General features: G+C 40.3%; 52 protein-coding genes, 2 tRNA genes, 2 rRNA genes, 2 pseudogenes and 2 riboswitches (2 of these 60 only partly in view). Of the genes and pseudogenes, 44 read left to right on the top strand and 14 right to left on the bottom strand.

The window, feature by feature from the left end; genetic code table 11:
• The 3 genes from G7057_RS06025 to G7057_RS06035 form a co-directional block, all read left to right on the top strand.
• Window positions 1-2,621 (top strand): 23S ribosomal RNA (locus G7057_RS06025); it begins 295 nt to the left of the window's first position.
• 85 nt (window positions 2,622-2,706) lie between these two features.
• Window positions 2,707-2,822 (top strand): 5S ribosomal RNA (rrf, locus tag G7057_RS06030).
• Between the two features lie 333 nt (window positions 2,823-3,155).
• Complete coding sequence (locus G7057_RS06035; protein WP_076767661.1) at window positions 3,156-3,446, top strand: GNAT family N-acetyltransferase; 291 nt, start codon at window positions 3,156-3,158, stop codon at window positions 3,444-3,446.
• Window positions 3,447-3,737: 291 nt separating this feature from the next.
• Here G7057_RS06035 and G7057_RS06040 read toward each other — a convergent pair whose 3' ends face one another.
• The gene (locus tag G7057_RS06040) at window positions 3,738-4,235 is read right to left on the bottom strand and encodes a glycosyl-4,4'-diaponeurosporenoate acyltransferase CrtO family protein (RefSeq protein WP_227004673.1); all 498 of its coding nucleotides are present in this window, start codon (window positions 4,233-4,235) and stop codon (window positions 3,738-3,740) included.
• Between the two features lie 12 nt (window positions 4,236-4,247).
• Entirely contained in the window at window positions 4,248-4,676 is a 429-nt protein-coding gene (locus G7057_RS06045) for a hypothetical protein (protein ID WP_166162040.1), read from the bottom strand.
• Between the two features lie 36 nt (window positions 4,677-4,712).
• On the opposite strand from G7057_RS06045, the gene G7057_RS06050 reads away from it, so the two are divergent.
• The 3 genes from G7057_RS06050 to G7057_RS06060 are packed head-to-tail and all read left to right on the top strand — an operon-like array spanning window position 4,713 to window position 6,002.
• Entirely contained in the window at window positions 4,713-5,315 is a 603-nt protein-coding gene (locus G7057_RS06050) for a squalene/phytoene synthase family protein (protein ID WP_166162042.1), read from the top strand.
• Window positions 5,316-5,332: 17 nt separating this feature from the next.
• Window positions 5,333-5,803 (top strand): glutathione peroxidase, encoded by a 471-nt coding sequence (locus G7057_RS06055; RefSeq protein ID WP_166162044.1) that lies wholly within the window; start codon window positions 5,333-5,335, stop codon window positions 5,801-5,803.
• 55 nt (window positions 5,804-5,858) lie between these two features.
• Window positions 5,859-6,002: a hypothetical protein gene (locus G7057_RS06060; RefSeq protein ID WP_166160486.1), complete on the top strand. Its 144-nt coding sequence runs from the start codon at window positions 5,859-5,861 to the stop codon at window positions 6,000-6,002.
• A gap of 57 nt (window positions 6,003-6,059) precedes the next feature.
• On the opposite strand, the gene G7057_RS06065 is transcribed toward G7057_RS06060, so the two are convergent.
• The 5 genes from G7057_RS06065 to pyrR form a co-directional block, all read right to left on the bottom strand.
• Window positions 6,060-6,983: a dihydroorotate dehydrogenase gene (locus G7057_RS06065; RefSeq protein ID WP_166162046.1), complete on the bottom strand. Its 924-nt coding sequence runs from the start codon at window positions 6,981-6,983 to the stop codon at window positions 6,060-6,062.
• Window positions 6,980-7,723 carry a dihydroorotate dehydrogenase electron transfer subunit gene (locus G7057_RS06070; RefSeq protein ID WP_166162048.1) on the bottom strand — a complete coding sequence of 248 codons (744 nt, stop codon included), beginning with the start codon at window positions 7,721-7,723 and terminating at the stop codon, window positions 6,980-6,982. The genes G7057_RS06065 and G7057_RS06070 overlap by 4 nt, the downstream gene beginning before the upstream one ends.
• An 11-nt stretch (window positions 7,724-7,734) precedes the next feature.
• Entirely contained in the window at window positions 7,735-8,997 is a 1,263-nt protein-coding gene (locus G7057_RS06075) for a dihydroorotase (protein WP_166162050.1), read from the bottom strand.
• Window positions 8,994-9,887, bottom strand: a complete 894-nt coding sequence (locus tag G7057_RS06080; RefSeq protein ID WP_166162052.1) for an aspartate carbamoyltransferase catalytic subunit — start codon at window positions 9,885-9,887, stop codon at window positions 8,994-8,996. Before G7057_RS06080 ends, G7057_RS06075 begins: the two co-directional genes overlap by 4 nt.
• 111 nt (window positions 9,888-9,998) lie before the next feature.
• Window positions 9,999-10,505 (bottom strand): bifunctional pyr operon transcriptional regulator/uracil phosphoribosyltransferase PyrR, encoded by a 507-nt coding sequence (gene pyrR, locus G7057_RS06085; RefSeq protein WP_076767643.1) that lies wholly within the window; start codon window positions 10,503-10,505, stop codon window positions 9,999-10,001.
• Window positions 10,506-10,780: 275 nt separating this feature from the next.
• Window positions 10,781-10,947, top strand: a riboswitch (M-box (ykoK) riboswitch).
• 198 nt (window positions 10,948-11,145) lie between these two features.
• Here pyrR and mgtA point away from each other — a divergent pair.
• Together mgtA and G7057_RS06095 are read left to right on the top strand one after the other, a co-directional pair.
• Window positions 11,146-13,764 carry a magnesium-translocating P-type ATPase gene (mgtA, locus tag G7057_RS06090; protein WP_264372175.1) on the top strand — a complete coding sequence of 873 codons (2,619 nt, stop codon included), beginning with the start codon at window positions 11,146-11,148 and terminating at the stop codon, window positions 13,762-13,764.
• 290 nt (window positions 13,765-14,054) lie between these two features.
• Window positions 14,055-16,211, top strand: a complete 2,157-nt coding sequence (locus G7057_RS06095) for a heavy metal translocating P-type ATPase (protein ID WP_166162054.1) — start codon at window positions 14,055-14,057, stop codon at window positions 16,209-16,211.
• Window positions 16,212-16,271: 60 nt separating this feature from the next.
• Here the strand turns inward: G7057_RS06095 and G7057_RS06100 are convergent, their stop codons facing one another.
• Window positions 16,272-16,859 carry an ECF transporter S component gene (locus G7057_RS06100; RefSeq protein ID WP_166162056.1) on the bottom strand — a complete coding sequence of 196 codons (588 nt, stop codon included), beginning with the start codon at window positions 16,857-16,859 and terminating at the stop codon, window positions 16,272-16,274.
• A 161-nt stretch (window positions 16,860-17,020) separates the two neighbouring features.
• Between G7057_RS06100 and G7057_RS06105 the strand changes: the two genes are divergently transcribed.
• The 5 genes from G7057_RS06105 to G7057_RS06125 all read left to right on the top strand — a co-directional run bounded on the left by G7057_RS06105 (window position 17,021) and on the right by G7057_RS06125 (window position 19,946).
• Window positions 17,021-17,302: a phasin family protein gene (locus G7057_RS06105; protein ID WP_076767634.1), complete on the top strand. Its 282-nt coding sequence runs from the start codon at window positions 17,021-17,023 to the stop codon at window positions 17,300-17,302.
• 21 nt (window positions 17,303-17,323) lie between these two features.
• Window positions 17,324-18,913, top strand: coding sequence for an ABC1 kinase family protein (locus tag G7057_RS06110; RefSeq protein WP_166162058.1), 1,590 nt, complete (start codon window positions 17,324-17,326; stop codon window positions 18,911-18,913).
• A 98-nt stretch (window positions 18,914-19,011) separates the two neighbouring features.
• Window positions 19,012-19,092, top strand: a tRNA-Tyr gene (locus G7057_RS06115).
• 10 nt (window positions 19,093-19,102) lie between these two features.
• Window positions 19,103-19,174 (top strand) — tRNA-Gln (locus G7057_RS06120).
• 142 nt (window positions 19,175-19,316) lie between these two features.
• A complete protein-coding gene (locus tag G7057_RS06125) occupies window positions 19,317-19,946 on the top strand; it encodes an FMN-dependent NADH-azoreductase (RefSeq protein WP_166162060.1) in 630 nt (209 codons plus the stop codon).
• 59 nt (window positions 19,947-20,005) lie between these two features.
• Here the strand turns inward: G7057_RS06125 and G7057_RS06130 are convergent, their stop codons facing one another.
• On the bottom strand, window positions 20,006-20,605 hold the full coding sequence (locus tag G7057_RS06130) for a DUF975 family protein (RefSeq protein ID WP_166162062.1): 600 nt from the start codon (window positions 20,603-20,605) through the stop codon (window positions 20,006-20,008).
• Window positions 20,606-20,701: 96 nt separating this feature from the next.
• Here G7057_RS06130 and G7057_RS06135 point away from each other — a divergent pair, with 96 nt between their 5' ends.
• The 10 genes from G7057_RS06135 to G7057_RS06180 all read left to right on the top strand — a co-directional run bounded on the left by G7057_RS06135 (window position 20,702) and on the right by G7057_RS06180 (window position 32,206).
• Window positions 20,702-21,082 (top strand): PH domain-containing protein, encoded by a 381-nt coding sequence (locus G7057_RS06135; protein ID WP_166162063.1) that lies wholly within the window; start codon window positions 20,702-20,704, stop codon window positions 21,080-21,082.
• 78 nt (window positions 21,083-21,160) lie between these two features.
• Entirely contained in the window at window positions 21,161-22,012 is an 852-nt protein-coding gene (gene cdaA, locus G7057_RS06140) for a diadenylate cyclase CdaA (protein ID WP_166164104.1), read from the top strand.
• On the top strand, window positions 22,009-23,046 hold the full coding sequence (locus G7057_RS06145) for a CdaR family protein (protein WP_166162065.1): 1,038 nt from the start codon (window positions 22,009-22,011) through the stop codon (window positions 23,044-23,046). Before cdaA ends, G7057_RS06145 begins: the two co-directional genes overlap by 4 nt.
• Before the next feature lie 50 nt (window positions 23,047-23,096).
• Window positions 23,097-24,452 carry a phosphoglucosamine mutase gene (gene glmM, locus G7057_RS06150; RefSeq protein WP_166162068.1) on the top strand — a complete coding sequence of 452 codons (1,356 nt, stop codon included), beginning with the start codon at window positions 23,097-23,099 and terminating at the stop codon, window positions 24,450-24,452.
• A 333-nt stretch (window positions 24,453-24,785) separates the two neighbouring features.
• Window positions 24,786-25,778: a LacI family DNA-binding transcriptional regulator gene (locus G7057_RS06155; RefSeq protein ID WP_166162070.1), complete on the top strand. Its 993-nt coding sequence runs from the start codon at window positions 24,786-24,788 to the stop codon at window positions 25,776-25,778.
• Window positions 25,779-26,348: 570 nt separating this feature from the next.
• Window positions 26,349-26,762, top strand: a complete 414-nt coding sequence (locus G7057_RS06160; RefSeq protein WP_405002612.1) for an ABC transporter permease subunit — start codon at window positions 26,349-26,351, stop codon at window positions 26,760-26,762.
• Between the two features lie 28 nt (window positions 26,763-26,790).
• Entirely contained in the window at window positions 26,791-28,845 is a 2,055-nt protein-coding gene (locus G7057_RS06165; RefSeq protein WP_166162072.1) for a beta-galactosidase, read from the top strand.
• A 346-nt stretch (window positions 28,846-29,191) separates the two neighbouring features.
• Complete coding sequence (gene glmS / locus G7057_RS06170) at window positions 29,192-31,000, top strand: glutamine--fructose-6-phosphate transaminase (isomerizing) (RefSeq protein ID WP_166162074.1); 1,809 nt, start codon at window positions 29,192-29,194, stop codon at window positions 30,998-31,000.
• A 315-nt stretch (window positions 31,001-31,315) separates the two neighbouring features.
• Complete coding sequence (locus G7057_RS06175; RefSeq protein ID WP_166162076.1) at window positions 31,316-31,648, top strand: SRPBCC family protein; 333 nt, start codon at window positions 31,316-31,318, stop codon at window positions 31,646-31,648.
• A gap of 15 nt (window positions 31,649-31,663) precedes the next feature.
• A complete protein-coding gene (locus G7057_RS06180; protein WP_166162078.1) occupies window positions 31,664-32,206 on the top strand; it encodes an isochorismatase family cysteine hydrolase in 543 nt (180 codons plus the stop codon).
• A gap of 42 nt (window positions 32,207-32,248) precedes the next feature.
• Here G7057_RS06180 and G7057_RS06185 read toward each other — a convergent pair whose 3' ends face one another.
• Complete coding sequence (locus G7057_RS06185) at window positions 32,249-32,995, bottom strand: alpha/beta fold hydrolase (protein ID WP_166162080.1); 747 nt, start codon at window positions 32,993-32,995, stop codon at window positions 32,249-32,251.
• 162 nt (window positions 32,996-33,157) lie between these two features.
• Here G7057_RS06185 and G7057_RS06190 point away from each other — a divergent pair.
• The 15 genes and pseudogenes from G7057_RS06190 (at window position 33,158) to G7057_RS06260 (ending at window position 47,332) form a co-directional block, all read left to right on the top strand.
• A pseudogene (locus G7057_RS06190) lies at window positions 33,158-34,665 on the top strand (phytoene desaturase family protein).
• Between the two features lie 16 nt (window positions 34,666-34,681).
• Window positions 34,682-35,320, top strand: a complete 639-nt coding sequence (locus tag G7057_RS06195; protein WP_166162082.1) for a phytoene/squalene synthase family protein — start codon at window positions 34,682-34,684, stop codon at window positions 35,318-35,320.
• Window positions 35,321-35,330: 10 nt separating this feature from the next.
• Window positions 35,331-36,839: an IS3 family transposase gene (locus tag G7057_RS06200; protein WP_166162085.1), complete on the top strand. Its 1,509-nt coding sequence runs from the start codon at window positions 35,331-35,333 to the stop codon at window positions 36,837-36,839.
• A gap of 92 nt (window positions 36,840-36,931) precedes the next feature.
• Window positions 36,932-37,222 (top strand): squalene/phytoene synthase family protein, encoded by a 291-nt coding sequence (locus tag G7057_RS06205; protein ID WP_405002648.1) that lies wholly within the window; start codon window positions 36,932-36,934, stop codon window positions 37,220-37,222.
• A 4-nt stretch (window positions 37,223-37,226) separates the two neighbouring features.
• A complete protein-coding gene (locus tag G7057_RS06210; RefSeq protein ID WP_166162089.1) occupies window positions 37,227-37,673 on the top strand; it encodes a MarR family winged helix-turn-helix transcriptional regulator in 447 nt (148 codons plus the stop codon).
• 32 nt (window positions 37,674-37,705) lie between these two features.
• Entirely contained in the window at window positions 37,706-38,482 is a 777-nt protein-coding gene (locus tag G7057_RS06215) for a tryptophan-rich sensory protein (protein ID WP_166162091.1), read from the top strand.
• A gap of 186 nt (window positions 38,483-38,668) precedes the next feature.
• Window positions 38,669-40,384, top strand: a complete 1,716-nt coding sequence (locus G7057_RS06220) for an ABC transporter ATP-binding protein (protein ID WP_166162093.1) — start codon at window positions 38,669-38,671, stop codon at window positions 40,382-40,384.
• A gap of 1 nt (window position 40,385) precedes the next feature.
• Window positions 40,386-42,140 (top strand): ABC transporter ATP-binding protein, encoded by a 1,755-nt coding sequence (locus tag G7057_RS06225; RefSeq protein ID WP_166162095.1) that lies wholly within the window; start codon window positions 40,386-40,388, stop codon window positions 42,138-42,140.
• Window positions 42,141-42,205: 65 nt separating this feature from the next.
• Window positions 42,206-42,460, top strand: coding sequence for a hypothetical protein (locus G7057_RS06230; RefSeq protein WP_166162097.1), 255 nt, complete (start codon window positions 42,206-42,208; stop codon window positions 42,458-42,460).
• Between the two features lie 55 nt (window positions 42,461-42,515).
• On the top strand, window positions 42,516-43,505 hold the full coding sequence (locus tag G7057_RS06235; RefSeq protein WP_166162099.1) for a diaminopimelate dehydrogenase: 990 nt from the start codon (window positions 42,516-42,518) through the stop codon (window positions 43,503-43,505).
• A gap of 220 nt (window positions 43,506-43,725) precedes the next feature.
• A complete protein-coding gene (locus tag G7057_RS06240; RefSeq protein WP_166162102.1) occupies window positions 43,726-44,151 on the top strand; it encodes a cupin domain-containing protein in 426 nt (141 codons plus the stop codon).
• Between the two features lie 45 nt (window positions 44,152-44,196).
• Complete coding sequence (locus G7057_RS06245; RefSeq protein WP_227004550.1) at window positions 44,197-44,598, top strand: iron chaperone; 402 nt, start codon at window positions 44,197-44,199, stop codon at window positions 44,596-44,598.
• A 14-nt stretch (window positions 44,599-44,612) separates the two neighbouring features.
• Window positions 44,613-45,353, top strand: a complete 741-nt coding sequence (locus tag G7057_RS06250) for an NAD-dependent protein deacylase (RefSeq protein WP_166162104.1) — start codon at window positions 44,613-44,615, stop codon at window positions 45,351-45,353.
• A 90-nt stretch (window positions 45,354-45,443) separates the two neighbouring features.
• Entirely contained in the window at window positions 45,444-45,905 is a 462-nt protein-coding gene (locus G7057_RS06255; RefSeq protein ID WP_166162106.1) for an ASCH domain-containing protein, read from the top strand.
• Complete coding sequence (locus G7057_RS06260; RefSeq protein WP_166162108.1) at window positions 45,902-47,332, top strand: FAD/NAD(P)-binding protein; 1,431 nt, start codon at window positions 45,902-45,904, stop codon at window positions 47,330-47,332. Before G7057_RS06255 ends, G7057_RS06260 begins: the two co-directional genes overlap by 4 nt.
• A gap of 52 nt (window positions 47,333-47,384) precedes the next feature.
• On the opposite strand, the gene G7057_RS06265 is transcribed toward G7057_RS06260, so the two are convergent.
• Window positions 47,385-47,948: a GNAT family N-acetyltransferase gene (locus tag G7057_RS06265; protein WP_166162110.1), complete on the bottom strand. Its 564-nt coding sequence runs from the start codon at window positions 47,946-47,948 to the stop codon at window positions 47,385-47,387.
• A gap of 72 nt (window positions 47,949-48,020) precedes the next feature.
• Here G7057_RS06265 and G7057_RS06270 point away from each other — a divergent pair, with 72 nt between their 5' ends.
• Window positions 48,021-48,371, top strand: coding sequence for a DUF488 domain-containing protein (locus G7057_RS06270; protein ID WP_166162112.1), 351 nt, complete (start codon window positions 48,021-48,023; stop codon window positions 48,369-48,371).
• Window positions 48,372-48,407: 36 nt separating this feature from the next.
• Here the strand turns inward: G7057_RS06270 and G7057_RS06275 are convergent, their stop codons facing one another.
• Window positions 48,408-49,241: a helix-turn-helix transcriptional regulator gene (locus G7057_RS06275; protein ID WP_076767582.1), complete on the bottom strand. Its 834-nt coding sequence runs from the start codon at window positions 49,239-49,241 to the stop codon at window positions 48,408-48,410.
• A 605-nt stretch (window positions 49,242-49,846) separates the two neighbouring features.
• Between G7057_RS06275 and G7057_RS06280 the strand changes: the two genes are divergently transcribed.
• From G7057_RS06280 to G7057_RS06285, 3 genes and pseudogenes are all read left to right on the top strand, one after another.
• Window positions 49,847-51,577, top strand: coding sequence for a DUF4153 domain-containing protein (locus G7057_RS06280; RefSeq protein ID WP_166162114.1), 1,731 nt, complete (start codon window positions 49,847-49,849; stop codon window positions 51,575-51,577).
• A 367-nt stretch (window positions 51,578-51,944) separates the two neighbouring features.
• Window positions 51,945-52,057, top strand: a pseudogene (locus G7057_RS12005) (IS30 family transposase); the annotation flags it as partial.
• Window positions 52,058-52,369: 312 nt separating this feature from the next.
• Window positions 52,370-52,478: riboswitch (NiCo riboswitch) on the top strand.
• Window positions 52,479-52,608: 130 nt separating this feature from the next.
• Window positions 52,609-54,468: a heavy metal translocating P-type ATPase gene (locus tag G7057_RS06285; protein ID WP_166162116.1), complete on the top strand. Its 1,860-nt coding sequence runs from the start codon at window positions 52,609-52,611 to the stop codon at window positions 54,466-54,468.
• 422 nt (window positions 54,469-54,890) lie between these two features.
• Here G7057_RS06285 and G7057_RS06290 read toward each other — a convergent pair whose 3' ends face one another.
• Window positions 54,891-55,130: a hypothetical protein gene (locus G7057_RS06290; RefSeq protein WP_002316697.1), complete on the bottom strand. Its 240-nt coding sequence runs from the start codon at window positions 55,128-55,130 to the stop codon at window positions 54,891-54,893.
• A gap of 584 nt (window positions 55,131-55,714) precedes the next feature.
• On the opposite strand from G7057_RS06290, the gene G7057_RS06295 reads away from it, so the two are divergent.
• A complete protein-coding gene (locus G7057_RS06295) occupies window positions 55,715-55,921 on the top strand; it encodes a hypothetical protein (protein WP_166162119.1) in 207 nt (68 codons plus the stop codon).
• Between the two features lie 102 nt (window positions 55,922-56,023).
• Window positions 56,024-56,500 (top strand): JAB domain-containing protein, encoded by a 477-nt coding sequence (locus G7057_RS06300; RefSeq protein WP_166162121.1) that lies wholly within the window; start codon window positions 56,024-56,026, stop codon window positions 56,498-56,500.
• Between the two features lie 148 nt (window positions 56,501-56,648).
• Here the strand turns inward: G7057_RS06300 and G7057_RS06305 are convergent, their stop codons facing one another.
• Window positions 56,649-57,671, bottom strand: partial view of a hypothetical protein gene (locus G7057_RS06305; protein WP_166162123.1) — the 3' portion only. Its footprint extends 48 nt past the window's final position; only the last 1,023 of its 1,071 coding nucleotides appear in the window; the start codon falls outside the window, past its right edge — the gene reads right to left on this strand; its stop codon occupies window positions 56,649-56,651.

Genomic DNA, 57,671 nt, shown 5'->3' on the forward strand with positions numbered 1-57,671 from the left:
GTTGTAGGACTGGGACGTGAGACTGTAATGGATAGCAGAAGCTGGCTGGAAAGCCACGCGAAACAGGGTAAAAGCCCCGTATGCGAAATCTAAAGCAGCTCTACCAGTATCCTGAGTACGGCGGAACACGAGAAATTCCGTCGGAATCCGGGAGGACCATCTCCCAAGGCTAAATACTCCCTAGTGACCGATAGTGAACCAGTACCGTGAGGGAAAGGTGAAAAGCACCCCGGAAGGGGAGTGAAATAGTACCTGAAACCGTGTGCTTACAAGTAGTCAGAGCCCGTTAATGGGTGATGGCGTACCTTTTGTAGAATGGACCGGCGAGTTACGATCCCATGCGAGGTTAAGTTGAAAAGACGGAGCCGCAGCGAAAGCGAGTCTGAATAGGGCGAATGAGTATGTGGTCGTAGACCCGAAACCAGGTGACCTACCCATGTCCAGGTTGAAGGTGCGGTAATACGCACTGGAGGACCGAACCCACGCACGTTGAAAAGTGCGGGGATGAGGTGTGGGTAGCGGAGAAATTCCAATCGAACCTGGAGATAGCTGGTTCTCTCCGAAATAGCTTTAGGGCTAGCCTCGGATAAACGAATCGTGGAGGTAGAGCACTGTTTGGACTAGGGGCCCTTCTCGGGTTACCGAATTCAGATAAACTCCGAATGCCATGGATTCAAGTCCGGGAGTCAGACTGCGAGTGATAAGATCCGTAGTCGAAAGGGAAACAACCCAGCCCACCAGCTAAGGTCCCAAAGTATCTGTTAAGTGGAAAAGGATGTGGGGTTGCACAGACAACTAGGATGTTGGCTCAGAAGCAGCCATCATTCAAAGAGTGCGTAATAGCTCACTAGTCGAGTGACCCTGCGCCGAAAATTTACCGGGGCTAAACAGATCACCGAAGCTGTGGATTCAACCAATAGGTTGAGTGGTAGGAGAGCGTTCTAAGGGCATTGAAGCTAGACCGTGAGGACTGGTGGAGCGCTTAGAAGTGAGAATGCCGGTATGAGTAGCGAAAGACGGGTGAGAATCCCGTCCACCGTATGACTAAGGTTTCCTGGGGAAGGCTCGTCCTCCCAGGGTTAGTCGGGACCTAAGCCGAGGCCGATAGGCGTAGGCGATGGACAACAGGTTGATATTCCTGTACCAGTTGTTTTTGTTTGAACGATGGAGGGACGCAGGAGGCTAAGGAAATGCGTGCGATTGGAAGAGCACGTCCAAGCAACAAGTCTTGTAGAGAGTCAAATGCTTTCTACTATACGGACAAGTTGTGATGGGGAGGGAAATTTAAGTACCGAAGTTCCTGATGTCACACTGCCAAGAAAAGCTTCTAGTTAGAAACCAACTGCCCGTACCGCAAACCGACACAGGTAGTCGAGGAGAGCATCCTAAGGTGAGCGAGCGAACTCTCGTTAAGGAACTCGGCAAAATGACCCCGTAACTTCGGGAGAAGGGGTGCTGACCGCAAGGTCAGCCGCAGTGAATAGGCCCAAGCGACTGTTTATCAAAAACACAGGTCTCTGCAAAATCGAAAGATGACGTATAGGGGCTGACGCCTGCCCGGTGCTGGAAGGTTAAGAGGAGAGGTTAGCTTCGGCGAAGCTTTGAATTGAAGCCCCAGTAAACGGCGGCCGTAACTATAACGGTCCTAAGGTAGCGAAATTCCTTGTCAGGTAAGTTCTGACCCGCACGAAAGGCGTAACGATTTGGGCACTGTCTCAACGAGAGACTCGGTGAAATTATAGTACCAGTGAAGATGCTGGTTACCCGCGACAGGACGGAAAGACCCCATGGAGCTTTACTGCAGGTTGATATTGATTGTTTCTGCTACATGTACAGGATAGGTAGGAGCCATTGAAGTCGGGACGCTAGTCTCGATGGAGGCGCCATTGGGATACTACCCTTGTAGCAGGACCACTCTAACCCGCCACCCTTATCGGGTGGGGAGACAGTGTCAGTCGGGCAGTTTGACTGGGGCGGTCGCCTCCTAAAATGTAACGGAGGCGCCCAAAGGTTCCCTCAGAATGGTTGGAAATCATTCGTAGAGTGCAAAGGCAGAAGGGAGCTTGACTGCGAGACCTACAAGTCGAGCAGGGACGAAAGTCGGGCTTAGTGATCCGGTGGTTCCGCATGGAAGGGCCATCGCTCAACGGATAAAAGCTACCCTGGGGATAACAGGCTTATCTCCCCCAAGAGTTCACATCGACGGGGAGGTTTGGCACCTCGATGTCGGCTCGTCGCATCCTGGGGCTGTAGTCGGTCCCAAGGGTTGGGCTGTTCGCCCATTAAAGCGGCACGCGAGCTGGGTTCAGAACGTCGTGAGACAGTTCGGTCCCTATCCGTCGCGGGCGTTGGAAATTTGAGAGGAGCTGTCCTTAGTACGAGAGGACCGGGATGGACACACCGCTGGTGTACCAGTTGTTCTGCCAAGGGCATTGCTGGGTAGCTATGTGTGGACGGGATAAACGCTGAAAGCATCTAAGCGTGAAGCCCCCCTCAAGATGAGATTTCCCATCATTTTAAATGAGTAAGACCCCTGAGAGACGATCAGGTAGATAGGCTAGAAGTGGAAGTGCAGCGATGTATGGAGCGGACTAGTACTAATCGGTCGAGGACTTAACCAATAATAAAACGGTAATGACGTAAAATGGGTTTCAAACCAAAGGTTTCATGTTAACTATTCAGTTTTGAGGGAACAACCTCAGCATGTGCGGTGGCGATGGCAAGAAGGTCACACCTGTTCCCATCCCGAACACAGAAGTTAAGCTTCTTAGCGCCGATTGTAGTGAAGGGTTTCCCTTTGTGAGAGTAGGACGCTGCCGCGCAACTATAAAAGTACCCCAGAGAAATCTGGGGTACTTTTTTTTGTAGACTAGGGGATTATAAGTTCAGCCATCAATGTCTAGCTCCCAAGTCCTGACCTAGTGAAAAAAAGATAAATTTGCCCCATTGCGCGCTTCGCTGCTCGCTAACGCATATCATTCGACTAACCCGCTGAAGCGTGAAGTCTCCTGACAATTCAGGGTCAAATTTCCTATTCTTTTCATAGATCAAGGCGGACTTGTCCGCTTTTCTTATTATAGAAGCATTCAAGCTGTCATAAAAAATAAAACGTGTTACACTAAATAGAGAATGATACTGAAGAAGAGGTGCTCAATATGGAAAACGAATTTATCAAAGTTGGAAATGGTTACCAAAAACAAGATGAGAATGGAAAGATGATTGCGGAAATTACCTTTGTACCAACAGGAGAAGATAAAGTGATTGCAGACCATACGTTTGTAGATCCATCTTTGCGTGGACAAGGAATGGCAGAAAAACTACTGGATTATTTAGCGGATGAAATGAGAAAAGAAGGTAAGAAAATTATTCCCTTATGTCCTTATGTCGTAAAACAATTTGAACGTCAACCGGATAAGTATGGCGATGTGGCTGTTCAAAAGGACTAATCCTCGTTCTTGTTTTGGAAAACGAAGCAATTAGAAAATACGCTTAAAAAAAGAGGCTGGGAAAAACTAGCTTCAAATAAAAAAATGCAATGAAATAATCAGAATTTTGATTGTTTCATTGCGATTATTATTTTATTCACGGGCTGGACTTCTTCCAGTTCCTTTTTATATCTACTCAAATGTAAGGTACAGCTCCAAAAAATGAGCTGTATCGCACATTTTTAGCTTGAAATGTAAGGTACAGGCCGCTTCAAACAGTCTGTATCTTACATCTCGAAAAAAGGGCTGGTGTTATTTCCCAGCCTCTCTTTGTTGTTTAAGCTGGAGTAGGCGTTGTAATCGGGGTCGATTATAACGCTGAGTTAAAATAAATGGCAGGTTAGCAAGAATAGCATAAGCAATCATGATAAACCCCGCCCACAAAGGATTCCAAATGAAAAATAAAAGTGCAGGAAGCATGGCTAACCAATGGGTAAGTTCAGCACGGTTTATTTCAATCAGAAATTTTTCAAGATTTTCAACGTTCGTTTGGCCTAGTTCTTTCTTATCATAGTTAGCTTTTAAAATAAATGAAGCATCTGGTAAAAATTTTTTCCAAGACTTAATATGAAAAAGACTTTGCCACAAGTCGCCGTTCCTTTCGAAGGAGCGGGATTTGAAAAAAGTCTGATTATTGTGTAACCAATGATCTGGAATTTTTAGACACAGCCAAGAAATAAGCATGTGAAAGAAAAACCACGCTATAAAATCAAGAATAATGATCCAAAGAATGGGTAATTCAATCAACACGGTTGTCGCCTCCTAAAGGTTTATTTTTCGTCCTTTCCACGAGACCTTCTTAAAAATAAAGGTTTGAATGGCAGACCAGGAAAACAAGAAAATAAAAGCGATAAATAAAATCGGGTAAAAGAATAAAGCAATAGCAGTGAAGTGACCAGCTTTTCTAGCCATTCGATAAAACTGTAAAAAGTAGAGACCGTATCCAATAAGAGCTGCACTTATAAAAACGGCTTTCGCGGTAAATAGAGCATATAGAAGAAAGAAAACATTAGCAAATGCGCCAGTAATCCACAATCCAGTCCACACGAAACCAATGGGATGTGTTGCCTTTGAACCTGATGCAAAACTTTTTGACCAACCTTCAAACAAGCTAGTAAGACCATCTGGGTACATGCGAAAGTGTAAGCTAGATTGACCCGAAAGAAGATCTAACTGATAACCTTTTTCCATAAATAGAGCACCTAATGCGACATTCTCCATAATGCTATGCTTGACCGCTTTGATATGGATGTCTCACCTTTTTTTGATCAAATAGAAGGCCAACGTCACGATTTAGATTTTAAAGAAATTATGGATATGGATGATTTGAAAGCCTATAGTTACTATGTTGCAGGTTCTGTAGGCTTAATGTTACTTCCTATTCTAGCAAACCAAGACGCTATAACGCCAAATTTAAGGGATAGTGCCGTTTCTCTAGGCATTGCCATGCAGCTAACTAATATTTTGCGTGATGTAGGAGAAGACTACCGTGATAATCATCGGGTTTACTTGCCATCCGACAGTCTAGCGGCTCACGACGTTTATCTAGATATAATCATGAAAAAAGGACCTGATCAGGCGTTCATAACAATGTGGGAAGAAATAGCGCAAGAATCAGAAGCTGCCTACGATAGTTTCATAGCAGCTATCGACCAATTCGATTCAGATTGTCAATTAGCTGTGTTAACATCTGCCAATGTTTACCGCGGTATTTTGGATAGTGTTAGAGCACAAAACTACGATTGCATCAACCGCCGCAATTACGTGTCTGAACTTAAAGTGGTTCAACTTGTCTTAGAAAGTAAAAAACAACTTAAGAAAAAGAAGTAAATCAGGAGGAAAAAATCATGGGAATTTATGATATTTCAGTTACTGCAGAAAATGGCGAAAGCTATCAATTAGACCGCTACAAAGGAAAAACAATGCTAATCGTAAATACCGCAACGAAATGCGGCTTGGCAACGCAATTCGATGAATTACAAGCCTTATATGAAAAATATAGTGAACAAGATTTTGTCGTATTGGGCTTTCCATCAAATCAATTCAAGCAAGAAGTTAGCTCTGCCAACGAAGCTGCCGAGGCTTGCCGCTTAACGTATGGGGTATCATTCCCTATGCACGATATTGTGACGATTAACGGTAAAGGTGCCCATCCGTTATTTAAATTACTAACAGAAGAAACAAAAGGAATCCTAGGCAGTGCGATTAAATGGAATTTTACCAAATTTCTAGTCGATAAAAACGGCACTATCGTTAAACGCTTCGGACCAAAAGACAGACCAGCATCATTTGAAAAAGAAATTGAAGCCTATTTATAGAAAAAAGTTGAGCGCCCACGCGCTCAACTTTTTTAGTTTGTGTTTCTCCATAAATGTGGATGAGTACGGCATTTGTGTATCGCGCAATGATGTGCCGGGCTATGACAAGGATAAGTATTTACGAGAAGGCATGACCTATGCGTATAAGGATGAATTAGGTTATGAATACCGATTAGATTTCGGATTAACCTATGAGTAGCACGACTATCAACTAAAAATAAAAACGAGTTTGGGAATGTTCCCAAACTCGTTTTTTCTATTCAAAGCGATTTGCTTTTACTTCTTCAATCAGCGATTGGATGGAATCGATACCGAGTTCGTCCATACGACTCTCTAAGCCATCAATAATTTTTGGACAAATATAAGGATCAACAAAGTTTGCTGTTCCAACAGCGACTGCTGTAGCACCAGCCATCAACATTTCTAAGGCATCATCGACAGATGCAACGCCGCCCATACCAATAATGGGAATATCAACCGCGCGTGAAACTTGGTAAATCATCCGTAGGGCAATAGGTTTAATACCAGGGCCTGACAGACCGCCTGTAATATTACCTAAAACTGGTTTTCTTGTTTTCACATCAATGGCCATACCTGTAAAGGTATTGATCATGGTAATGGCATCAGCGCCAGCTGCTTCAACAGCTTTGGCGATAGCGACAATATCCGTTACATTTGGGCTTAGTTTAACATATAAAGGCAAATCAGTAGCTGCCTTACAAATGCGAGTGAGACGTGCAGCAACTTCAGGATCTGTCCCAAAAGCAACGCCACCTTCTTTTACGTTAGGGCAAGAAGTATTTAATTCAATGGCCTTTACATTGGGAGCTTCTGAAATACGGCTGCAGACTGCCACGTACTCTTCTTCAGTTGACCCTGCTACGTTAGCGATAATCGGCACATCGTATTTAGCTAAAAAGGGGTATTTTTCTGCAAGAATGACATCCAGACCGGGGTTTTTAAGACCAATGGCATTCAGCATGCCATTTGGTGTTTCAGCGACACGCGGTAGCGCATTTCCAACGCGTTCGTTAAGTGTCGCACTTTTAGCCATAATGGCACCTAGCTTTGAAAAATCATAAAACTTCGCATATTCTTCTCCAAAGCCAAAGCAACCTGATGCTGGCATAATTGGATTTCTTAATTCAATTCCTGGCAAACTCACACTTAATCGGTTCATAAACTTACCTCTTCTCTCTGAAATACGGGTCCATCTGTGCAGACGCGCTTATCTTTTCGTTTGGTATCGCAGCCGTAGCAAGCACCGATGCCACAAGCCATTCGTTCTTCTAATGATAAATAAACATGTTCTAGCTGATCAAAGGTTGATTGGACTAGGCGAAGGAGTGGGGTTGGACCACATGCAAAGACAGCTTGTGGTTGAACCTGATCAAGGGCAACACCGACGTGACCTTTTAAGCCAGCAGACCCATCATCCGTACACAAAATCACTTCTCCTAGCTGACGAAAGGCTTCTTCATAATAAATATCATCCTTATTAGCAAAGCCTAGAATAAAGGTTGTCTTCACACCTTTAGCGAGCAATTCTTTTCCGAGTTCGTAAAGGGGAGCTACGCCAATACCGCCACCAATGACGCTTACTTGGTCACCAGCTTGTAAAAAATCAATATGAAAGCCATTGCCGAGTGGGCCAAGTATATCAACTTGGTCGCCAACTTGATAAGAGCTCATATCTTCCGTTCCTTTTCCAACAACACGGTAAAGGAGAGTACAGCTGTCTTCATTAATAGACGCAATTGAAATTGGTCGTCTCAATAATAAGTTAGGGTCTTTCATGCGTAAATGGAGAAATTGACCGCTTCTCGTCATTTCGTTTACCATTTGTCCGCTGAGAATCATTTCATAGATGTTATGGGCAATCTCTTTATTGGAAAGAACGGTCATTAATTCAACTTGCATGGTTATCCTCCTTATTTATGGGCGTTCCAAACGATTGTTCCTTGGTGAAGGGTTAATTGACACATGCCATAAACCGTTTCGCCATTGAATGGTGTGTTGGATGATTTTGATAAATAGTCAGCTTTATCAATCGTATAAGCAGTTTCTAAATCAAAGACAGCTAAGTCAGCCACACTGCCAACTGTTAAATCACTTGTCGTTAGTTGGAAGACATCTGCTGGTAGAGTTGACATCCGTTCTACTAAAAACTCTAACGTAAATTGACCGGTTTTTACAAAATGCGTATACAGTAAAGCAAAGGCTGTTTCAATCCCTACAATACCGAAGGGCGAGCCGACAAAGCCATTTGCCTTTTCTGCTTCTGTATGAGGCGCATGATCTGTTGCGATAAAATCAATAGTGCCATCTAGTAAAGCTGCGATTAAAGCCTCTTGATCAGCTTCTCCTCTAAGCGGTGGGTTCATTTTATAAGTAGCATCATCTTCAGGAATGGCCATTTCATTTAAAATCAAATGGTGTGGCGACACTTCGGCAGTGACCTTTACTCCTTGTTGTTTACCGTGGCGAATGGCTTCAACCGATTCTTTGGAAGAAACATGACAAACATGGTAGTGGACGCCAGTTTCCTTAGCGATTAAAATATCGCGAGCAATTTGCGAACTTTCAACGATGCCCATAATTCCCGGCAGACCGAGTTCTTTATTTTTAATGCCTTCATGCATCACGCCACCGTAAAGTAAACTATCATCTTCTGTATGAGCGACAATCGGTTTATTTAGACGAGCAGCTTCTTTCATCGCTTGGTACATCACACCAGCTGTTTGAACGCCAACACCGTCATTGGTATAGGCAAAGGCATTGATAGCAGCCATATCAACTAATTCATCTGACTTCAATCCCTTAGTAATCGGTGCATAGTGATGGACATTAATAACTGCATCTTTAGCAATTAAAGCTTCTATTTCGTTATAGCGTTCTTTTGTATCAGGAACGGGATTAGTGTTAGGCATGGCACAAACGGTTGTATAACCACCTCTTGCAGCAGCACGTGAGCCAGTTGCGATAGTCTCTTTATCGGTGAAGCCAGGCTCTCTAAAGTGAACATGGACATCTACCAAGCCAGGCGTAATTAAGCCGCCTGCTAAGTCAATTTCATTTTCACCACTTAAGTCTGTTCCAATCGCCGTAATGACACCATTTTCGATCGCGATATCGATTGTTTCAAGAGTATTTCCAGCTGTGATGCGTTTTCCATTTTTTAAGATTGTTGTCATTCGTATCGTCCCTCCAAGACCCATTCTAAGATGGCTATTCTGGCGTAAACGCCGTTACTCATTTGTGTGACTATGCGACTTTTTTCGCATTCAACCAATTCACTGTCTAACTCCACATCCCGGTTAACGGGTGCAGGGTGCATAATAATGGCGTGGTCTTTCATAGTACGGTAACGCTGGCGGGTTAAGCCGTATGCGTCATGGTAAGCTTCTTTCGAAAACTGTTCTTGTTCGTCTGTTTGATGGCGTTCTAGTTGCACACGTAACATCATTACCACATCGGCTTCCTTAACAGCATCATCTACCGACATTAAGGTACCGTATTTTTCAAAGTGGGTGTCGAAATAATCCATCGGTCCTGCGAAAATAACGTGGGCACCCAGTTGATTGAGCAAGGTCATATTACTCATGGCGACACGGGAATGGACGATGTCACCAATAATGGCAACCTTTAATCCGTTAAAGTGACCAAACTCTTCATAGATGGTCATAATATCTAATAAGGATTGGGAAGGATGCTGGCCATTACCGCTGCCGGCATTAACAATTTGAATCTTTAAATTGACGAGTTGATCCATATAATGGCGGTCTTGATGGCGAATAACAGCGATATCAACGCCCAGTGCTTGCATAGTTAAAACGGAGTCGTATAAACTTTCTCCCTTTGCAACAGAAGAACTGCCCACATCAAAGTTAAATTGCTTCATCCCAATTTTATGTTCCGCCATTTCAAAGCTGTGTTTGGTGCGGGTGCTATTTTCAAAGAACATATTAACGATTGTCGCGTCACTTTTGAACGCGTCTTTGCCTGTTTTAAAAGCAAGCGATCGGTCCAACAAGTGCATGATTTCGTCATTAGTGAATTGCTCTACTGAGAAAAAGTTTCTCATTCTATCCCTCCGTTATATAAAAAAGTGCGCTTCTAAGAGTAGAAGCGCACCTAAAGAGATGGTCTCGCTTCTGAATCTCTCGGATTCAATTAAAGTGACAACATAATCAAATTATTCAATTATAACGGCATCTTGGCCATCAGCTTCGGTTACTTGAACGCGAACGCGCTCTTGTTTAGAAGTTGGAATGTTTTTTCCAATATAGTCTGGACGAATCGGTAGTTCGCGGTGGCCGCGGTCAACAAGGACAGCGAGTGAGATTTCTAGAGGGCGACCTCTATCAACACAGGCATCCATAGCCGCACGAATAGAACGCCCTGTAAAGAGAACGTCATCCACTAAGACTACTTTTTTACCTGCCAAAGAATCTTCATGAACAGCAGGCTGTGTTTTTTCTGTAATGTCATCGCGGTAAGCTTTAATATTTAAGCTGGTTACTTCGATGGGTCCTTCAATGGTAGCAATTTTTTCAGCGATGCGATTAGCTAAATAAACGCCGCGTGTTTCAATGCCGACTAAAATAAGATTCTCAATTCCTTTGTTACGTTCAATTATTTCGTAGGATAAACGGGTTAGTGCACGCAACATTTCCATTTCATTCATGATTACTTTTGGCATGGTAATTCCTCCTATAAAAAAGACCCCTTCTTTTTGGGCATGCAAAAAGAAGGGGTCGTCATCAACATCTAATTGAGTGTGATAGAACATGGCCTTCTTCGTCTCACAGGACGCTAGTTAAAGGTTTCTATTTAAGTCGATTATACGGCAGTTAATTTTAATTGCAAGATAAAATTGAGAAAAAAGACAGACTGTTCTCATTTTGTTCACATTTACTAGGCTATGGGTTGCTATCTGAATAGGGGGTCTGTATACTAAATAGAGTAGAAAAAATTGAATAGCCTTGTTAGGTGAGGCGTCTGTACGAGAGATACGCTACTGCCCAGAAATGTCGAAAGACACCAATGGGTTACCAGGAATTTTCGAATTAAGGGGATTCTTAATGTAGCTGGGGTTTTACCCCTATGCCGTACAGTGCTAAAACTCAATGAAGAGGTCATTAACGAATCGTCAATTAGTATCGTTTTGTTTATGTAATGGTAGAGTCCTGCTTCTTTGAGTAGGGCTCTTTTTCTATGTTAAAAATAACAATCAATCGCTTAGGGGGTGGTCAGGATGAATCCGAATCAGAGGTATAGCACACTAATAAATACAGAAGCAGAGGATGATGACCTGCCGCTTCATAAGGGAGAGTTTAAAGATGACAAAAAAAGTAAAACACATTTATGTAGAAAAAAAGACAAAAAATAGCGAGCTAGTGAGACTAGGTCGCCTTAGTACAGACGAGATTTTGAATGAATTAAAAACGGACTTAACGGGTATTAGCCAAGCAGAAGCTCAAACACGCCTAGAAACATATGGCTTGAATGAGGTAGCTGCTCAAAAACCAATGCCATGGTATCGCTTGTTGCTAGAAGGATTCAAAGACCCATTCATTTATGTTTTAGCACTTTTAATGGTCGTATCGGCTGCAACAAAGGATTATGATGCCAGTATTATTATGGGATTGATGATTGTCTTTAGTGCCGGCTTGCACTTTTTCCAAGAATACCGTTCGCAACAAGCCAGCTTAGCTTTAAAAGAATTAATTGAAACAACCACTTCAGTAACACGAGAAGGGGTAACCCAAGAAATTCCGATTGATGAGATTGTACCGGGTGATATTGTTAACCTATCAACGGGCGATATGATTCCAGCAGATGCACGCTTGATTTGGGCGAAGGATTTATTCGTAAACCAATCTTCGTTAACAGGTGAATCACTACCGGTTGAAAAATATGTGGCGACAGATGTCCAAGACCGCGATCCAAGTACGGTAACCGCACTTGATTTTGAAAACTTAGCCTTTATGGGAACCGACGTTTTGAGTGGCCAAGGAAAAGTACTGGTTTTAAAAACAGGCGAAGCGACTTTCTTTGGTGACATTGCTTCACAGTCTACTAAATCACGCGGCGAAACAAGCTTTGACCGTGGTGTGAAAAATGTCAGCAAAGTCTTACTACGTTTCATGGCCGTGATGGTGCCGATTGTCTTCTTGATGAATGGTTTTTCAAAAGGTGATTGGACAGGAGCATTCTTCTTCGCCATTGCCATTGCAGTCGGATTAACGCCAGAAATGTTACCGATGATTGTAACGAGTAATTTGGCAAAAGGCGCGCTTACGATGTCACGCAAAAAAGTAATTGTTAAAGAGTTAAATGCCATCCAAAATTTAGGTGCTATGGATGTGCTTTGTACCGATAAAACAGGAACTATTACAGAAGATAAAGTTGTTTTAGTTGAACACTTGGATCCACTAGGCAATGACAGTGACCAAGTTTTGGCGCTAACCTATATGAATGCCAACTACCAAACCGGTTGGAAAAACGTAATGGACCATGCAGTTCTTGAATATGTCGAAGAAAATCGTGATGCGGTTAACTTTGCTAAGGCAGAAAAAATTGATGAAATACCCTTTGATTTTTCACGCCGCCGCCTAACTGTAGCAGTTAAAACAGAGGAAAAGCAGTTGATGATTACAAAAGGCGCAGCTGAAGAAATGCTGTCTATTTGTAACCGGGTTGAAATTAATGGTGAAATTTTACCTTTAACAGATGAACTGCGTGCTAACATGACGGCTATTAGCACTAAGCTGAATATGCAAGGCATGCGTGTCTTGATTGTCGCTTATAAAGAAAACGTTCATGATGAGGCAGTTTATTCAGTGAAAGACGAGCAAGATATGATTATTTCTGGCTTCATGGGCTTCTTGGATCCACCGAAACAATCATCGATTACAGCGATTAAGTCACTTCATGAGCACGGTGTTAATGTTAAGGTCCTAACGGGAGACAACGAAATTGTTGCCCAAAAGATTTGTAAAGACGTAGGCATTGAAGTGAATCGTGCCATTTTAGGAACTGAATTAGACCAAATGAGTGACCAAGACTTGTCAGATGTTGTAGAAGAGGTTAATTTATTTGCGAAATTAAACCCTGCACAAAAATCACGTATTCTGTCTTCTCTTCAAGAAAAAGGACATACCGTTGGCTTTATGGGTGATGGTATTAATGATGCACCTGCACTTCGGACAGCAGACGTTGGTATTTCCGTTGATAATGCGGCAGATATTACCAAAGAAGCAAGTTCAATTATTTTATTAGAGAAAAGTTTGACTGTCTTAGAGGATGGCGTATTAGAAGGTCGTAATGTTTTTGGCAATATGATGAAGTACATTAAGATGACTGTTAGTTCGAACTTCGGGAATGTTTTTAGTGTCTTGATCGCCAGTGCTTTCTTACCATTTTTACCGATGTTATCCATCCAACTATTGGTTCAAAACTTGATCTATGATATTGCACAACTAACGATTCCATGGGACCGTATGGATGAGGAAGATTTGATGAAACCAACTAAATGGGATACATCTGACTTGATGACCTTTACCTTTGCGATTGGGCCAATCAGCTCGATTTTTGATGTACTGACATTCTTAGTAATGTGGTTTGTTTTCAAAGCAAACACGCCGCAAGATGCAGCTCTATTCCACAGTGGCTGGTTTGTTATCGGACTGATTACTCAAACGGTTGTTGTTCATGTTATCCGTACGAAAAAAATACCATTTATTCAAAGTCGCGCTGGATTCGGCGTATCACTATCAACTATTTTAGTGGTGATTGCAGCCGTATTGATTCCGGGAAGCTTCTTCGGTAGCTATATCGACTTAGTGGCACTACCAACGAACTACTGGTTATGGGCATTCGTCATTATTATTGCCTATGTGTTAACCACACAAGTCGTGAAGACCATCTATATTAAAGTGAATAAGAAATGGCTGTAAAATGAGCCTAGAATGTCGAGTAGTAGCTGAAAAAAAGCTGCACTCGACATTTTTTGTGGGAAAAGTGTCGAGTGAGAGGGCCATTTTATCGCTACTCGACATATTTGGAGCGTTTTATGTCGAGTAGGGACTTTAAATAGGCTCTAGTTGACATTTTTGCCTAAAAATCGCTTAATGATTGACTAATTAGCAAATGGTGGTAGAATAAAGATAACATATGAATACTTATTCATGTGTAAGTCGCAACGGTTTCGATTTACATCCGTTGTTAGGAGAGTGGAGGGAATTTTATGACAACTAAAAAGCAATACGAATGGCTATTAGAAGGCATTGATTGCGCTAATTGCGCAGCCAAAGTCGAACATGCCGTTGGAAAAATAGAAGGTGTGTCCGCTAGTAACGTTAATTTTATGACTAAGACTCTTCAATTTGAACTGGATCAACCAACTGAACAACAATTAAATAGAGTTAAAGAAACCATTCATCAAGTAGAACCCGATGTGACCACCCTTGATAAAAAAACGGGACAGCCTATTGGACAAAACATTGATGACCACCATGACCACGACCATCATCACGACCACCATGGGCATAGCCACGGTGATAGTAATGTCAGCCGTTCAATCATTCGATTAGTGGTGACTCTAATTATTTTAGTAGTAGCTGTGTTGGCGCCTTTAGCATCAACGGCTAGTTTAATATTATTTATTCTCGCTTATTTGGTGGCAGGCTACGATGTCATCTGGACAGCTATCCGCAATCTTTTTAACGGCCGGATTTTTGATGAAAATTTCTTGATGACAGTCGCCACCTTAAGTGCCTTTTATATTCGTGAATTTCCTGAGGCAGTATCGGTGATGTTGTTTTATCAAATCGGCGAACTCTTTCAAGATATTGCGGTTGATCGGTCGAGACGGTCTATTGCTGATTTGATGGCGATACGCCCTGACTACGCTAATCTCAAACAAGCGGATGGTAGCAGCCAGCGCGTTAATCCTGAAGATGTGCAAGTAGGCGACATTATTGTGATTCACCCCGGCGAAAAAGTGGCGTTAGATGGCCTCGTCCAAAGTGGTCAAACGTCCGTTGATACAGCAGCCTTAACCGGTGAATCAATGCCACGTACTGTTGCTGCCGGCGAAGAAGTCTTGAGCGGCTTCGTCAACTTAACGGGTGTGGTGGAAGTTGAGGTTACTAAGCAGTTTTCAGATTCAACGGTTGTTAAAATTCTTGATTTGGTTGAAAATGCCAGCAGTCGAAAAGCACCAACTGAAACCTTTATTAGTAAATTTGCTCGTGTATATACGCCAGTTGTCGTTGCGATTGCCGTTCTATTGGCAGTTCTACCACCCTTACTAATGGGTGCTAGCTTTAATGAATGGCTTTACCGAGCAAGTATCTTCCTAGTGATTTCATGTCCGTGTGCCCTAGTCGTGTCCATTCCAGTTGGTTTCTTTGGCGGGATTGGTTCAGCTTCTCGTAAGGGAATTCTGGTTAAAGGAAGTAATTTTTTGGAAGCTTTAAATGATGTGGCCTATGTGGTCATGGACAAAACAGGGACGCTGACAAAAGGTAAATTTGAGGTGACAGCTATTCATCCAGCTGAAGGATGGACGAAAGAGCAACTCTTGGAGCAAGCAGCTCAAGCAGAATATTACTCCAACCACCCGATCGCTAAGTCTGTTCAAGTTGCTTATGGTCAGGCCATTGATCCTAATACGATCGAAGATTATCACGAAGAAGCAGGTCATGGCATCACCGTTAAAATTGCGGGTCAATCTGTTTTAGTAGGAAACCGCCAATTGATGGCTGATCATCACATTGCAGTTTCAGACCATTCAGCAAGTGGCACTATGATTTATGTAGCCGTTGATGGTCAGTATGCTGGCGTGATTGTGATTGGTGACCAAATTAAAGACGATGCAAAAGCGACCGTTCAACAATTAAAAGCAGCCGGCGTTCGCCAAATCACCATGTTAACGGGTGACAGCAAAACCGTTGCGGATCAAGTGGGACAAGAGCTTGGGATAGATGAGGTTTATGCGGAACTACTCCCTCAAGATAAGGTGGCTCAAATTGAGGCTATTATGGAGAGGAAAACAGCTAAAGAAAAAGTAGTTTTCGTTGGCGATGGAATTAATGATACACCGGTCTTGGCTCGCGCTGATATTGGGATTGCTATGGGTGGACTCGGCTCAGATGCTGCAATTGAAGCGGCAGATATTGTTATTATGGATGACCAGCCGTCTAAAGTTGCCACAGCCATTCAAGTCGCAAAAGACACCCGCAAAATTGTTTGGCAAAATATTATTTTTGCGATGGCAGTTAAAGGTTTGTTCCTCCTGTTAGGTGCCTTTGGACTAGCTAGCATGTGGGAAGCCGTCTTTGCTGATGTTGGTGTGACTGTTTTGGCCGTTTTAAATGCCATGCGAATGATGAAAAAATAAGCAGATCTATGATACAGCTATCAAAAAAGAGCTGAGACCACTTTGGTCCCAGCTCTTTTTCTATTTTCTTCTAGCTTTTAATAAGGCTTTGCTAACAATTGGGGCTAGAATAGCGGAGGCAACGGCTTCAGCTATCCCATTTGTTGCAACAATAACGGATAGGGCAGACATCAAGTTAGCTGGAGCTACATCTAGAGCAGCTGCATACTCATTTCCGAATAAGAGGGCGATAAAGCCGAGTACTAAAACAGTATTAGTCAATGACCCAACGACGGCACCGACTGCCATGCCGAGGCTATCTTTTCCTTTTTTCTGGAAAAAACGGAAGGTCATGCCGGCAGTTAAACCGATGAGTATCCGCGGAACAAGTGAAATGAGCGGATTGGTAAAGAGTAATAAATCCAGTGGCGACGCAGGTAGTGTATAGGCTTTGATCATTCGAACGACGCCCCAAACACCACCGACGAACATGCCTTCTTTCGTACCAAGAACAAAGCTAGCGATAATAACAGTAATTTGAATAATGGTCGGGTTAAGTGGCGGAATCGGAATGTTTCCTAGGAAGGGAACAAAATTTTGAATAATAATAATAGCGGTTAGAATGCCTAAGATGGCAATTCGGTATGTTTTATTTTTCGAATCTTTCATAGTGACTCTCCTTTTTAAGGGTTAGAAATTTAGTAATTATCATTTTAGCAGATATGAGCCAAGAAAGCACGGTTTGCTGTTTTAGCTGTTTTTTCTTTTATTTTGCGTTAAACTATAATTAGCATGACGAAGTGATTAAGGTTGAAAAGGAGAGGAATCAAATGGAAGAATTGAAGAAAATTTTCTTAGCTGGTGTTGGCTTGACCTCTACATCTGTCGAAAAGGCGGAGAAACTCATTAACGAAATGGTTGAAAAAGGCCGCGTCACTGTTCAAGAAGGAAAAGATTTACAGAGCGAATTAAAACGTAAAATTACCGACAAACGTCCCGTTCAAAAAGACGAGCTAGACCACTTGGACTACGCGTCTAAAGAAGAGGTTGCAGCATTGGAAGTAAAACTAGATGAATTAGGCAAAAAACTAGACCAATTGTTAGAAAAATAAGGATGGCAAGGGGAGATTATTATGTCAGATGATAAACGATTACGCGAAATTGTACGTGTCTTATCTTCATACGGTCTTCGTTTTGTTTACCATCACAAAATTCAAAATAAACCAGACGCTGTCGATATTGATGCCGTCAATCTGCGACGGGCTTTTGAAAAATTAGGGCCTAGCTTTATTAAGATTGGCCAAATTTTATCGACTCGTTTGGATATTCTCCCCCAAGCCTTTGTTGATGAATTAGCCTTGCTGCAAGATCGTGCGCCGGAGTTTCCCTTTGAAGAAGTGGAACGTATTTTCTTTGAAGAGACTGGCTTATCCTTGGGCGAGGTCTTTTTGTCAATCGATGAAAAACCGCTCGCTAGTGCCTCGATTGCACAAGTTCACAAGGCCGTGTTGCGAACGGGTGAATCCGTGATATTAAAGGTACAGCGCCCGATTATTGATGAAACCTTAATTCGTGATTTGGATATTTTAATTCGTCTCAGCGAGTGGATGCCACCGGGGATTATTGATGTTATCGACCCTAAAGAAGCGCTAGAGCAAGTGAAAGAAACCACTTTGGTCGAACTGGATTTTCGTAATGAAGCCCGCTTGTTGAACGAGTTTCGTGACCACAATAAACATGTGGCTTGTATCGGTGTGCCGAAAGTTTACGAAGGGCTGACCAAGCGTCGTGTTCTGGTGGAAGAATTTATTGATGGTGTTAAAATTACCAATAAAGTGGCGTTAGAAGAACTTGGCTATGATATGGATGATATTAGTCAGAAGTTGATGATGTCTTATTTGAAGCAGCTATTTAAAGATGGATTTTTCCATGGCGATCCACATCCAGGCAATTTTTTAATCCATGATAGTAAAATTTATTTTATTGATTTTGGTATTATGGGTCGTTTGAACGATGATATGCGTCGCTCACTCAACCAATTAATTGAAGGATTGGCTAGTAAGGACATTGATCTGATGGTGAGTGTTTGTTTGGAACTGGCAACACCTCGTGAACCACTAGATAAACGTCGTCTCTACACTGATATCGAGCATATGTTTGATGTTTACTTGAGTAATGATATGAAAAATGTGCATATGACTGAATTTATTACTGATTTTATTCGGATGTTTAAACGTCATAATCTGGTTATACCGAGTGAATTAACTATTTTAGCCAAGGCGCTGTCGATTTTGGAAGGGGTCTTTCAAGATTTGTCACCAGATCTCAACCTTATCCGTATTGCCAAGGACTACTTACGCGAAAATATGACGTTGGATAGTGTGATGGAGCGCTTTAACAAAGAAAAACTACTCGTTCAAAGTTATCAGCTTGTTAAAGATATGAGCGAACTGCCGACCAATGTTTCTAAGCTGCTCAAACAAATTGTCAACGGTCGCTTGCGCTTGAATATTGATATGGATGACTTTGACGAAAAATGGACGGACGTTAAGAAGATGTTTAACCGAGTTGTGATGTCTTTAATTATTGTGGGTTTATTGTTGTCATCAGCGTTAATGACGGGGACAGAAAGCGGAGAATATTTAGGACAAGCCGGTTTTATCATTTCAGGTCTCTTTGGTATTTGGCTGTTAATTTCCATTTATCGATCAGGTAATTTGTGACGTTTGATTAGAAAATGATTAAAATGCAGTGGACCATATTGAAAAAGATAGCGGATTATTTTATGATAAATGAGTCCGAAATTTTAAAGGATGTTTTTGGAGGGGTAGCGAAGTGGCTAAACGCGGCGGACTGTAAATCCGCTCCTTCGGGTTCGGCAGTTCGAATCTGCCCCCCTCCATTTTAATTTTTGGGGTATAGCCAAGCGGTAAGGCAACGGACTTTGACTCCGTCACTCGTTGGTTCGAATCCAGCTACCCCAGTCATAAAGACTGTTAACCAGGATAAATCCTGGTTTTTTTATTTTCTTTAAAAACTTTATAAAAAAATCAATAGTGTGTTGCTTATTGATTGTGAATTAGGTATTATACTTTAAGTAAGTAAAAAAGAATTTTGGAGGCAATTATGAATATTTTAATCGTTAAAGCAAACGACCGCCCAGCAACAGAGAGTATTTCAAGCCGCATGTTCGAAACATTTTATGAAGAAGTAAAAAACAACGAAAAATTAGATGTGACTGTTTATGATATTTACAAAGAAGACATGCCATACATTGGTCAAGATTTATTTGGCGCATTTGGAAAAATGGCAAGTGGTGAAGCTTTAACTGCTGCTGAAGAAGCAGTTGTAGCAGCTAATCAAAAAGCCCGCGATGCCTTTACAGCAGCAGATGTTGTTGTTATTGCATTCCCACTATGGAACTTAACCATTCCAGCTAAATTACAAACATTTATCGATTACATTTTTGCAGGTGGTTATACATTCAAGTATGATGAAACTGGAAAAATGGTTGCCTTATTACCAGACAAAAAAGTGATCTTAATGAATGCTCGTGGTGGTGTTTATTCAACAAACGAGATGCAAGCAATGGAAATGAGTGTGAACTATTTACGTAACGTTTTCGCAGGTATCTTCCAAAATGAAATTATCGATGAAATCATTATTGAAGGACACAACAAAGATCCAGAACGCGCACAAGAAATTATTGAAACAGGTTTAGAAAAAGTAAGACAAGCAGCAAGAAACTTAGGATAATCGACATAAAAAAACAAACGATGATGGCGTTTAAAATGACGCCATCATCGTTTGTTTTTTTACCGCGACAAAAATAAGTAAGCTTGGGTGAAGCTTGCTTTTTTATAAGGTTCTGAATAGAAACCACTGATCCCCAAAGTAAACATGGCTAGGATATCCCACAAGATAAAGGACATATCGAGAATAAATAAATCGAATTTAAAGCCATCAGTTAAATCTTGGCTAAGTGCAATAGCATCAGAAATACTCATCTCGCTATCTTCAGCTAGAATATAAGGGACCATTGAATAGGCGTAATACTTCATCACTCCTGGAATAATGAATAAAAAGGTCCATAGTATGGTGTAAATATTAACGAGCAACATGGCTCCAAATTCCTTTAACCACTGGCGGTTGCTAAAAAAACTTTCTTTAAAAGAGTGGTAATAACCTAATGATAAATCAAGTGCAACACGAGCAAACCCAATAGTAAAGATAAGCTCGAAAAGAGTTAACCAACGAAAATGAAAGTTAATGGTAAGTCCTGTTTGAATCATCTCGCTGTTAGATTGAGATTGGTTATAGGTGAGCAAGATACTAATAAGAGCGATCACTAACCAAGGTAAATAATGCTGCTTCAATTGCTTTTTGGCTGTAGCTTTAAACAGTTGACGGTTCATATAGTGCCTCCTTTTGTATTTATCTTTATTCTACCAAAACTTTATATATAGTAGTTTGTTTTGTTATAATAAATAAAAAAGAAATGGGGAATAAGAATGTCTTTATTTGATCGCCTAGCTGGTCATGCCGGTAAAGTGGGTAATGATAGCGCTGAAAAATTATTGGAGGGCCTGCTGACTCAAACGGAAAAAGTCTTGTCTACCTTTAAACTGGTTCGTGACTACATTATTTTTACAAACAAGCGTCTTATTTTAGTGGATGTTCAAGGTGTGGGCACTAAAAAAGAAATTCAAAGTATTCCTTACCGTTCGATTAGTCGTTTTACCATTGAGACAGCTGGTACAGCAGATATAGATTCAGAAATAAAATTATATATTTCCAATGGATTAGAGCCAATCGTTAGTCTAGAGCTGGGTCGCAATAAGCAACATGTCTATGATATTTCCCGCATTTTAGCAGAAGAGCTCTTAGGATAAAATTATCATTCCGGTCATCATATGAAAGATAGCATGTGATATAATAGAATGGTAAAAGTTGAGGGGGTGGCTGTTCGCATGAACTTTGATTTAGAAAATATCCTTAGTTGGCAGAATGCAGCCAACGTATTGGACATTATACTAGTTTGGTATCTTGTTTATAAATTAATTTATATTTTAAAAGGAACACGAGCCATACAATTAGTACAAGGGGTACTGATTGTTGTGTTGCTTAAATTATTGGCAGTCTTTCTCCAATTAGAAACGATTGATTGGATTATCAATCAAGTGGTTCGCTGGGGAGTTGTCGCTGTTATTATTATTTTCCAACCTGAAATTCGGCGTGGTTTGGAACATTTAGGAAAAGCAGTCTTTAGAAACCGTACAAAAACATTGGCTCGAACAGGGGAAATGTTTGTCCAAGAACTCGACAAGGCTGTGCAATATATGGCACGTCGTAAAATTGGGGCATTGATTTCGATTGAACTGGAAGACTCATTGGAGGAATATGCACGTACAGGTATTCCGATTAATGGGAATGTATCTAATCAGCTACTGATTAATATTTTTATTCCTAACACACCGCTTCACGATGGTGCGGTCATTATTCAGGACTTTAAAATAACATCTGCAGCTAGTTATTTACCGCTGTCAGAAAATCCCTTAATTTCTAAGGACTTGGGAACACGTCATCGGGCAGCTATTGGTCTCAGCGAAGTGACAGACTCAGTCACCATTGTTGTTTCTGAAGAAACAGGGGGCATAAGTGTCGCCCATCAAAACAAGCTACATCGTGAAATGTCGAGAGAAGATTTTGTGGCATACTTAACCGAACAATTTGTAATAGAAGAGGAAGAACATGACGACGATCATAAACCGAGTTTGATTCAAGAATTCTTTGACTATCTGAAATGGGGGAATTCCGAATGAGTAAAAAGAAGAATACCTTATTTGAGAATAGTTGGTTTATCCGTGCTGTCTCGCTCTTTGTATCCTTATTGTTATTCAGCTATGTGTATTCAGAACATTATGGTCTAACGACTACGAACCGCAATAATGCGATTAGTACGACAAGAAATGAGACCATATCAAACTTACCGATCCAAGTGAATATGGATACAGACCACTATTTTATTTCAGGGTTACCGGAAACAATTGTACTTAGTCTGACGGGCCCTGAGAGCGTGATTGTTCAAACTTTATCCGCAAATGATTTTTCAATTGTGACGGAAGATTTGAATTTATTGGGTCCAGGTCGACATACGATTGAGATTCGTGCGGTGAATTTATCTGATGAATTAAACTATCAAATTACCCCTTCACGAGTGAATGTGGAAATAGAAGAAAAAGTTTCCATTGAGAGCCCAATTGAGGTATTATTTGATACGTCGCTTGTTGATGAAGAATACGTCTCAGGCGAGCCAGTATTGAGTGATGAAACAGCTATTATTACAGGACCAGCATCAACCATTGACCGGATTGCACGTATCTATGTGCGCGTGCCGTCAGATACAAGTTTAACAAGTAATGTTGATATTACGACAGTGGTTCAAGTTGAAGATGGTAATGGCAACAAATTAAATGTTTCCATTGAACCTCAAGAAGTTGATGTCGAAATTCCGATTACCCCTTATGAGAAAAAAGTACCACTTACGATTAATCAAAAAGGGACAGCCGCTTCTGGAAAAACGTACGAGTTGAGCTTAGTTGGTGACGGCGAAGTCAGCTTGAAGGGTAACCGTAACCTATTGGCTGAAGTTGACGAAGTGACACTGGATGTTGATATTACAAATATTAAGACGGATACAGTGTTGACTTTACCCGTTATATCGCCGCTTCCAACGGTTACCGTTTCACCGACTGAAGTTCAAGTTAATGTTAAAGTAACGACAACACAGACGGAGTCAGCAACCAACCGTTCTTCCACAACTGTTCAACCAGTTAAAAAGGAAGAAGACGAATAGGAATAAAAAAATCATGACGATACTAGTAGAAACAAAGGAGATTATAAAGAATGGGTAAGTATTTTGGAACTGATGGTGTTAGAGGACAGGCAAATAGCGAACTAACGCCTGAATTGGCTTTTAAACTGGGACGTTACGGCGGACATGTCTTAAAGGAACATGCACCAGAAATTGAAAAACCACTTGTATTAGTAGGTCGCGACACGCGTATCTCAGGGCAATTATTGGAGCATGCATTAATCGCAGGCTTATTGTCTGTGGGGATTGAAGTCATGCAACTTGGCGTTATTACGACACCAGGTGTTGCTTACTTAACGCGTATTCAAGGAGCAGTTGCCGGAGTTATGATTTCGGCATCACATAATCCAGCTGAAGATAACGGTATTAAGTTCTTTGGAGCTGATGGCTTCAAATTATCAGATGACCAAGAGTATGAAATCGAAGCTTATCTGGATGCAGAGGGTGATGATTTACCACGTCCATCATCAGCAGGTTTAGGAACCGTTGATGAATATAACGAAGGTATTTTGAAATACATTCAATACTTGCAAACAACGATTGCTGATGATTTATCAGGTTTAACGGTTTGCTTAGATGGCGCACATGGTGCAGCTTCACCAATCGTTAACCGTTTGTTTGCTGATTTGGAAACAGACTTCTATACAATGGGAGTTAAGCCAAACGGCATAAACATTAATGATGGTGTTGGTTCAACACATCCAGAACAACTACAAGAATTCGTCAAGGACAAAGGGGCAGATATTGGGGTTGCCTTTGATGGCGACGGGGACCGTTGTATCGCTGTAGACGAAAATGGGGAAATTGTCGATGGGGACAAAATCATGTTTATTTGTGGTAAGTTTATGAAATCAAGAAGCGAACTGAAACAAAATACGATTGTTTCAACAGTGATGAGTAACTTAGGGTTCCATAAAGCTGTTGAAGGAGAAGAAATGGTTGCTTTGAAAACACAAGTTGGTGACCGTTACGTTGTTGAAGAAATGCGTAAAAATGACTACAACTTTGGTGGCGAGCAGTCAGGTCACATCGTTTTCCTAGACTACAATACAACAGGTGATGGCCTATTAACAGCTATTCAATTGATGTATGTTATGAAAGCAACCGGTAAAAAGCTATCTGAATTAGCAGCTGAAGTAACGATTTACCCACAAGAACTTGTTAACATCCGTGTAACAAACAAAGATGGCGTAATGGATATTCCAGCGGTTAAAGAAGTCATTGAGCAAGTTGAAGCTGACATGGATGGTAAAGGTCGTATTTTAGTTAGACCAAGTGGAACTGAACCACTACTTCGTATTATGGCGGAAGCTGAAACAGATGAAAAAACACACGAATTTGTGACGCGCATCGCAGATGTGGTTCGTAACGAAATTGGATTAGACTAATAAACACAAAAGCAGTAGCTGGCATGCCAGCTGCTGCTTTTTTTGGTGTCGTTTGTCGATACAGAGTCTAAAAAAAGCCTGTATCTTACATTTTGCCTGTTAGATGTAAGATACAGCATAGCGAACCAAGCTTGTATGTTACATTTCATCAATCAAATGTAACATACAGACTAAAAATTATCTCTGTAAGTTACACCAAGTCGGTCTGGATCAAAATACCCGACAATCACCCAGCTCTTGAACAATAACTACTAATGTGTTTGACAGCTGCTTTTTTAACCGCTATTATTAGGTAAAATGTTTTACTGATTTATAGAGAATAGGTGAAGAAATATGGCGACTATACACGATGTTGCAAGAGAATCTGGCTTTTCAATAGCAACTGTTTCAAGAGTATTAAATAACGATCCTAATTTATCGGTGACAGATGCAACCAGAAGTAAAATTCATGATTCTGCCTTAAAACTTGGCTACCAAAAGAAAACGCTACAGCCAATTATTAAAAATGTTGCATTTCTATACTGGATTACTGAGAAAGACGAATTAAAAGATATTTATTTTCGATCTATGCGCGAAGAATTAGAACAACAAGCAGTTGACAATAATATTGAACTGAGGATGTATACCATGGAAGATGGGGTAGAGAGCTTGCCCAAATCGACCAAAGGCTTTGTGGCAGTGGGTGCCTTTACTCAAAAAGAAATTGCCCATCTCCAATCCGTTACGCAAAATGGCGTGTTCCTAGACTCGTCTCCAGCCGCATCGTCCTTTGATTCTGTCAGACCGGATTTAGATGAAATGACGCAGACTGCTATTCAGTTTTTTAGAGAAAAAGGGCACGAAAAGATAGGCTTTATCGGTGGGACCTTCCACGACCGCAATGATGATACCGAGAAAATGGATTTTCGTGAGCGGCAATTTCGTTACTATATGGCAGAGGCAGGCTTACTGAATGAAGATTATATTTTCGTTCAAAGAGGCTTCTCCTTCCAAACGGGAATTGAGCTAATGGACCGTGCGATTGACCAGTTAGCGGATGACTTGCCAACAGCCTTTTTTATCGCTGCTGACCCGATAGCAATTGGATGTCTGCAAGTGTTAAACGAGCGAAATATCCCAATCCCCAACCGTGTTAGCTTAATTAGCGTCAACAATCTCAATATGACGAAATACCTGTCACCGCCACTGACGACATTTGATATTGATATGAAGGAAATCGTCAAGAATGGCTTGCAAATGTTAAAAGAACAGATTCTTGAAAAGCGTCAAGTTCGTAAAAAGCTCTTTATTGAAGCGGAGCTCATTGTTCGAAAAACAACAGAATAAGCTGATGGTGTTTGACTGCTGGCGGTTAAACACTATTTTTTCGCCTTGTAGTAAAATCTTTTACTAAATTAAGTTAAAAATATTATTTACTTTTACCAAAAGAGGTGTTATACTCGATTCATGAAACGCTTACAAAACGTTGAGAAGGAGAATGGACATGTTGAAGAAAAAAACAATTTGGATTTATTGGTGCCGCAACGCTGAGTTTACTCTTAGCTGCATGTGGGCCTGGTGAAAGTGCAACAAGTGAGGGCGATCAAGTAGCGACGACTGATGAGACAACAAAACTTGTTGTGTGGGAAGATATTGATAAGGCAATCGGAATTGAGGATGCTGTAAAAGAGTTTGAGGACATGCATAATGTCACTGTCGAAATTATTGAGAAGCCATTCGCAACTTAAATCGAAGACTTACGTTTAGACGGGCCAGGTGGAACAGGACCTGACGTTTTCACAATGCCAGCTGACCAAGTTGGGACCGCTGTAACAGAAGGCTTGCTTCAAGAATTGCAAGTAGATAAGACAATTACTAGCTTATATTCTGAAGCATCCATGCAATCACAAACGGTTGATGATTACCTTATATGTAGGTGGACAAATTCCAATGAACACCTATTTAATGAAGGGCTATATGGATTCGATTTCGCGTGAATTAGATGAGAGCGCGCGAATTGATGGCGCAAGTAACACCCGCGTCTTCTTCCAAATTATTTTACCACTCTCACGTCCTATGCTGGCTGTTGTAGCCATGAATGGCTTTACTGGTCCACTAGGAGACTTTATTTTATCATCGACCATTCTTCGCTCAGCAGAATACTATACCTTGCCAATTGGTCTTTATAATTTAGTGAACCAAGCGCAAGGTGCTAGCTACACCAAATTTGCAGCAGGAGCAATTTTAATTAGTATTCCCGTTGCTTTAGTATTTTTATTGTTACAAAAGAACTTTGTTTCAGGCTTAACGTCAGGTGGAACAAAAGGATAAGAGGATTAGTAGAAAGGACATCACAAAAATGGAAAAAAAGTATGTATCAGCTGCCCAGCACTTGTTGCACGGAGGGGACTATAACCCTGATCAATGGTTAGATTATCCAGAAATTCTCGCACAAGATATCGAACTCATGAAGGAGGCTAATGCCAATGCCTTTTCGATTGGGATGTTTGCTTGGGCAAGTTTAGAGCCAGAAGAGGGCGTCTATCGCTTCGAATGGTTGGATGACATTATTGAAAATATTGCATCATTTGGTGGAAAAGTTTTACTATCAACTCCGAGTGGGGCGCGTCCAGCTTGGATGTCTCAAAAATATCCAGAAGTATTACGTGTGAATGCAGAACGACAAAAGTTATTGCATGGCGCGCGTCACAACCATTGTTTTAGTTCACCCGTTTACCGCCAGCAAACACAAAAGATTAATCGTTTGTTAGCTGAGCGTTATGGTGACAATCCCGCAATTTTAATGTGGCATGTGTCCAATGAATATGGTGGCGAATGTCACTGTGATTACTGCCAAGAAGCCTTTCGTGGTTGGTTGAAGAACCGCTATAATAATAGTTTAGATGAATTAAACCATGCATGGTGGGGGCCGTTTTGGAGCCATACGATTACGGATTGGTCACAGATTGAATCGCCATCACCAATTGGTGAAAATGCTGTTCACGGCATGAATATAGATTGGCGCCGTTTCGTTAGTGACCAAACCATTGATTTCTATAAGAGCGAGATTGAACCATTGCGTGAGCTGACACCGCATATTCCGATTACGACAAACTTTATGGCAGATGGTAATGACTTAATTCCTTTCCAAGGCTTGGATTACAGCCAATTTGCTAAGGAAGTAGATGTTATGAGTTGGGATGCATATCCGGCTTGGCATAATGATTGGGACACAACAGCTGACTTAGCAATGAAAGTCGCTTTCGTAGATGATTTGTACCGTTCATTGAAAAACCAACCCTTCTTACTATTAGAATCAACACCGAGCGGGGTAAACTGGCACAATGTCAATAAAACGAAACGACCAGGCATGCATTACTTATCATCTATGCAGATGCTAGCTCATGGTTCAGATAGCATTATGTACTTCCAATGGCGTAAATCACGTGGCTCTTCTGAAAAATTGCATGGAGCTGTTGTTGATCATGATGGCAGTACGAATAACCGTGTTTTCCAAGATGTTAAGGAAGTCGGACAAGCACTAAACGATATGCCAGAAATTACCGGCTCTATGCGACAAGCCGATGTAGCTGTTTTATATGACTGGGAAAACCACTGGGCTCTTGGCGATGCGCAAGGCTATGGCTTACAAACCAAACGTTACCCACAAACAGCACAGGAACATTACCGCGCCTTCTGGGAAAATGATATTCCAGTAGACGTCATTACAAAAGAACAAGATTTTTCTGCCTACAAACTATTAGTCGTACCGATGCTCTACATGATGAGCGAAGAGACAATCAGTCGCCTGAAAGCATTTGTCCAAGCAGGTGGAAAACTGGTCACGACTTATATTAGTGGTGTCGTGAATGAACACGATTTAACGTACCTAGGAGGTTGGCCAAAAGATTTACAAGAGGTTTTTGGTGTCCAGCCACTTGAAACAGATACCTTCTATCCAAGTGACCGTAATCAACTGGCTTATCAAGGTAAGCACTACGAAATTACCGACTATGCAACTGTTCTATCCGTTGATTCTGCAGATGTATTAGCTCACTATGAAGCTGATTTCTATAAAGGCACACCAGCTGTGACGAAAAACCAATTTGGTGAAGGAACAGCTTATTATATTGGTGCTCGTATGGAGGCAGACTTCCAACGCGATTTCTATGCAGAGCTAATTGAAGAATTAGATTTGAAGGCAGTATTAACAGTTGATCATGGACGCGGTGTTTCTGTTCAATCCCGTCAAATTTCGGAAGATACTCACTATGTTTTTATTATGAATTTCACGGAAGAAGAGCAAACCATTACTGTTCAAGAATTGGTCACAGATGTTCGAACGAAGGAAGAACTAGTGGGCGATATGACGTTGGCACCATACGAGGCACGCGTTGTCGCTTATAAAGGCTAAGAAGTAGAGAAGAGTAGGGAGAGGATATCTTCTCGCTACTCTTCTTTGTTTCTTTCATAAGTTTTTCATGGAATGTTGACTAATTGACTTCATTTAGGATATAATTCACAGTGCTTCTGGAAAAATAGATAAAAAAAAGGAGGATCGTTGGTTTAATAATGGATAGCGCCAGGCTCAGTGAAAACTGAGTGACGAGGATTGGGTTTATCGAAAGTTTCGGCGGGTAGCCCAAGGTTTGTGTAGTCTACAGAATGTCATTTAAAAGAGATCGCATAAGCTGCCTTCTTACAAAGATGCATTCCCACACCCAGAAGAAAAATCGAATAGAAAATGAGGTTTTTTTGTTATGTGTGGAATTGTTGGATATATCGGCCAAGGTGCCGTTCAAGATGCGTTAGTTAATGGATTAGAAAAATTAGAGTACCGTGGTTATGATTCAGCTGGGATTTATGTGGTAGATCCAGCCGGCAGAGGTCATTTGTTTAAAGAAAAAGGTCGTATTGCGGCTTTATCAGAGCAAGTTGATTTTGAGATTGAAGCAAGCGTGGGGATTGGTCACACACGTTGGGCAACACATGGTGTGCCAAGTGTGGACAATGCTCACCCTCATCAATCAGCTAATAACCGCTTTACTTTAGTTCATAATGGTGTCATTGAAAACTTCCGTGAGTTGAAAGAGAATTATTTATCTGATGTTCGTTTGTATGGGGAAACCGATACGGAAATTGTTGTCAATGTTATTGCAGCAATGTCGGAAAAAGAAGGATTAGGGGCTAAAGAAGCCTTAAAAAAAACCTTGCAAGTAGTTAAAGGATCTTATGCCTTTGCGATGATTGATGCAGAAAATCCAAGTGTTCTTTATGCAGCTAAAAATAAAAGCCCATTATTGATCGGATTAGGTGACGACTTCAATATGGTTGTCAGTGATGCGATGGCAGGTGTGCAACTAACGAACGAGTATGTTGAGATTCATGACGGCGAAATTGTCATGCTGACAAAAGATGATGTCTTAATTGAAACAGTCGCTGGTGAAGCGATTGAGCGTGCGTCTTACCGCGCAACAGTGGATGCATCTGATTTAGAAAAAGGAACGTATCCGTACTATATGTTGAAGGAGATTGACGAGCAACCAGCTGTTTTACGTCGTATCATTCAAGAGTACCAAGGAGAAGACAACCAATTAGAAGTGGATGAAGTGTTATTGGCTGCCATGATGGAAGCTGACCGCATCCATATTGTCGCTTGTGGAACAAGTTATCATGCGGGTTGGGTAGGTAAGCACTATTTAGAAACACTAGCTAAGATCCCAACAGAAGTTCATATTGCAAGTGAGTTTTCATACAACCAGCCGTTATTGACTGGCAAACCTTTCTTTATTTTTATCTCCCAATCTGGCGAAACAGCAGACAGCCGCCAAGTGTTGGTTAAAGTAAAAGAACTGGGTTACCCAGCATTGACGATTACAAATGTCCAAGGGTCAACTTTGTCGCGTGAAGCAGACCATACCTTATTGCTTTATGCAGGCCCAGAAATAGCTGTAGCCTCATCAAAAGCCTATACTGCTCAAATGACTGTTATGGCGATATTAGCTGACGTGTTAGGCAGACAAAAAGGTCACGACAACCAGTGGGACTTAGCTCACGAATTAGGACTAGTCGCAAGAGCGATGGATACTGTCATTGATGAAAAAGCGCAATTAGAAGAACTTGCTGAGACCTATTTTAAAGATACGAGAAATGCCTTTTATATCGGACGCGGATTAGACTACTATGTCGCTATGGAAGCGGCATTGAAACTAAAAGAAATTTCCTATATCCAAACAGAAGGATTCGCTGCCGGCGAATTGAAGCATGGTACCATTGCCCTAATCGAAGAAGGCACACCAGTCTTAGCCTTAGCGACGCAAGCAAGCAATGCCAGCCACACTCGCGGTAATGTTGAGGAAGTACGCTCTCGCGGAGCTAATACGTGTGTGATTGCCATGGAAGGATTGGAACAAGAAGGCGACCAATTTATCTTGCCACATATCCATGAAGAACTCGCACCACTTGTCGCAGTTGTCCCTACTCAACTCCTCGCTTACTATGCAACCTTGCAAAGAGGCTATGACGTTGACAAACCAAGAAACTTAGCGAAATCAGTAACAGTGGAATAACGTTATTTAAAAGGAAGTTGAGGCGATTGCCCCAACTTCCTTATTTTAACCTCTAAAACCAACTTCAGCATCATTTTCCTAGCCGAAGTCGGTCGGTAAGCAGTTTTGAGCAACTTCAGGCCTAAAAAGCAGGTTGAAGTTGGTTTTTTGTCATTATTTCATTCTTTTATCGGTTGAAAGAGGGAAATGAGAGATTTCCTATTTAAAAAACGATGGCTATCGTGCTACTATATAAGGTAGAAAGAAAAAGGTTGTTGAGGAGGGATTGCTATCAAACAGCTAGCACACGAACGTTCGATATTAATTGATGGTGATATGCGTAAAGTCTGGAATGCTATTACAAAGCCAGAGAAATTAAGCCAGTGGTTTGACAATGAATCGATTTGGGAAATGGACAAGTTTGAAGAAGGCAAAACGGCAACGGTGACATTACTTCCAAACGAAAAAAACGAGCTGGAAGAAAAGACAGTTGTCACAGTTACGATCGAACATATTTTACCTTTTATGGAATTTCATTTTGTAGACGAAAATAAAGAAGAATTTGCAGCGTTTCGATTAAAAGAAGAAACAGGGATTCGTGTGTTTCTAAAGTCAGAAGGATTTAGTGACTCTTTAGAAAAGTTGAAGGCATTGGTTGAGAAAAAATAAGGCGGTGAAAGCCAAATGGCGAAAGAAGCACTATTAATTGTTGATATGAGTAATGACTTTGTGGCAGATAATGGCACATTGACGGTTGGTAAGCCAGCTCAAGCGATTGTTTCCTACATAAAAGAAACAGCCCAGGCTTTTTTAGATAACGGCCAAGTGGTTGTCGTATCGATGGATGATCATGAAGAAAATGATCCTCATTTTGACTTATGGCCAGCCCACAATGTGACGGGCAGTTACGGCCAACAACTTTACGGTGAGTTGCAGGATTGGTTTGACTCTAATCAAAATCATGACCAACTCTACTACCAAGCAAAGACAAACTACAACGCCTTTTTCAAAACGGGATTGGCTGATCAATTACGCCAATTAGAAGTGGAAAAAGTTCATGTCGTTGGTGTAACAACTGATATTTGTGACTTTTTAACGGTAGCGGGAGCAGATGCGGAAGGCTTTAAAACAGCCATTCATAAACAAGGCATTGCAACCTTTACTGATTTAGGCGACACCATGGTTAACCATATGGTGCGTTGTTTCCATACAGAAGTAGTTGAATAGCAATAAAGAAGAGGCTGGGATAAAAAAATCCCAGCCTCTTCTTTATTTCCCTAAAAGCTCTTTCACAAAAAAACGAGTCACTTTTTCCATCGTTTCGCCGCGGACGAGATGGCCTTCATCTTCATCGACAAAACTGATATTCTCCAAGTCACCATGGTCATCCATAAAACGAACCACATGATCGTAAGGCACAATATGGTCTTGTTGACCATGCCAAAAGAAGAGCGGACGGCCGTTGATCGTATCGGGATTGAGCGACAAGTCATACTTAGTAAGCCAGCTTAATAACGCATCTAAGTCAGCTGGTAGATAGCGGCCCAATTGGCTGGCATGTTGGCGAATGCGTTCCAAGTAGGCGACGGGTTTAGGTGATCCCATCACACAAGCCGCGGCCTTAATTTCAGGATGATGGGTCAGCAAGGCACAAGTAGTAATGCCACCCATAGACAAACCGCCGACACCGATTTGATCATTGGCTAAATTCATTTTTTGGAAATGATTGACGATATAGCCAAATTCCATCAAGTTGGCGTGGATACTTTGCCAAAACGTTAGTGATGGGACTTTAGAGACCTCCTGCTTACGCTCGCCGTGGTTGTAGGCATCCGGTAATAAAACTCGAAAGCCTTGTTTGGCTAGCGAACGGGCTTGGGTTAAGTTTAGTTCTTTAGCGGATTGCCAGCCGTGGTAGTAAATAATCAGTGGTAATGTTTGGTTACGTTTTTCTTTTGAAACGACCTCTAAAAGAGGAATGGTTCCAAGCAGTCGTTTTCTCACAGTTAATAACATATGCAACACCTCAAGGCTAGCATAGCCTGTTCTTAAAAAATTGTCTATTTATTTTGACTTTATAATCATTTCACTTTGAATCGTACACGATATAGTTTAGGATGAAGCTATAAAACAAACCTTAAAAAACAAAAACTGAGAAAAAGGTGACTAACAGTATCGATGAAAAAGAAGGTAATCGTTGTTGGAGCAGGGGTTGCAGGGTTATCCAGCGCCATCCGTCTCCAAAAAGATGGCTATCAAGTTGAAATTTATGAAAAAGAAAGCATGGTTGGCGGAAAAATGCACCGAATCGAAAAAGACGGTTTCCGTTTTGATTTAGGCCCGACGATTGTCATGATGCCTGATTTGTATCGTGAAATTTTTGAATATGCAGGAAAAAATCCAGACGACTATATTCCGATGAACCGTTTGGATCCGATGTACCGCTCTTATTTTAATAAAGGCAGCGAACATATTGATGTATCTTCAGACTTGGTTCAATTGATGAAAACGCTAGAGGCGGTCAGTCCAGAAGATGCCAGTGGGTTCTTGAAATACTTGTCTAGTATTTATGAACGCTACCAAGTAGCAGTCGATCACTTTATCCAGCGTCCGTTCCGTAGCAATAAAGATATCTACAACCCATTCATGTTGAAACAAGCTTTAAAATTAAAGACTTTTGATTCTGCAACCAACTCAACTCGATTGCAAAATTTGTAAAAGATAAAAAAATCCAGCAAATGCTGACCTTCCAAACTCTCTATATTGGTGTAAGTCCAGATAATGGGCCATCGCTGTATACGATTATCCCGATGATTGAATTGTTATACGGTATTTGGTATATCGAGGGTGGTATGCACAAAATGGCAGAAGGTATGGAGAAAGTCTTTATTGAACTTGGTGGTAAAGTCCACCTGAATTCGCCAGTTGATGAAATTATTATTGAAAACGGTCAAGCTAAAGGCGTGAGTGTTGCGGGCGAGGCTGTTCATTCAGACTATGTGATTTGTAATGCTGACTTCCCATACGCTATGAAGAACTTAGTGAAGGACCAAAAAGCAAAAGGCAAATATACCGATGAAAAAATTGATAAGATGGACTACTCTTGTTCCTGTTTCATTCTTTACTTAGGAATGGATCGTAAATATGAGGAGTTGGAGCATGTTCATACCTTTGTCTTCTCAGAAGATCTTGATCAAAACTTAGACCAAGTCTTCTCTGGTGAAAAAATTGAAGATCCGTCTCTTTATGTTGTGGCTGCCTCTAAAGTCGACCCAACTGTTGCGCCGGCAGGAAAAGAAGGCCTATACGTTCTTGTTCCTGTTTCTGATCTTGCAACGGCTAAGTATGATTGGAACGATGAGTCAACCATTCAATACTACCGTCAAAAGGCCCTTGAGTCAGTGAGTCATTTACCAGGTATGGCGAATATTGAAAATGAGATTATTTCTGAGTCAGTGATTACGCCGCTTGATTTCCGTGATCGTTTTAATGCCTATAATGGGGCATGTTTCGGTCTGCAGCCATCGCTCTTGCAAAGTAACCACTTCCGTCCACAAGCGAAAGCGAAAAATTGTGAGAATCTTTATTTCGCAGGAAGCAGTACCCATCCAGGTGCAGGTGTACCAATTGTCTTAGTATCTGGCAAGATTGCAGCGGATGAGTTGAAGCTAGACGATAATGCTTAAGAAAGGAAATGACATCATGATGTTATCAAGGCAACTTAGGCAAGACTACGCATTTTGTGAAAAGATTATAAAAGCTTCATCAAAAAGTTTTTATACGGCTTTTTCCCAGCTGCCTAAAGAAAAGGCGCGGGCAGTCTATGCCATTTATGCTTTTTGTCGTCTAGCAGATGACACCGTAGATTCTGATGATCCTTTGGCAGAAAAAATTAAAAATTTACAAAAATTAGAAGAACAATTAAAGGCCTTCGACAAGGGTCATACGCCTGACGAGCCAATGTGGCGAGCGTTAAGAGATGTGTTTACACGCTATAAAATGGATGTTTCGCCTTTTTTCGACCAATTGGAAGGCCAAAAGAGAGATCTCTCCTTCAAAGGGATGGCTGATTTATCTGCTCTAGAAGAATATAGCTATTATGTAGCGGGTTCTGTTGGTTTGATGTTGTTACCGATTTTATCGGCTAATAATGAGATTGATGATAGCTTAAGAGAAAGTGCGGTTTCCTTAGGGATTGCGATGCAATTGACGAATATTTTACGTGATGTTGGCGAGGATTTTAGAGATAATAACCGTATTTATTTGCCATCTGATTTGTTGTTGCATTATGGTATTCGTATAGATGGGCATGCGGACAAAATCTTAGACCAAATCGATTAGGAGGAAGTCTATGTATGCTTACGCTGAAAAATTAAAAGCCGTCAAACTTTACTTGAAGTACGAATCTTATGCGGCTGTCATCAATGAACTGGGGTATCCTTCGCGTATGGCTCTTCGGGATTGGATAGAGGCTTACCGTACGGATGGAGATGTTCAAAAAGAGATGACGCGAACGCCAAAATACACCGAAGAACAAAAACAAGCAGCAGTCACCCACTATCTTGAGCATGGTAAGTGTTATTCACGTACCTGCAGAAAACTTGGCTATCCAAGCCGGGGCTTATTAACAGAATGGATCATGGAGCGCGCACCTCAACCTCGCCAATTGATTAAAAAAGGGGTAAACTTAACACAACAAGAAAAAGAAGCCGCAGTTCTTGCACTGGTAACTCGGACCACATCCGCACAATCGATTGCGGATCAACTAGGTATTAGCCGAAATTCCCTCTACAATTATAAAGAACGGTGGCTCGGCAAGGACGTGCTTGGTATGGTCAATGACTCAAAGGAAACAGATGTTAATCAATTAAAAAGTCAAGTCAAGCAACTTCAAGAAGAGGTTCACCGCCTTCAGATTCAAAAAGACGTTCTTGAAAAAGCGGGTGAACTACTAAAAAAAGATCAGGGCATCCATCTAGAAGAACTCACCAATCAAGAGAAAACACTCCTGATTGATGCCCTTCGCCCTTTTTATCCGTTAAAGGAATTATTAGCCTGTGTCAGTATCCCTAAAAGCAGTTATAGTTATCACCACACTCAACTCGCTTTACCTGATAAATATTGCAAGGCTCGTACCATGATAATTGAAATTTTTCACAAGAATAAGCGGCGGTATGGCTATCGCCGAATTCATACTGCTCTGAAACATAAAGGGATGACTCTTTCAGAAAAAATTGTTCAACGTATCATGCGCGAAGAAAATCTCTTCGCTAAATCCGTTAAAATTAAGAAGTATAGTTCATACAAAGGAGAAATATCGCCTGCAGTTCCTAACATCCTAGAACGCGATTTTACAGCCAGTAAACCCAATACAAAATGGGTAACTGATCTAACAGAATTCCGTCTCCCTGCTGGAAAAGTTTACCTGTCTCCTATGATAGACTGTTTCGATGGTGCAATAGTGAGTTGGACGATTGGTGCTTCTCCTAATGCTGAATTGACTAATTCGATGCTAGATCAAGCGGTTTTAACGCTAAAAGAAGGTGAAAACCCGATAGTTCATTCGGACCGAGGGGCTCATTACCGCTGGCCAAGTTGGATTGAGCGAATGGAATCGCATCACTTAACTCGTTCTATGTCTAAAAAAGGTTGCACGCCTGATAATGCTGCGTGTGAAGGTTTTTTTGGGCGGTTAAAAAACGAATTCTTTTACGATGAGAATTGGTTAGATGTGTCAATTGAGCACTTTATACAACTTTTAAACAACTATCTTCATTGGTACAATCACGAAAGAATCAAGCTATCTTTAGGTGGGATGAGTATTATGGATTTTCGAAAAACACTTCCTTTAATAGCTTAAGGAATAATACCAATTCTTGTCCACTAGAAGTAAACAAACCTATTCAATAGGTTGCAACAAAAACAATCAACCGTATTTAGGTCCAAAATAATATCCGCACCCCCGATGCGCTCATGGAGGATGGCGTTAATCCGTCATTTATTGAATTATGGGAAAGCATTGCCATGGAAGCAGAAAGAAGATACGGACTCTTTTGGGGTCGTATTGACCGCTTTGATGAAGACTGTCGTTTCCCTGTTTATGTTGCAGCCAAATTATATCATGCTATTATAGATAGCGTGCGTGAAAACAACTATAATTGCTTGCAGCTGAGGAATTATGTGCCCGAAGTAAAAATGATGGGCCTTGTGTTAGAAGCCAGAAAAAAATTTAAGAAACGGTGATAGAATGGATGATTCAATATTTGACCGGCGCTTAGAAGACCAATTGTGTTTTCGACTTTACCGCGCCTCTAGCGAGTTGGGAAAATTATACAGTCAGGCCTTGCAGCCTTTTGGTTTAACTTTTTCACAGTACCTTGTCTTACTTGCGTTATGGGATAAAGATGGGGTCGCAGTGACGGATATTGGTTCACGAACTGGAATGGGAATTGGAACCTTAAATCCGATTCTAAAACGAATGACAGAGCATGGCTGGGTTGAAAAGAAGACCCACGATACCGATAAACGTGCCACCCTCGTTTTTGTAACCGAACAAGCAACTAACGAAAAGCCAGCGATTAACTTATCGATTTTAAAACAGTTAGAAGGCTTTCAACTGATGGATTTGGATATCATTGGCTTGATGGATCAGCTGGAAACCTTACAGCAGCAATTGAAAAAAGTAAACGACTAAGCAGCGATTAAGGAATGGAAAGGATGATCGATATGACTGACACTAAGAAGAAAGCATGGGCAAACTTAGCCCTCTTTATATTGGCTCTCATTGTCAATGTTCTAGGAGCGACTGGATTTATAAACGGTTCGTCTCAAGCAGAAGTTTCCGACCGATACCATACCCTCATTACACCTGCTGGATTTACCTTTAGTATTTGGAGTTTAATTTACGGCTTATTACTCTTTAGTTTTATTGTAATGGTTGTCCGTCACGAAGATCGTTATTATAAGCAAGCCATTCATAGTCTCTCTCCTTTAATCTGGGTGTCATTGGCAGCGAATATCTTGTGGATTGTCAGTTTTTCCTATATTGTGATTGGTTTATCAACCGTCTTTATTTTTATTTATGTGATCAGTTTGGCATTGATTTTGAAAAAACTATTGAAGCTTGATGGTTCGAAGCGTTGGCTATTGCCATTAACATTCGGCTTGAACACTGGCTGGCTAATTATTGCCTCTGTTGTTAATGTGGCAGCTTACTTAGTGAAAATGAACTGGGATGGCTTTGGTATGACTTACGATACATGGGCAATGATCATCATGCTAGTAGCGTTACTCCTAGCGATTGGTGTGTTATTACAAGTCAAAAATGCAGCCTTCACCTTGCCAATTGCTTGGGCATTCTTCGGTATATCACAAGAGCTACAAACCTTTGGAGAAAGCCAAACTCTAGTAGCGATTGCCTTAGCTAACGCTGTGATTTTAACCATAGCAGCGGCATACCAGTGGTGGAAAAATAAAAAAGCCGTCATTCCTTATATAGACTAGTAAGAAGGATTGAGCCTCGCGCTCAATCCTTTTTTTGTTGGGTTTGAATGTTCGATAAAGCCGAATGATTTTTTTAGCTGTATCGCACAGTCATGCCATCAGCGTCACTTTTAAAAGGCTTGTTTATAGTCTTAGGGGGCTTTTTTGCGCTATAATGAAAGGCAGTAGAGTAAAGGATGTGAACAAATGGTAGGTTTATTGCGGTATGCACGGAATTATAAACGACAGGTCATTTTAGGGCCGGTCTTTAAGTTTTTAGAAGCAGTTCTTGAACTAATGTTGCCATTACTCATGGCAAAGCTAATAGATGATGGGGTAGCGAAGGGAAATATCACGACTGTTTGGCAAATGGCAGGCTTAATGCTAGTGATGGTAGCATGTGGCGGTATTTGCGCAGCGATTTGTCAGTATTTTGCCTCGATTGCTTCTCAAGGATTTGGAACAGAGTTGCGTAACCAACTCATGAAAAAAATTAATACACTGTCTCATGAAGACTTAAATCAATTTGGGACAGACACATTAATTACGCGTATGACTAACGACATCAACCAAATGCAATTGGCATTGGCAATGTTGATTCGACTAGTCGTTCGTTCGCCATTCTTAAGTGTGGGAGCCGTTGTGATGGCATTTATTATCGATGCTAAAACAGGCTTTTTATATTTATTATCACTCCCACTATTTTGCTTAGTGCTCTTTTTAATTATTCGGTACTCCGTTCCGTTATATAAAAACGTTCAGCAACGTTTAGATTATTTAAATGAACTGATTGCCCAAAATTTAAGTGGTGTTCGCGTCATTCGTGCCTTCGCACGTACAAAGAGCGACATCAATCACTTCAACGACAGTACAGATGATTTAGCTAAAGTGAATCGAAAAGTAGCCAATTTATCTGCTCTCTTGTCGCCAAGTACCACCTTAATTATGAATGCAGGCATTATGATTTTACTTTATATTGGTGGCTTTTCCGTTAACGACGGTCGCCTGCAGCAAGGTGAAGTATTAGCCCTTATTTCTTATATGAATCAAATGCTATTAGCTTTGATTGTTGTCTCTAACCTAGTAGTGACCTTTACCCGTGCATTTGCATCTGCTCAGCGGATTAACGAGGTACTGGATACAACACCAAGCTTAGTTTCGCCACTGGCTGACTCAATTGAGCCTGACCTAGAAGCGGCAGTTGTTTCTTTCTCACAAGTCGATTTCAGATACAGCAAGGAAGCGGGATTGTCACTCGAAAACATCAATTTTGAGGTTGCTAACGGCAGTGTAGTGGGGATTACAGGCCCAACTGGTAGTGGGAAATCAACCCTTATTCAGCTGATTCCGCGCTTTTATGATACGAGTGCCGGCGATGTTTACTTTATGGGCAAAAACGTGCGGGATTGGGACCTGAATCATTTGCGCCAACTCATCGCAATGGTGCCGCAAACAGCTGTCTTATTTAGTGGTAGCATCCGCGATAATTTACGGTGGGGAAAAGAAGATGCCACTGATGAAGAATGTTGGCAAGCTTTAAAAACGGCACAAGCCTTCGATTTTGTTTCCGCATTACCACAACAATTGGATTCACCAGTCATGGAAAATGGGAAGAATTTCTCAGGTGGGCAACGCCAACGCCTGACAATTGCCCGAGCATTGATTGCTAAACCAACCTTATTGATTTTAGATGACTCCTTGTCGGCGCTAGATTATCAAACAGACTTATATTTACGTGAAGCCTTGAAGCGTGATTTAGATTGCGCCGTTATTATTATTTCGCAACGGATTCGCTCTTTACAAAAAGCAGACCGTATTTTATTAATGGACAGTGGTCGGTTATTGGCTGCTGGTACGCATGATGAGTTATTAGAAGAGTCAGCGGAGTATCAAGAGCTTGTCGCATCACAGGAGGAGAAATAACATGAAAAAATTATCTTCCAAAGGACTTCGTTATTTTTGGCCTTATTTGTTGGCCTATCCAAAAGAATTAATTGCTGCCAGCTTGTTTGGCGTGATCAGTGGAGCGGCTGTTGTGTTAATGACCTATTATATTGGTGTGTCGGTTGATTTACTGATCGGTGTGGATCAAGTTGATTTTACTGGTCTTTACCGTGTATTGGCCTTGTTTGCCGGTATTTTATTAGTAACGGTCATTAGCCAATGGGTGATTCAAGTTTTAGGGAACCGCATTGCTTACCAATCGGTAGCAGAATTGCGGAAGGATACCTTTAAGCACTTGAATCATTTGCCATTAAGCTATTATGATCAAACCGCTCATGGTGATATTGTCAGCCGTTTTACGAATGATATGGATAATGTGTCAGTCGCTGTGTCAGCTGTTTTTATCCAGCTGTTTTCCGGCTTATCGACTTTGATTTTGGCGCTAGCTTTTATGCTGTATTTAAGTCCGTGGTTAACGGTCGTTGTTCTTATTGCGACACCGGTTATTTTTACGGTAATGTGGCTAGTTGCGCGTGCCTCACAACAGAACTTTAGTAATCAACAGCGAATTACAGGTGAACTAAGCGGATTTATTAATGAGCGTATTCGTAATCAAAAGATTGTTAAAGCTTTCCAACAAGAAGACAAAACACAGCAGATGTTTGAAGGGATTAACCAACGTTTGTACGTTGATGGTCAAAAAGCACAGTTTTCGTCATCCTTAACCAATCCGTTATCACGTGTCGTTGACCATTTAGCTTACCTTTCAGTTGGTCTTGTCGGTGGTGTTCTCGCTTTAAATGGTAATTATGGTGTAACGATTGGTGTGATTTCTAGTTTTACTATTTATTCTAGCCAGTTTACTAAGCCCTTTATTGAGCTCTCAGGTATCACCACTCAGCTACAGTTAGCCATTGCTGGTTTGGATAGAGCGTATGATATTCTCCAACAAGCCCCACAAGAACCTGACGCGACAAATGCCCGAGTGTTAACTGGGGCAAAAGGAGCGGTATCGTTTGAACATGTTCACTTTGGATATGTTGAAGGCCAAGAGCTGATAGAAGATTTTAGTTTGTCAGTTCAGCCAGGGGAAACTATTGCAATTGTCGGTAAAACGGGAGCTGGGAAATCAACTTTAATTAACTTGCTGATGCGTTTCTATGAACTCAATAGCGGTCGGATTTTAATTGATGGCACGGATATCCGTGAATTAACGCGAGATAGTTTGCGCCAAAGCTTCGGGATGGTGCTTCAAGAAACATGGCTATTTGAAGGCTCATTGCGTGCGAATTTACGCTATGGTCGTAAAAGTGCGACCGACGATGAGATTTATGATGCCTTGAAGAAAACCTATATGTACGACTTTGTATCTCGGTTACCAGAAGGTTTGGATACAAAGGCAGGAGACAGTGGGCTGAAGATTTCTGATGGTCAGCGCCAGTTATTAACGATTGCCCGGACAATGATTTCGAATCCGGATATGCTGATTTTGGATGAGGCAACGTCATCTGTTGATACGCTGACTGAACAAAAAATCCAGTCTGCTTTCTTACAAATGATGGAAGGGCGCACGAGTTTTGTGATTGCACATCGCCTATCAACGATTCGAAATGCGGATAAGATTTTAGTGCTTGATCAAGGAAATATTTTAGAGATTGGTAGTCACGACGAGCTTTTGGCTAAAGGTGGCTATTATAAAGATCTGTACCAAGCCCAATTTACCGAAGAAGCGTAATCGGTTTGCGTGGGCAGAAGCTGAGATAAAGAGTCTCAGCTTCTTTTAGATCAGCTGAACAAGCGATGATCCCATGTGTTATTGCGAGTGGCTGTTTATGCGTATTATCGTATCTGTTAGTTATTTGTTCACCGCTACCACTATTATCTTTGGTAGGTTGTGCAGTTGGTCCAACCATCGTCGGCAGTGTATCGTCTTTATTCGATGATAATTTACGTTATGGCTTTATGGCAGCCATTGTTTTCCCCCTTATTCTTGTTATTTGCACCATCATTTATAAATGGCAAATAAATTTGAAAGTATCAGTTGCTAAATTATAATTTAATTGGTAAAATTAATTTTTAATGAGAGAGCGGATAGAAAGAGGGGACATATATGAGCAATTATAGCAATCATCCAATTAGAATTGGAATCGTAGGTTACGGAAATTTGGGTAAAGGTGTGGAAACAGAATTGGCTTTTCATCCTGATATGACCCTAGTCGGTATTTTCTCAAGAAGAGATCCGCAAACGGTCGATAGTGAATCAGCTGTGTTTCACATGGATGATCTAGAAAACATGACTGATCAAATAGATGTACTTATTTTATGTGGTGGCTCAGCAACAGATATTCCTGAGCAGGCCCCAATTTTACAAAAACAATTTACAACGGTTAATGCATACGATAACCATGCAGAAATTCCAGCCCATTTTGATGTCATTGACGAATTAGCGAAGGCGCATCAAAATGTGGGGGTTATTGCAACAGGCTGGGATCCAGGTTTGTTTTCACTGAATCGTTTAGTAGCAGAGGCTGTTTTACCTAAAGGCGATACCTATACATTTTGGGGAAGTGGCGTGAGCCAAGGCCATAGTGATGCGATTAGACGTGTCAATGGTGTTAAATTAGGTGTTCAATACACCATACCGAATGAGTCATTAATTGAAGCGATCAAAGAAGGTGAAGAGGTTGCTTACACTAAAACGTCATCTCACAAACGCGTGTGTTATGTAGTAGCAGAAGCAGGAGCTGATCTAACAGCAATCTCAGAAACCATTAAAACGATGAAAGATTACTTTGATGGTTACGAGACAGAGGTTCATTTTATTGATGAAGCAGACTACTATAGAGATCATCAAGGCATGCCGCATGGTGGTCGTGTAATCCGCCGAGGCTATACAGATGACCAAACAATGGCTGTTTATGAGTTTGCCTTAGATTTGGGTAGCAACCCACAGTTTACAGCGGCAGCATCTATTGCTTACGCGAGAGCAGCTTACCGTCTAGATCAAGAAGGCCAATACGGCGCGAAATCTGTTTTTGATATCGCCCCAGCTTACCTATCTCCTAAATCAGGAGCTGAATTAAGAAAAGAATTACTCTAATAAATTGAGATGAATGTGGAAGTTGAAAATGGATTTTAGTTTGCAACTTCCTTAAAACGATAAAATGTGGATGTTGAAAGTGATTTTTAGCTTTCAACGTCCACATTTATTCATAAAGCGAAAAAACCATACTATTCGTAGTAGGGGTTTTTTTAGATTTTATTTTGGTAGCGTTTTCATATATAATAGAAGTAACGAGATAAGTTGAGGAGGAATCGTCATGACTGAATCATTCAAGGAAACAGACCAACAACCCTTTGTTATTGATTTTAAGGAATTAGTGATGGAAAACGACTCTTATCGCAAAGTCATTTGGACTGGTAATCACATTCAAGCTTTAATTATGTCTATCCCAGAAAATGAAGAAGCAGGCACTGAAGTCCACCACAATATCGACCAGTATACGCGTATTGAAGACGGCCAAGGAGTGTGCCGGATGGGTCCAAGCCCTGATGAATTTACCTATGAGCGGGCAATCACAACCAATGACGCTATTTTCATTCCCGGAAATATGTGGCACAATATTATTAACACGGGTGGCCGGCCATTGAAACTGTATACGATTTACTCAATTCCAGAATATGCAGAAGGAACGATTCATCATACCCGTGAGGATGCAAGCGGCCATACTTTATTATCCGAATAAAAGCACTGAGGCCTCATACTAGGTTTAGGATTGAGGCCTTTTTTAATGAAAGAAAAACTGAAAGTTGAGGCGATACAGATGGAACTTTATCAGGACTTTTTAAATAAAATGCCACAAGCTGAACAACGCCAGCATGTGGAAGAATTATTAAACTGGGTTATGACCGAATTCCCTAATCTAAAAGCTGAATATAAATGGAACCAACCGATGTTTACCGATCATGGAACCTATATTATTGGCTTTAGTGTGGCGAAACATCATCTTGCAGTTGCGCCAGAAGTGGCAGGGATTAATCAATTTAAAGATGAGTTCGATAAACGGGGCTTGTCTTATACTCAAAACTTAGTACGTTTACCATTTGATCAAGCTATTCCATATGATTTATTAAAAGAAATGATCGCCTTTAACCAACATGATAAAGCTGATCACCAAAAATTCTGGCGTTAGGAAGGGTGAATGCTGTGCAAAAAGATATTCAAGAACTTGTTCAACTGATTAAATCTGCCAAGCGAATTGTTGGCTTCACTGGTGCGGGCATTTCTACGGCTAGCGGGATTCCTGACTTTCGTTCAGCGGGTGGCTTTTTTGACCAACTGAGCGGCCAGCATTATAGTGGGGAAGAGGCACTGAGTGTGCCTTTTTTTAAGCAGCAACCTGAATTATTCTTTGAAAATTTCCGAACGATTTTGGATTTTCCAGATGCAGAACCCAATGCCGGACACCTCTTCTTCAAACAGCTAGAAGATAGTGGTAAAACAGTCACCGTTGTGACGCAGAATATTGATAACTTACACGAAAAGGCAGGCAATAAACACGTTTTGGCCGTTCACGGCAACGCTACGAAATGGCAAGATGCCAAAACGGGCCAAGCCGTTTCGAGTGACGCTTTGCGCTGGGATAAACGAGGGATTGCGGTTGATGAAAAGGGCCAACGACTAAAACCGCAAGTGATTTTATACGGCGATCGTTTAGATGAAAGGGTCATGGAGGAGGCTTCCAAAGCTATCCGGGAAGCAGACTTATTGATTGTTGTTGGCACCAGTTTAAATGTCTATCCTGCTGCTTACTTAATCGATGATTTTCGAGGTGAGCATTTAGTTTTAATTAATCAAACGACGGTTGCTGATATGAAACGTTTTGATCTAGTCGTTCAAACAGACTGCAATGCTTTTTTGAAGGAAGTCACTAAGCAACTTTCATAGCTCTGCCATTTTCTTCTTGCTGTTCTCTAATTGACTATCGATAAGATGATGGTAAAGTTATAAAGAGTAACAGAGACGAGGAGAACGAGTATGAACGAAAAACAAATGTGGCAAGCCTTTATTACTGAGCAGCCAGCTTACAAAGATGAAAACTATCAAGCTTGGCAATATGGTGCCATTCCTGATGAATTGGCTCAGTTAACCTTAAGTGGCATCAAAACAGCAACGTCTTCTGCGCATTGCTTATATGAAATTGAAAAGGAAGAGCTTCCTAAAGCCGGGGAGTGGCATATCATCTTAGATTCAAGTGACCAAGCTGTCTGCATTATTCGACTAGTGACAGTTACGGTTTATCCGTTTAAAGATGTACCAGCAGAGATTGCTTACCAAGAAGGTGAAGGCGATCGCACATTGGCCTATTGGCGAGCAGTCCATCAACGCTTTTTTACAGATCTTTTGGTTGATTATGACTTAAGTTTTTCAGAAGAAATGCTAGTGGTTTGCGAACAATTTGAGTGTGTTTACCCTGCTAAACGTGAGGTGAACCGATGAAAGTAGCCATTATTGGAATGGGTGTAGCTGGTATTAGTGTTCTGTCTGCTATGGCCGACCAACAAATGACTAAAGAGTGGGATATTCTACTTTTTGACGGTCAGACATTCGGTACAGGTTTACCTTATCAAGCTGATTCTGAATTATTATTATTGAATCAAACTGCAAGAACGATGAGTTTGGACAAAGACGACCCAGCTGACTTTACAAAATGGGCGGAAACGAACAAAGCAGTCGTAGATGCGGAACACAAACACCTGCCTCGTACTTGGTACGGCGAGTATTTGAAAGAAAAGCTAGATGCTGCCGTTTCGTATTGCCAGCCGACGATAATAAAAGAAGATGTCCAAGCAATCGATCGCTTGGGGGATGGCCGCTTCCGTGTACAGTTAAAAAGTGGCAATTATGTAGTTGATTGTGTCCACCTTTGTACGGGACATTTGCCGTATCAAGATCCGTACCATTTGAAGAGACACCCTCATTTTATTTACCATCCTTACCCGGTTCAGGAAAAATTAGCCCATATCCCGCAAGGTAAACGTGTTGGGGTGATAGGAACGAGCTTAACAGCTATTGATATGATGCGGGTTTTACGAGCATCTGATCCAACCGTCAAACTGTCTTTCTTTTCTCAATCGGGTCATTTTTCTTCGGTTCGTAGTAGTGAACCACTGTATGAGATGACTTATTTAACAGCTGAACGGCTGGCCGATGAAAAAGCGCGCGGTGATGGCTTTATAAGGCTTGATATGTTAATTGATTGGTTTAAAAAAGAGTGTGCAGAAAAAGAAATTGATTGGCAGTCTGTCTTTGAAGACTTTGGACAAGGTAGCCGAGAGCAATTGGCTCAGCAGCTAGAAAATAGTGGGGACTTAGGGAAGGTCCAAGCTATTCTGCATCAGCTGGATGATATGCTGCCTGAATTTTGGCTAGCTTTAAGGGATACTGATAAACAACGATTTTTAAATGAGTACAGTGTGCAGTTTGAGACGATTCGCAGTCCCATGCCACGTCAGTCGGTAGAGGATTTAGTCCAATTATGGCAGAGTGGCGAGATTGCAGTTTATGGTGGTATGAGGGAAGTTTTTGTGGATGATGAGCATTTCGAAGTCGTTTTGGCAAATGGTAAGTGGGTAGCAGTTGATTATCTAATTAATGCGAGCGGACAAGAGAAAAGGGTTAGTTTAGCGACCGACCAATCGCCTTTGATTACCCAGATGTTGAGTAATCGATTGATTCAATCGGAAGAATTTGGTGGTGTTCAAGTTGAATGGCCTTCTTTACGAGCAATTAGTCAACGCTACGGCATCATCACTAATTTGTATATTCATGGGCAATTGATTCATGGTATTCAACATGGCAATAATACGGCCGGAATGCTGATGCGCCATGCTCATCAAGTCGTTGAAGGTATGATTCAACCCTAATGCTTTCGATTACGACATCAAAAAAAGCCTGCTAGCAGGCTTTTTTGTCTCGTTAATCAATCGCTTTTTGCATATGGTCATATAGATGGCCGCTGAGGGTAAGTTCAGAATGTGCAACAAAGCCATTTTTTTCATAAACATGGCGAGCGCGGTCATTTACTTTATCGCAGTTTAAACCAATGACGGATTCGCCAGCATCTCTGGCAAAAGTAGGCAAAGCTGCTAGTAATTTACCAGCGACTCCTTTGCCGCGTTGGTCTTTGGCTGTGACTAAAGAATCTAAGTACCATTCTCCCGAAAAGGTTTCTGCATCGGGAAATAACAAAACGTCTTCCATACCGTATGAGGCAAGTGCCTGTTGGAAGGGTAGATTTAAGGCTTGCTCGAGTTCGCCTTTATAGCCATAGCAACAGCCCATAATGACACCATCTTCTTCTAAAACAATGCCATTTTTGTAACTGTAGCGGTAGAAATCTTCTTGCATACAGGAAACCATGACGTTTTTAAAGGTTTGAGGAGCCAGTTGTTTTAAAATAGGGAGCTCCATATCTTCAAAAATTTCCAGTAATAAATCAAATAATAGTGGGCTGTCTTCAGCTCTTGCGTGACGAATCATAGTAGTAGTCCTCTCTATTTCTTTATCATTAGGTTTATTTATTATAACATGACACTGAAAGGAAGATGAACAATGACTCAGTTAAAGGTAAAACGGATCTACGACCCTTATGATCAAGCGGATGGCAGACGCATTTTAGTTGACCGGCTCTGGCCAAGAGGCATTAAGAAGGAGGAGGCACAGTTGGATGATTGGCTAAAGGATATTGCGCCAACTCCCGATTTGCGAAAATGGTTTCATGAAGATAAAGAGCGTTTCGAAACCTTTAGTGAAAAGTACCAAGATGAATTGACGGATAATGAAGCCGTTACGACTATTATAGATGCTCTCGAAGAAGGGGATGTCAGCTTAATCTATGCGGCTAAAGATAAGCAACGGAATCATGCTGTTGTTCTGCAACACTTTATAGAAGAAAGACGTTAAAAAAACACGTTGCTGCGGCAACGTGTTTTTATTTTATTATGCTTGTGGTGGTGTCGGAGGCATATTGCCTTGGCGACGATATTGTGACGGCGTGATATTAGATAATTCACGGAATGTCTTAGAGAAGTGTGATGGTGATTGGAATCCAACTAAGTGTGCGATATCAGCAATCGCAATGTTTGTATTGCGAAGCATTTTTTGTGCTTCATCAATACGGATGTGGATGAGGTAATCAATTGGTGACATACCCACTTCTTGTTTGAAAATACGGATTAAGTAGAATTTGTTGATATGAACTAATTCTACAAGGTCATCCAAGGTAATGTTTTTATGGTAGTTTACTTTCATAAAGTTCTTAACAGTTTGGATTTCCTTATGGTTTTTCTTATTCAATGAGTTGCGAATTGAGAATTCTTCGTTACGCAATAATTGAATCAAAATGATCTCAATATAACGTTTCGCAATTTCTTCAGAGCCAGGTTTTTTAGTTGTTAGCTCTTTTATTAATAATTCTGTAAATAGAGCGCTATCTGTATCTGTGCGATCGTATTTATAGAATGTAAAGTCATGTTCTGCTTCTCCGATATGAGAAAACTCTAGACCGTGAACCCCAATTTCAGTAACTTCTAAATATTGGCTAGGATTCAATTCCCAGTAGTAATCAATATTAGGATTTAATAGAACGATTTGATTTGGTCCAACTTTTTCAGAAGTATCTTTAAATGTTAGCAAGCCTTCGCCATTGTTGATAAAGACAATTTTAACATAAGGGTATTTTTGAAAAGCTGTTGATTGATCCGCAGTAATCGTATTCTTTTCTGCAGAAACGATTTTTAAGGATAGGTTTTTGATATTGGACATCGTATACATAGTGGTCCTCCTCTAGATTTTTAACCATTTTATTGATTAACGAAATATATACAAATATTTATTTTAAATTGACTGAGTGATAGATATTCTACCCATTATCATATAGTAATTTTAAAAAATGTCTAGTAATTTCCCCTCTTTAATACAAAAAAAGAAGAAAAAATTGCACAATAAGGTACATTTTATATAAATCCCATGATAAAGAATTTTTCACCAGAAATTAGTCTACCATAAATAAATAGATAAACAAATAAAAAGATGCCTATCTTTAAAAAAATAAACAAAAATTTTGTTTATGCGTAGAAATAAAGTAGTGATATATTAGGATATAATTAAATTTAGAGGTGATTAAGTGAAAACAAGCTGTTTTATAGCCGTTATGACAAGGGTTGTATTTTAAAGCATTTGTGAAAATAAAAATAAGAAGACAGAGAGTTTAATAATATAAGGATAATTAAAAGCTACAAAGATATAGAAAGAGAAAAATAACTGCTTAAAAAACAAACAAATGTTTGAAACAACTAAGAGTGAGCTCATACTATCTTGTCTTTGTGGATAGTAGTATAATAAAGATAGAAGAAAAGTTTCAGTAAGGAGTGGTGAAAATGGAACTCTGGAATCGGTTGAAAAAAAGTTTTAGTGGCATAGGGCAGGCATTTGTTCGCTATCCTGTTACAATTTTATGGTTAATTGGAATTGCAACATTAACGGCTCTGGAAATCGGCTCTTACGATTTACAATATGGTAAACTTATTTTTACATTTGTTAGTGGAGCGGTTTTAAGTATTGTAGCTCAACAACTTCATGAACGGTTTTATCGAAAAACGACCCAGCGCTGGGTATTACTGGCGGGTTCTGTTTTATTAACAGCCCTGTACTACTTTACTTTAGTGAGATGGGATTCTTACGACTATATTTACTTTATTAGGAGTGGGGTGTTTAGTTTTGCACTCTTCATTGCCTTTATCTGGATTCCAACAGCCAAAAATGAAAAACTCTTTTTCCATCAACATTTTCTGGCCATATTCAAATCTATTCTAACGATTTTATTGTTCTCGCTGGTTCTAACGATTGGGACGGCAGCTATTATTTTGACTGTAGATAATTTACTATTCTCAGTTCCAACTAACGCTGTCAGTCATGCTATGAATATCATTTGGTCGTTATTTGCACCGATTTATTTCCTCGGCATGATTCCTTACTACGACGAGCGAGATTCTGAAGAAACCTATCACGTACCACGCTTTTTAGAAATACTGTTGGTTTACATTGTCATTCCTTTGACTGCGATTTACACAGTCATTCTCCTCCTTTATGTTGTTCTCAATATTAGTGGCGAGTTCTGGACAGACAATTTACTCGAACCGATGCTAGTCAGCTACGCCATTGTCGTTATCGTCGTCTACTTATTGACTTGTAATCTTGACCATCGTTTTGCAAGTTGGTTTAGAAAGATTTTTCCTAAAATTATGTTACCAATTGTCGCTTTCCAAACCCTTTCTAGTATTTTAAAGATTCAAGAAATGGGTATCACTTACGGTCGCTACTATGTCATTTTGTTTGGACTATTTGCTGTTTTTTCGAGTATAGTCTTTAGTTTCTTTAAACCGCACCAAAACGGTTGGATTGCAATTGTATTGTTGGTGCTAGGATTAATTTCCATTACACCGCCGATTGATGCCTTTACGGTGGCGCGAAACAGCCAATTAAATCGCTTAGAAACAACTTTAATTGAAAATGACATGTTAGTTGACGGAGACATTCAACCGAAAAAAGATGTTTCTGAAACAGATCGGATTATTATTTCGAAAAGCTTGGATAATTTAGTAATGTTTGGTGAGATTGACCGCGTGACTTATTTGCCAGAGAACTTTTCATTGTATGCAGATTTTGAGCGTGTTTTCGGATTCCCAATGCAGTACGGTAGTTATACGCCAACATCTGATAACAACCGTTACGCTTACCTCAATATGACCGAATCAATCGGGCTAGAGATCAGCGGCATGGATTATTGGAACTATATCAGCTTTACGACCACAGAAGACGTTAACGTCAACTTGCTGAATAACCATCTCTTTGTAATGACAGCAGACAATGAAAACTACTTTAACATCCAATTGAAAGATGAAGATGGCAATGTGTTGATTGAGGCTAACACAGCTGAAGATATGGATGCCGTATTGGAAGAAACAACAACGAAAGAGCAAGTCGCCTTATCCGAAATGACACTGATTTATGAGAATGAAGAGGTAAAATTAACGATTGTGCTCTTGAATCTCAGCCAATACAGCGAAGAAATCAATGGTGAAGCCTATCTCTTTGTAGATTATAAGTAAAACTAGACAAATGATTGAGTCTCGGCTCAATCATTTTTTTATAGTATAGGGCTTTATAAAAAATGAGAAAAAACAAATTATCGCCGGAATTAGGGAATAGGTATATATACTTTTTTATATTACCATTAATAGTTGTTTTTCTGTGTTTGTTCCTTTTAAATCCTGAAAAATCTGTATTAATTTTAATGTTCGGATTTCTCTTTGTCCTAGGAGATTTATTTTTTATAAAAAAAGCAATGTTTGGAAAGAAAGCATGGGTGTATACCGATGTTGTATTCTTATTTTTTTGTTTAATCATTTTTATGACGCACTTTAAATCGGTTAGTGGGGTATAGTACACATTTCAGCTATCAACGATAAAGAAAAATCCTCGGTTGCGAACAAACGAAATATATCTCACGAAAATCATTTGATTACTGGACGCCACTAGAAGTATTTTTGAGTTACATAGATGAATCTACTTTGTTTAGCTTAAATTGACAAATCCAATAAAAAAAAGAATTGATGCAATTATTAGAAATTTACCAAAAAATGGGAGAAGAATATCAAAAATTATTTAAAAAAGTGGAAATAAAACTTTATGAACTAACTAAGGAAGCATACATTTCCTAGACTTCGATCCGCCACAAAGCTTATGGCTGCGATTGCTATTCTACCCTGTTCAAATAATGGGAAAGCGATTTGAAATTCAAAAAAAAATTTGTTATAATAGTCACATGAGAATCAATGAAGCATATTAAAACTAAATAATGAAAGCTTTGGAATATAACAGATTTTGTTTGTTGGTTATATTCATTGTGATCTGAACAGGCGGTGGACATATAAAAGGTCCATGCAGCCGGGCTGCAATTTTTGCGGCAGCAGAGTATGTAAATAATAATGGCATACCTGTGGGACAGTTAATTCTGTTCTATAGGTGTGCCCTTTTTTATATATATATTTCTAAATAAAGGGGAGTGAAAAGATGAGGTGAAATGGATTTGTAATAATTGGTAAGCAAAAAAACAAAAAATAAGAAAGAGGTTTTAGAAATGGTTGAGTATCTAACAAAAAGTAGGCAAGGACAATTTTTAGTTGTCGGTGTTTTATTTACAATCTTAGGGTTTATCTTTATCCCAATAAATGATGCATACAGTTCCATACTATTTTATATTTCAATTTTCTTTTTAGGCTTCTATGCGGCAAAACATGCTGTTGTTGAAACGATTAAAGATCGCTCACCAAATGTCGACCTATTAATGGTTTTGGCAGCAGTTGGTGCAGTAATCATTGATTTTGAGTCTGAAGGAGCGGGGTTGCTATTGATTTTTGCTGCTGCAGAAGTTTTGGAAGATTATGCAACGAACAAATCCACCAGCGCGATTTCAGAATTAATGGCGCAAGTACCCGACACAGCCCAAGTGCTAAAAGAAAATGGGGATGTAGTGGTTACCCCTACGAAAGAGTTAGTTATTGGGGACATTGTCGTGGTATCGAAGGGTGGTCAAATCCCTATTGATGGCTTGATCGACCGAAATGCAATCGTGAATGAAGCGGCTTTAACGGGTGAGTCTGTCCCAGTAGAAAAAGAGTTAGAGGAGGAAGTTTTTGCCGGAACGATTAATGAAGGAAATGTTTTTCATATAGAAGTAAACAAGACACTGAATCAAACCATGTTTTCCAATATTATCCGGATGGTTGAAGAAGCACAAAACAAACCTTCTCGAATCGCAAAGTTTATAGACCGTATTGAAAGTAAGTACGTGATTGGCGTTTTAATTATCGTACCTATTTTCATCTTCTTTCTATATTATTTCCTAAGCCTACCATTAGAAGAAGCATTTTATCGTGGAATGGTACTTTTAACAGTGGCTAGTCCATGTGCATTGGTGGCATCAGCTACACCGGCTACGTTAAGCGCGATAAGTAATGGAGCCAAAAACGGTATCTTATTTAAAGGTGGAGCCGCAATGGAAGCGTTAAGTACAATGAATATTTTGTATACAGATAAGACCGGAACATTGACGTATGGCGACTTCCAAGTGGTCGATTATCATTTGGACCAAGAGCTGTTAAAAGAAGTCATTTATATGGAGCAACAATCCAGTCACCCAATCGGAAGAGCAATTGTTTCTGCCTTTAAAGAGATTAACTTAGCACAAGTGAATCAAGCGGAATCGATTGAAGAAATTGCTGGTTCGGGAATTAAAAAAGGGGCAATCCTAGTTGGAAAACCGGATGCATTTAAGCAATATGATAAATTTGATCAGTTTGAAAAGCTACTGGAAAAAGGCGATACGACCATATTTGTAGCGAAGGGAAATGAAGTCGTCGGTTACTTCTCACTCCGGGATCGAATTCGTCCGCAGTCAGCGAGTACGGTTGCGGATTTCCAAAAAGAGGGCATCAAGGTTTATCTTTTAACGGGAGATAACGAAAAGGTTGCGGCACAGGTTGCAAAGGAAGTAAAGGTAGATGACTATATTTCTTCCATGTTACCGGAAGATAAAATAGATTTTGTCTTAAAAAGCCAAGGAAAAGAAGACGTTGTTGGGATGATTGGCGATGGGATCAATGATGCGCCCGCGCTAGCGAATGCAGATATCGGAATTGCGATGGGAAGTGGCTCGTCAGTCGCAATGGAATCCTCTGATGTCGTTGTAGTGAAGAATGATTTGTCTAAATTGTTTTATAGCTATCAGCTAAGCAAGAAATTAAATAAAATCATTATTCAAAATGTCATTTTCTCCATCGCTGTTATTGTCAGCTTGATTACTTTAAATATGTTCGGCGTTCTGGGACTTCCTTTAGGAGTACTATTCCATGAGGGCTCCACAATCCTCGTCATCTTAAACGGCTTGCGGTTGTTAGGGTCCGAAAAAACAAAAGCGGAATTAAGTGGTGCTTGTTAGACTGCATCATGATATTAGCTGAAAGGGTGAGCGAATATCTACAGCTTTTTAAATTTGTATCTGTAGGGAATGAAGCTTACCCTTGGCGAAAGCCTAAATCGTCAAAAAAGCTGATAATTTCTGTTCAGAAATTATCAGCTTTATCTATTTTAAATACATGCTAAAAATCGTTTATTCAAACTTGATTGTCATCAATTATTAAAAACAATAAAGGAGCTATCATAGAGTTATACGAAAGAGTAAAACAAAAAAGACCGCGCAGTGAAAAACTATTTTCGAAGGAAAACCACTTCTTGATGAGGATCAATTCTTAATCTGATTCAATCCAGTAGACTTACATTACAAACAACAAACAGGAGGAAAAAATCATGCAAAGGTGTATTTTAGGAAAGAAAAATCAAATCACCGTCATCAGTGGCATATTAATCGTAATAATTACCTTCGTTATCGATGGCCTCGATTTGGATGGCAACGGACTTATTTTTTAATCTAGCCACTTGAAGCACCTCGCCAATCTCTTGTTCGGACATTTGGGGCTTTGGGGAATTGATGTGAGCCAATCCTTTTTGAATTTTTTCCTGTTCAGCTGTGTGTTCAGATAAGAAAAAGCCCGCCCATTTTTTCATACCCCGGTCTTGATATTCGTCATTCAAATATTTCATGGATAATCACTCCTTTAGAACCATTATAAGAACAAGTGTTCGTTTTGTGAAGGGGGACAAGGAGTAAATGTTCTGATTTTTTTTATCAGCGACTTTCATTTACTGATGAAAAGAGAGAATAATAACAAAAGCAGGGAAAAGAAAAACTCCTATAATCGCAATCGTTTTTCCTTAAAAGACAAGAGTATGGAGTGCTTTTTTCAAAAGCATATCTATTGAAACCATTTTTTCGTTTTGTGTCGCCATACGCCCTGAACGATCCGAAAGAGCTGGATCAGGGCTTTATCATTTCGGACTGTTCTTAGCGGCAATCTCCATGCGGGAGCCCTACCCTCCGGTCCCACATGTATCTATCCGAGAACAGAAAAGCAATTCCAGAACCGTAAAAACTTTTTCTCTTTCCATTTCTTTCCTTTCCAAAAAACTTTTTATCTAAAGGAATCCTAACCGCTAAAGCGGAAAGGATTCCTTTTTTCTTGATTTCCTTTTTTCCTCATGATTAAAGGCTAGCCAACAAAACGGAAAAAATTCAGCTTTTGAGCTCACATCTATGCGACTCAAAACAAAAAAAGGAGTGGAAAAACATGAATAAACAAAAAGCAGTAGTAGCAGTGAATGATTTGATACAAGTTTTCACGGAAGAAGGAGACTATCTGATTCCGAATCTATACCGGATTACTCACATCGATAGACGTTTTCCCCATAAGTTATACTATGAAGCTCAAACGATTGATGCCATGCAAAGCGACATAAAAGGATTAGAAGCATACGAATTTGTGAAAGTTTTTTGAAAAAGCCTGAAAGTTGAATGACCGTTTTGGATAATAAAAAAATTTTTGAGAAATGTTACGTATCTATATACGAGGGAATAAATAAAGAAAGAGGGATAAAAAATGGCGGAAAAAATAAATACCGTTTCAATTAAAAGTAACATTACGGAAATTGTCCGGGTCAAGCAAATCGTGATGGAAAGGCCTCTTGAATATAAAGGCGGAATAACTTCAACAGAAACAGCTGGTCGTTTGGGAGTCAGTGAAATCGGGGATGAAGCGCAGGAAGTGGTGCTTATCCTTATCCTGGATACAAAAAATCAAATTAATGCGATCCATCGGGTTTTCACCGGCAGTTTAAATTCAAGCGTTGCCCATCCTAGAGAGATATTTAGAAGTACGATTCTCAATAATGGGGCGCGGATTATACTCTATCATAACCACCCCAGCTCAGACCTCATAAACATAGTATCCGAAGCAGACCTCGTTTTCACCCAACGAATGATGGAAGCAGGGAACGTTCTTGGAATCGAATTATTGGACCATTTTATCGTTTCAGAAACCAAATGGTTATCCTTCAAAGAAATGGGCTTACTCTAAATAAAAAAATAGAAGGGCAGCAAAATAGCTGTCCTTCTTCTCTAAGTGCATGGAGAAAATAAGCCCTGAACAAGCTTATTTCTTGATTGTTTCTTTTACAAATGAAAAAAATAAGAGCAATTGATGGAGAGTTATCCAATTGTAATGCCTACACATTCACACGGCCTGAAACAAGTTCTTCGCCTAAAAATACCTCATTTTTTAGTCTTGTCGAATTTATAACGTCTATCACTGAAATCAACATGTTTTTTCCTATTTCAAATGCTTCATTTGCCTCTGATTCGGTACACCTATATCCTTCATGAACAATCTTATTTCTTAATAGGTATACTTTTTCCATATAATTATTTAGTAAGTTGTGAGAATTTTTTTCTATTTCAAATTCAAATATATGACCTACTTCAAAAAAAATTTTTTTCAAGTGATGATTTAATATATTAGTGTAACGCCCATTTAATTTTTGTGATACTTCTTCTTCTAGTAACTTTTCTTTATTAATCAGTACTAAACGATAGAGGGTATACATGAATATTTCTATACTTGTCTGTAAATTAATTACTGCTTCTCTATAATTCCCTATACCTAAAAGTTGCTTGCTTTCTCGCATATATAAAATAGAATCTATAAAAACTAACTCGTCCGATTCATTTACCATTCCAGTTAAGGTGTTAATTTGTTTCGAATCTAACTTAGCGGGATGCCTTGGAGTATTATTGAAATGCATATTCATTATTGCTTTTTTTTCGATGTGCTTTTCCTTAAAAGTAGTAGATTTGATCAATTTTACAGGAATCACATAAGGCAAATCTTGTCTTGTTATTCTTCGAACTCCTTGAGATTCGTATTTTATCATTATCATTTCAAGTAATCTTTGTAGAAATTCTAATGTAAAATCAACGGCTTCATGCGTTTTATTTTCTTTTATTTGATCCGATAAATAAGAAAAAGAAAATAGTACAATCTCAACTTCAGATACTATATCAGGAAGAGTCGTGTCTATGTAAACATTTCTGTCATACTCATGATTTTTGATGAGTACAGCTAGAGTTTCATCTCTAAACTCAAATAGAGAACGAGTGTAGTCTTCAAAAGGCAGTTCAAACGGAAGAAGATATTTCACTACAATAAAACCTTGAGGCTCTTTATGTTTTCTTCTTAGATGCTCTCTTCT

Origin of the sequence: Jeotgalibaca arthritidis, assembly GCF_011100465.1 — a bacterium.
Taxonomy (GTDB): Bacteria; Bacillota; Bacilli; order Lactobacillales; family Aerococcaceae; genus Jeotgalibaca; species Jeotgalibaca arthritidis.

What these genes read in the sequence shown, in the direction of transcription:
- G7057_RS06035 (WP_076767661.1), top strand. Translation starts at nt 3,156, where the DNA reads ATGGAAAACGAATTTATCAAAGTTGGAAATGGTTACCAAAAACAAGAT.
- G7057_RS06045 (WP_166162040.1), bottom strand. Translation starts at nt 4,676, where the DNA reads ATGGAAAAAGGTTATCAGTTAGATCTTCTTTCGGGTCAATCTAGCTTA.
- G7057_RS06050 (WP_166162042.1), top strand. Translation starts at nt 4,713, where the DNA reads ATGCTTGACCGCTTTGATATGGATGTCTCACCTTTTTTTGATCAAATA.
- G7057_RS06055 (WP_166162044.1), top strand. Translation starts at nt 5,333, where the DNA reads ATGGGAATTTATGATATTTCAGTTACTGCAGAAAATGGCGAAAGCTAT.
- G7057_RS06065 (WP_166162046.1), bottom strand. Translation starts at nt 6,983, where the DNA reads ATGAACCGATTAAGTGTGAGTTTGCCAGGAATTGAATTAAGAAATCCA.
- G7057_RS06070 (WP_166162048.1), bottom strand. Translation starts at nt 7,723, where the DNA reads ATGCAAGTTGAATTAATGACCGTTCTTTCCAATAAAGAGATTGCCCAT.
- G7057_RS06075 (WP_166162050.1), bottom strand. Translation starts at nt 8,997, where the DNA reads ATGACAACAATCTTAAAAAATGGAAAACGCATCACAGCTGGAAATACT.
- G7057_RS06080 (WP_166162052.1), bottom strand. Translation starts at nt 9,887, where the DNA reads ATGAGAAACTTTTTCTCAGTAGAGCAATTCACTAATGACGAAATCATG.
- pyrR (WP_076767643.1), bottom strand. Translation starts at nt 10,505, where the DNA reads ATGCCAAAAGTAATCATGAATGAAATGGAAATGTTGCGTGCACTAACC.
- mgtA (WP_264372175.1), top strand. Translation starts at nt 11,146, where the DNA reads ATGACAAAAAAAGTAAAACACATTTATGTAGAAAAAAAGACAAAAAAT.
- G7057_RS06095 (WP_166162054.1), top strand. Translation starts at nt 14,055, where the DNA reads ATGACAACTAAAAAGCAATACGAATGGCTATTAGAAGGCATTGATTGC.
- G7057_RS06100 (WP_166162056.1), bottom strand. Translation starts at nt 16,859, where the DNA reads ATGAAAGATTCGAAAAATAAAACATACCGAATTGCCATCTTAGGCATT.
- G7057_RS06105 (WP_076767634.1), top strand. Translation starts at nt 17,021, where the DNA reads ATGGAAGAATTGAAGAAAATTTTCTTAGCTGGTGTTGGCTTGACCTCT.
- G7057_RS06110 (WP_166162058.1), top strand. Translation starts at nt 17,324, where the DNA reads ATGTCAGATGATAAACGATTACGCGAAATTGTACGTGTCTTATCTTCA.
- G7057_RS06125 (WP_166162060.1), top strand. Translation starts at nt 19,317, where the DNA reads ATGAATATTTTAATCGTTAAAGCAAACGACCGCCCAGCAACAGAGAGT.
- G7057_RS06130 (WP_166162062.1), bottom strand. Translation starts at nt 20,605, where the DNA reads ATGAACCGTCAACTGTTTAAAGCTACAGCCAAAAAGCAATTGAAGCAG.
- G7057_RS06135 (WP_166162063.1), top strand. Translation starts at nt 20,702, where the DNA reads ATGTCTTTATTTGATCGCCTAGCTGGTCATGCCGGTAAAGTGGGTAAT.
- cdaA (WP_166164104.1), top strand. Translation starts at nt 21,161, where the DNA reads ATGAACTTTGATTTAGAAAATATCCTTAGTTGGCAGAATGCAGCCAAC.
- G7057_RS06145 (WP_166162065.1), top strand. Translation starts at nt 22,009, where the DNA reads ATGAGTAAAAAGAAGAATACCTTATTTGAGAATAGTTGGTTTATCCGT.
- glmM (WP_166162068.1), top strand. Translation starts at nt 23,097, where the DNA reads ATGGGTAAGTATTTTGGAACTGATGGTGTTAGAGGACAGGCAAATAGC.
- G7057_RS06155 (WP_166162070.1), top strand. Translation starts at nt 24,786, where the DNA reads ATGGCGACTATACACGATGTTGCAAGAGAATCTGGCTTTTCAATAGCA.
- G7057_RS06160 (WP_405002612.1), top strand. Translation starts at nt 26,349, where the DNA reads ATGATTACCTTATATGTAGGTGGACAAATTCCAATGAACACCTATTTA.
- G7057_RS06165 (WP_166162072.1), top strand. Translation starts at nt 26,791, where the DNA reads ATGGAAAAAAAGTATGTATCAGCTGCCCAGCACTTGTTGCACGGAGGG.
- glmS (WP_166162074.1), top strand. Translation starts at nt 29,192, where the DNA reads ATGTGTGGAATTGTTGGATATATCGGCCAAGGTGCCGTTCAAGATGCG.
- G7057_RS06175 (WP_166162076.1), top strand. Translation starts at nt 31,316, where the DNA reads ATGCGTAAAGTCTGGAATGCTATTACAAAGCCAGAGAAATTAAGCCAG.
- G7057_RS06180 (WP_166162078.1), top strand. Translation starts at nt 31,664, where the DNA reads ATGGCGAAAGAAGCACTATTAATTGTTGATATGAGTAATGACTTTGTG.
- G7057_RS06185 (WP_166162080.1), bottom strand. Translation starts at nt 32,995, where the DNA reads ATGTTATTAACTGTGAGAAAACGACTGCTTGGAACCATTCCTCTTTTA.
- G7057_RS06195 (WP_166162082.1), top strand. Translation starts at nt 34,682, where the DNA reads ATGATGTTATCAAGGCAACTTAGGCAAGACTACGCATTTTGTGAAAAG.
- G7057_RS06200 (WP_166162085.1), top strand. Translation starts at nt 35,331, where the DNA reads ATGTATGCTTACGCTGAAAAATTAAAAGCCGTCAAACTTTACTTGAAG.
- G7057_RS06210 (WP_166162089.1), top strand. Translation starts at nt 37,227, where the DNA reads ATGGATGATTCAATATTTGACCGGCGCTTAGAAGACCAATTGTGTTTT.
- G7057_RS06215 (WP_166162091.1), top strand. Translation starts at nt 37,706, where the DNA reads ATGACTGACACTAAGAAGAAAGCATGGGCAAACTTAGCCCTCTTTATA.
- G7057_RS06220 (WP_166162093.1), top strand. Translation starts at nt 38,669, where the DNA reads ATGGTAGGTTTATTGCGGTATGCACGGAATTATAAACGACAGGTCATT.
- G7057_RS06225 (WP_166162095.1), top strand. Translation starts at nt 40,386, where the DNA reads ATGAAAAAATTATCTTCCAAAGGACTTCGTTATTTTTGGCCTTATTTG.
- G7057_RS06230 (WP_166162097.1), top strand. Translation starts at nt 42,206, where the DNA reads ATGATCCCATGTGTTATTGCGAGTGGCTGTTTATGCGTATTATCGTAT.
- G7057_RS06235 (WP_166162099.1), top strand. Translation starts at nt 42,516, where the DNA reads ATGAGCAATTATAGCAATCATCCAATTAGAATTGGAATCGTAGGTTAC.
- G7057_RS06240 (WP_166162102.1), top strand. Translation starts at nt 43,726, where the DNA reads ATGACTGAATCATTCAAGGAAACAGACCAACAACCCTTTGTTATTGAT.
- G7057_RS06245 (WP_227004550.1), top strand. Translation starts at nt 44,197, where the DNA reads ATGAAAGAAAAACTGAAAGTTGAGGCGATACAGATGGAACTTTATCAG.
- G7057_RS06255 (WP_166162106.1), top strand. Translation starts at nt 45,444, where the DNA reads ATGAACGAAAAACAAATGTGGCAAGCCTTTATTACTGAGCAGCCAGCT.
- G7057_RS06260 (WP_166162108.1), top strand. Translation starts at nt 45,902, where the DNA reads ATGAAAGTAGCCATTATTGGAATGGGTGTAGCTGGTATTAGTGTTCTG.
- G7057_RS06265 (WP_166162110.1), bottom strand. Translation starts at nt 47,948, where the DNA reads ATGATTCGTCACGCAAGAGCTGAAGACAGCCCACTATTATTTGATTTA.
- G7057_RS06270 (WP_166162112.1), top strand. Translation starts at nt 48,021, where the DNA reads ATGACTCAGTTAAAGGTAAAACGGATCTACGACCCTTATGATCAAGCG.
- G7057_RS06275 (WP_076767582.1), bottom strand. Translation starts at nt 49,241, where the DNA reads ATGTATACGATGTCCAATATCAAAAACCTATCCTTAAAAATCGTTTCT.
- G7057_RS06280 (WP_166162114.1), top strand. Translation starts at nt 49,847, where the DNA reads ATGGAACTCTGGAATCGGTTGAAAAAAAGTTTTAGTGGCATAGGGCAG.
- G7057_RS06285 (WP_166162116.1), top strand. Translation starts at nt 52,609, where the DNA reads ATGGTTGAGTATCTAACAAAAAGTAGGCAAGGACAATTTTTAGTTGTC.
- G7057_RS06290 (WP_002316697.1), bottom strand. Translation starts at nt 55,130, where the DNA reads ATGAAATATTTGAATGACGAATATCAAGACCGGGGTATGAAAAAATGG.
- G7057_RS06295 (WP_166162119.1), top strand. Translation starts at nt 55,715, where the DNA reads ATGAATAAACAAAAAGCAGTAGTAGCAGTGAATGATTTGATACAAGTT.
- G7057_RS06300 (WP_166162121.1), top strand. Translation starts at nt 56,024, where the DNA reads ATGGCGGAAAAAATAAATACCGTTTCAATTAAAAGTAACATTACGGAA.